This is a genomic window from Streptomyces sp. NPDC046203 (genome assembly GCF_040646255.1).
In the GTDB taxonomy this organism is placed as follows: domain Bacteria; phylum Actinomycetota; class Actinomycetes; order Streptomycetales; family Streptomycetaceae; genus Streptomyces.
In genome coordinates this window covers 1-42,322 of sequence record NZ_JBEYZX010000054.1, presented here as the reverse complement: position 1 = coordinate 42,322, position 42,322 = coordinate 1, and the positions used below count along the sequence as shown (strand labels likewise).

The window sequence follows — 42,322 nt, the reverse complement described above, 5'->3', positions numbered from 1 at the left end:
GGGGGCATCGTCGCAGGCTGTGGGCTTGTTTGGGGCGTGTGTTCGGCCATCACCCGTTCCTTTCTGTAGTGGATTCACTACGAGGCGTCGCCAGAGTGACTTAGAGTCGGAAGGGCTCGCAACGTCTCAAGAGGGGAAAGGAAGTTGGTAAATCGGCGAGACCTTGACCCGGACGCCTCACCACAAGCCGCCTACGGCGCGCGTTTGCGCAGGCTGCGAGAGGAGAGAGGGCTGTCCCAGGTCGAGTTGGGTGTCCAGGCGGAATATTCGGGGACGCATATTTCGCAAGTGGAAAATGCGCGCAAGCTCCCAACCTTGCGCTTCTCCAAGCGGGTCGACCTGGCGCTTGAGGCCGGCGACTCGTTCGAGCGTGAATGGCGCGAGATGACGCACGGGGCGCTTCTGGAGGGCTATCCCGAGTACTTGGAGCACGAGGGACGGGCTGCGGAGCTCCGCGTGTTCGACACCGGGATCATCCCGGGCTTGCTCCAGACGCCCGAGTACGCCCAGTGCCTGGCGGACAGCAAGGTGCGGCGGGGCGCCATGACGCAGGAGCAAGCGGATGAGCTGGTCGAGTTCCTCATCGAACGGCAGACCACGCTCGTGCGTCCTCACCCGCCGACGGTGATGGTCGTCATGGACGAAAGCTGCATCCTCAGGCGGGTGGGTGGCCCCGGAACCATGGGCGCACAGCTCGATCGGCTGCTGGAGTTCGCCGAGCAGCCGAACACTGTGCTCCAGATCGCCTCGTTCGACATAGGAGAGCGACGTGCGCTCTATCTGCCGCTCTACCTGCTGACACTGTCGGACATGACCGTGATCGCCTACGCGGAGTCGCAGACCCGAGGGTACTTCGAGCGCGACTCGGTGGCAGTGTGGCCTCTGTTGACGGCCTACCATCACTTGCAGGCCGAAGCCCTCTCCCCGGCGGCGTCGGTTGCCATGATTCATGAGGTGCGAAAGGGCTACCAGTGACGACCGAGACTCCGCAGTGGTTCAAGTCCTCCTACAGCGACACCGGTGGCGCTTGCGTGGAGGTTGCCACCAATCTCGTGGCCGCTTCCGGCATCGTCCCCGTCCGTGACTCGAAGGACCTCACCGGTCCGGTGCTCGATGTCTCCTCCTCGGCGTTCGCGTCCTTCGTGGCGGGCGTCAAGGGCGACGGGTTCGACCTCGTCTGACCCGCGCTGACACACGAAAGCCCCGCCCCACCCCCGAGTTCGGGATGAAGGCGGGGCTTCGTCATGCGGTCTGGTCGATGCCCTCGTCGCGGCGTACCGTGCGGGCAGCACCCCTTCGACTCTCCGTACGAAAGGGCCCCGCATGACGACCGAACCCCGTCACTGGTTCAAGTCTTCGTACAGCAACAACGGTGGTAACTGCGTCGAAGTCTCCGGCGACTTCGTTGCCTCGCGCGGCATCGTCCCTGTCCGTGACTCGAAGGACCTCGCCGGGCCCGTCCTCGATGTCTCCGCCCCTGCCTTTGCGCTGTTTGTGGTGGGCGTGAAGGGTGACGGGTTCGATCTCGTCTGACCCGCCCCAAGGCAGGGCTTCACCTCCTTCGGCTCCCCGTACGAAAGGGCTACCCGTGACGACTGAGCACCCGCAGTGGTTCAAGTCCTCCTACAGCGACAACGGCGGCGCTTGCGTCGAGGTTGCCGCCAACCTCGTCGCCACCCACGGCATCGTCCCCGTCCGTGACTCGAAGAACCCTGCCGGGCCCGTTCTCGACGTCTCGGCCCCTGCCTTTGCGCTGTTTGTGGTGGGCGTGAAGGGTGACGGGTTCGATCTCGTCTGACCCGCCCGCCCCAAGGCAGGGCTTCATCTCCTTCGCCCCCGTATGAAAGGGATCCCGATGACGACTGAGCACTCGCAGTGGTTCAAGTCCTCCTACAGCAACACCGGTGGCAACTGCGTCGAAGTCGCCATCAACCTCGTTGCCTCGCCCGGCATCGTCCCTGTCCGTGACTCGAAGAACCTCACCGGACCCGTTCTCAACGTCTCGGCCCCCGCCTTCGCGCTCTTTGTGGCGGGCGTCAAGGGCGCCGGGTTCGATCTCGTCTGACCCGCCCCAAGGCAGGCTTCACCCTCTGCGATTCCCCGTACGAAAGGGCCCCGATGGCGACCGAGTCCCCCTGCTGGTTCAAGTCCTCCTACAGCAACACCGGCGGCGCCTGCGTCGAAGTCGCCACCAACCTCGTCGCCGCTTCCGGCACTGTCCCCGTCCGTGACTCGAAGAACCTCACCGGACCCGTCCTCGACGTCTCCGCCCCCGCCTTCGCGCTCTTCGTCACGGACCTCAAGGCCGGCGGCCTCGACGCCGTCTAGCGGAGCCTCCGTAGCCTCCGTATCCGCGTCACTCCGGCCAGGGGTTGTTCCGGATGATCTCGACGAAGTCCTTCCGGCTGAACGACGGGTCGAAGTGGGCCAGTACGTCGTCGTTCATGGTGCCGAAGGTGGTGTCGGGACGGTCGGCCATGCCCTCGTAGAAGGCCCTCAGGATGCGGTTCTTGAAGTCGGGGCGCGGGTGCGCGGCGACGACCTCGGCCCGCTGCCGCTCGGTGATCTCGGCGAGGTCGAGGCCGAGGACGTCGGTCTCGACGCCGAGGGTCACCACGGCGACCTCGGGTGCCAGGTGGAGCGGGATCTCGGGGGTCGTGTGCAGCGCGATGGCCAGCCAGACGTCGCCGGCCTCCTGCTCGGTGCGGCCGTGGTCGAGCAGGAACGTGCGGGCGGCCTCGGCGCCGTCGAGTTCGAAGCGCCGGTCCCTGGAGGCGTAGGCCGGGGTCAGGCCGAGGTCGTGGAAGAGGCCGCCGACGTACGCGAGCTCGGGGTCGACGTCGAGTCCGCGCGCGGCCGCCTTCAGCGATCCCCAGAGGAAGACGCGACGCGAGTGATGGAAGAGCGTCTCGTCGGCGGCGTCGAGGACGAGGGCGGTGGCCTCGCGGATCAGCTGGGTGTCGGGAATGACGATCCCCGCGATGTTCTCCGCCATGGGGGGCCTCCTTGGTCGGGTGTGGAGTGGACTGCTTCCAGAGTCCTTCCAGGTCACCGTCCGCCCCACTGCCCAAACTGCCGGGCACCCCACAGATCCGGACATCCGGACCTCACCCGGGCCCGCCGGCTACCTGCCGCCGCTCCCCGGGGTCACGACCCGCCGATCCCCAGGGTCACGCCCCGCCCCGCGAAGAACCGGGGCAGGGCCTCCCACGGCACCTCGGCGGAACGCTGGGAGACACCGGGAAACCCCGAGGGGTTGTGGACAATCAGGTGGTCGGGCGTCTGGCCGACGGCGAGGACCAGATGCCCGCCCCGCCCCGGCGGGACGGTGTCCGGTTCGCGGATCGAAGGATGGACGGACAGCATGACGAGCTTTCCCTCGTCCAGGAAGCCGGGGATCTCCTCGACCGTCAGCCGTCCGTGCACCTCGGTCTCGATGTCCCAGCGTTTCGCGGCGTGTTCGGCGAACGGGGCGTAGATCAGACCGTCCACACCGTCGGCCCGGCGGACGTACGCGCCCGCGTCCAGGAACTCCCGGGCCAGCGTCACGAGACCCGGGGTCTCGAAACCCCAGTGCTCCAGGGCCATGCGCAGACAGGCCATGCCGCAGACGCGCCAGGACCAGAAGGCGTATTCGGCGGGATCCTCCGCACCCGAAAGGTGCCAGAGCGGATCGTCCTCGGCCTTGACCCGGCCGGACAGCAGGTCGGGGACGAGTGCGGCGGATTCCCATTGCGAGTGGTACGGCACCTCGTGGCCGACCGGAGTGTTCCCCATAGTCCTTTTCCGTACGACGGTTGCGCGCACGCGAGATGCCTCCCGAGCCCGCCGGCCCGAGTGGACGGGGCCCGAGGGCGTCATCGCCTTCCCGACGTGCGCCGGGAGCATCGATGATGCCGCTCCGGCGGCGAACTCCCGTGTTTTTCGGCCACCCTCGCCGTCCTTACGGCCCTCGCCGCCCTCGCCGCCCTGGGCACGGCCCGCAGCGAGCCGGGGGTCAGCGGGGGCGGGCCGCCGTGCCGCCCTCGCTGTCGTCCCTGTCCCTGTTCCTGTCTCTGTCCCTGTCGTCCTCGCTGCTGCCGGTGCCGGTGCCGGTGCCGGTGTCGGCGTCGGCGTCGTGGCGGGCGGTGGCGAACCGGGCCCGGTAGCCGCTCGGCGAGACGCCCAAGCGGGCCACGAACGTACGGCGCATGGTCTCCGAACTCCCGAACCCGGCGGCGCGCGCCGCCTCCGCCACCCCGCTGCCCGAGTCGAGCAGCGCTTTCGCGTGGTCGAGACGGACCTGTTCGACGAACCGCGCCGGGGTGGTGTCCAGCTCGGCGGTGAACATCCGCGCCAGATGGCGCGGGCTGACGCCGATCAAGGCGGCCAGCGAGCCGACGGTGTGCGGGAGCCCCGGCTGGGCCGCGACGAGGTCGACCACGGAACGCAGGGCCGGGGTGCGGGGCGGACGTACCTCCAAGGGGGCCGAGAACTGGGACTGCCCGCCGGGGCGCTGCATGAACACCACGAGGCTGCGGGCGACGTTCCGGGCCAGGTCGGCGCCGTGGTCCTGTTCCACCAGGGCCAGGGCCAGATCGATGCCGGCGGAGACGCCCGCCGAGGTGACGACGCCGCCGTCCTCGACGAACAGGGCGTCGGGCTGCACCCGGACGCCGGGGTGGGCGCGGGCGAGCAGCCGGGCGTGGCGCCAGTGGGTGGTGGCCCGCCGCCCGTCCAGGACCCCGGCGGCGGCGAGGGCGAACGACCCGGTGCAGATCGACACCAGCCGCCGCGCGCGGGGCCGCAGCACCCGGATCGCCTCGGTCAGATCGGCGGGAACGGCCCGGGTGACCAGGACATCGCCGCCGGAGACGACGACCGTGTCCGCCTCGGTCACGTCGGCCGCCGCCAGATCGACGGGCAGGTGCAGGCCCACGGAGGTGACGACCGGTTCTCCCGACGGCGAGGCGTAGCCGAGCGCGTAGTCGGCGCCGAACAGGTTGGCCTCGGCGAACACCTCCGCCGGGCCGATGACATCGAGCATCTTGATGCCGTCGAACACGACGAAGACGATGCGCCGTCCGGATTCCATGACCGCTCGCCTTTCGTGCTGTGCTGCTGTGCTGCCGTGCTGACGTCCCTGGTCCGGGAGGCCGGGGCGCCGCCCTCGTATGGCGGGATCAATGTCCCACAGATACGGACAACAGGGCGATCAAGGGGGGCGGGGGCAGGGGCCGCCGGGAGGGCAGGGGGCGCTAGCTTGTGCGGGTTCGGGCTTGGGCGCGGGCCAGCCAGCCGTCCGTACCGCGTTCGTCGCCGAGGCCCACGGCGTCGAACAGGTCGTGCGCGCCGTCGTTGGACCGTACGCCCAGACGCGCCAGCGCGCCGTTGAGCGGCCAGCCGGCACGAAGGCCGTCGAACGTATCATCGAACACCGGCCCCCAGGCGCGTGCTCCGCCCGACCACACGGCGGCCGACGGGTGGCCGTCACCGCCGAAGAACTCGGCCTCCACGTAGGCGACGGGCCGTTCTTCCGACCACGCGGTGAGCAATGCTTCCAGGGGCGGACCGAGCGGGTGCAGGAAGGGGGAATCCGCCGAGGGGCCGTCTTCGAGCGGCTCCCGCCGGACGCCGGACATCTCCATGAACAGTTCACCGGGCACGGGCAGCAGGCCGAGGCCCTCCCGCAGCGCCACGACGGCGGCGTGCTGCCACTCCGCCGCGCGGCGCCGGAGCATGGCCTCGTCGGCGATGACGGCGGTGAGTGCGTACATGGTCTTCCTCTGAGTGTGTGGGTGTGCGTGCGTGCGCGGGTGTTGGGCGTTCGAGGGCCCGGAGACCGTCGGACGCGGGCCATAGGATCATGAACATGGCGCTGCGACCCGTCCAGGTGAACATCAAGGCTCTCGACCCCGCGAGGGTCGGCCGGTTCTGGGCGGACGCGCTCGGCTGGACCGTGTCCACCGCCGGAGCGGCCACGTACGTAGCTCCCGCCGGCGGCCCGCTCGGGCCGGACCCGGCCGCCCTCGCCGTCTCCGCCATCTCAGTCCTCCCCTCACCCGGGGGCAAGACGGCGACGAAGAACCGTACCCACCTCGATCTCGCCACCACCTCCGCCGCCCACCAGGCGGAACTGGTCGCCCGGCTCCGGGACCTCGGCGCGACCCCCGTCGACCTCGGCCAGGGTGACGGCGTCCCGTGGGTGGTCCTCGCCGATCCCGAGGGCAACGAGCTGTGTGTGCTGGAGCCCCGGGAGATCTACCGGGACACCGGGCCGATCGCCGCCGTCGTCGTCGACTGCGCGGACCCGCGGGCGATGGCCCGGTTCTGGGGAGGGGCGCTGGGCTGGACCACCCACCGGGCGACCGACGACATCGTGGGGCTGCGCGCCGCCGACGGCACGGGGCCGTTCCTGGAATTCCTCCGCGTGCCGGGCCCGAAGACGGTGCCGGACCGCGTCCGGCTCGACCTGCTGCCGGACCCGGGCGGGGAGCAGACGGCGGAGGTGACCCGGCTGCGGGCCCTCGGGGCCGCTGTCCTCGCCCCCGGGCAGGGTGATAGCCCCGGTACCTGCCTGGAGGACCCGGAGGGTCACGAGTTCCGCGTCCTCGCGCCCCTGTCCTGACGGGGGCAGGGGGAGGGGTGCTCGACGGCCCCGCCCCGTACGCCACCGGTCGGCCACCGGTCGGCCACCGGTCAGCCGCCGTGGAGCCCCCACTCGTCGAGGCCCTCGTAGATGTGCGCTCGGAGGCAATGCGGTGCGTCGAAGCCGACGGCCGTGCCCCGGTAGACGGCGATGAGTTTGTCCTCGCCCCGCCACCAGGTGTCCGTCACCCCTTGTACTTCGGGCACCTGCTCGTAGCCGTCGAGGTCCAGTGCGTCGACGGCCGTGCCCTTGATCTTCCTGACATTCTCGGCCCAGTAGCCGGCGTGGGAGGCGAGCGCGAGGGACTCCACCCATCCGTCGACGTCGGCGTGCAGGGGCACCCAGTGGTTGGCGTCGATCCCGAACGATCCGTCGAGCCCGATCCTGAACCCGTGGCCCATGGAGACCCGGCAGGTCCCGGCCGAGAACGACCAGTGCTCCTCGGCTGCCGATCCCCTGGGGTATTCGACGCCCAGGACGTGCGGGCCACCCTCGTAGAACGGTGCCGGCGGCAGGGCGAGCCCGCCCCAGCGGTCCTGGAAGGCGACGGCCCGGTCGAACTCGGCGGCGGTGATCCCGTGCTCGATCCACGCGTCGCGATGGTGCCGGATGTCCTGGCGGGGGACCCGGATGCCGTCCGCTTCGACGAAGTGCCGCGCCCGTCGGGTCAGTCCGGCGGGCGCGACGGGGATCGGCGACACCGGCTCGCCGGCCGTCACGGCCGCTCGCTTCCCTCGGGTGCCTCGCTTCCCTCGGGTCCCTCAGGCCTCTCGGGGTGGAGCACGGCCGCCGCGATCTCCCGTACCCGGTCCAGGGTGATGCCCGTGCGCTGTTCGACGGCGAGGGGATGATCGGTCGGTTCGAGCTCGACCAGGGGGCGCTTGCCGACCGGGCGCGTGTGGACGTACGTCTTCAAGTTGAGGGTCGTGGGGGAGTAGGGGAGCAGCTCGGTGGTGAGCCAGCCGAAGTACGGTTCCTCCGACTCGCGGCCGGGCGTCTCCCACAGATCGCAGGCGCGGGAGAAGTTCTCCCGGCTGAGCGAGATCCAGACGGCCCACGAGAACACCTCGTCGCTGCCGATGACCGGTATCTCGATCAGACCCTTGATGAAGCCGTGCTCCGCGAGGACCACGCACTGGTCCGGGGTGAGCACGCAGTCGTCACGGTCGGCGAAGGACGGCTCCCAGATGGCGGGGGCATGGGACGAGTAGTTCATCGGCAGCTCGGGGTGCCGGGCCCCGCAGCAGACGCAGGTGAATCCGAAATCGCTGGTCATGGCGGGTAAGCCTAGTGAGGGCCGGAGGGAATCGATCTTCCCGTGCCGGGCCCGGGGCACCCCCGGACTCTCGCGCGTCCCCCGCGGGGAACCGGGTCACCACCGGGCGCGCAGCACGCCGTCGCTGTCGGGCAGGGTGGCGCGGAACAGCGGGTGGCGATCGTCGACGTACAGCGGCAGGGCACAGGCCGCCCGCGCGCCGGCCACCAGGGCGGCGAGCTCCGGGTAGTCGGTCTCGTCGACGCGCGCGTGGCGGATCGTTCCGTCCCGCGTCTCCCAGACGAAATCCGAGGAACCTTCCTCAGGGAGCGCGGTGAGGGCCGCGTCGACGTCCGGGGTCAGGTCGGGCCAGACGGTCAGCAGGGCGCGCGGGCCGAGACCGGCGCGCACGGAGTCGAGACGCTCCGGGGTGAGGCGGTGCCAGCGTTCCGCGTTGCCGACGAACATCTCCTCAAGGAGAAGTCCGCGCCGCGCGGCCAGCTCCGTGCGCACGCGCGCCCAGAAGTCCTCGTCGGCCGGCTCCGTCACCTCTGTGTCCTCCGGCGACACCGCGTAGGGCGAGGCCGGCACCGGTTCCGGGAAGAGGCCGAGTTCCCGGGTGCGGACCACGGCGTCCGCGCAGGGCCGGCCGCTGCCCACGTACACGTACTGGTCCCATCCGACGTGGACGGTGAACGCGTCGCCCGCCTCCAGACGGCACCAGGCTCCCTGCTTGCGGAGCATGATCCGTACCAGCTCCAGGGCCACCGGGAGGGAGATCTCCGCACCGTCGTGGAAGCCGGTGAGGTCAGCCGGGAAGAGACCGCCGAGGCCGTACCCCTCGGCCTGTGGCCCCCTGCCGAAGTGCGGTTCGGTGGCGACGACGGGGTCGCGGATCTCCAGCCGGCCGACGCCCGATGCTTCGGCGAAGGCGGCGATCGCCGCCGGATACGCCGCTTCGAGCGGCCCGTGGTCACTGACCGCTTCCTCGGTACCGGTGTAGTGACCGCGTTCGTCGCGGTCGGCCGGGGCGTACTTGGTGATCCGGTGGACGAAGGACGGCGGCACGCTGCTCCTCGGGCGGGTGGGAGGAAGGTCAGCGTATGTCGACGGTTCCCCGCACGCCGGCACCTGGCCGTACGGCCTCCCCGAGCTGCCCGGCGCGCGCCGCGCTCGAAGGCTCCCGGGGGATCGCAAGGGCGACGGGTTCGGCCTCGTCCGACCCGCGCTGACACACGAAAAGCCCCGCCCCACCCCCGAGTTCGGGATGAAGGCGGGGCTTTGTCATGCGGTCTGGCTGATGCCCAGAGCCTCAGCGCCCGTTCGGATACACCGTGTGGCCAGGGAGTCTCAGATCGGCGCAGCCCCGGCGCTTGGCCTGGTCCTTCGCGAACGCGTCGAGGAGCGGCCGTACCTCACTCATCGGCAGTATCGGTCCGGCGCCGTTCGTGGTGTGGTCGGCGGCGAGGAAACTGGCGGACTCCCCGGCGCATAGGGCCTTGGCGCGCCCGAAGTCCTCACTGAGCAGGGGGTCGTTCTCTCGGATGTCCTCGGGGAGCCGCACGTTGGCCGCGAACATCCTGCTGAAGGGCTTGTCCGTCCAATCTCCGTACCAGCCCGAGAAGTTCTCGGCGTTGCCCGTCCCGGTGTCGACCAGGGAGCAGGTGGTGATGGGCGCCTTCGCGTCGGTGGGCGCGACCACCCGCCACTCCTTGCCGGACGGGCTCTCGGGCAGGGTCTGCCGGGTCAGCCACTCGCACATGGTGCCCTTGGTCTCGCTCACGCGCAGCTTGTGCCCGGGATCGACGCCGTCCGGCAGCGGCAGGGGGTCGGCCCCGCAGCCGAGCTCGGTATTGGCGCCGTTGGCGATGCGTACGGCTGTGCGCAGGGACGCGGGAGAGGGGTCGTTCTCCACCGCGTGGGAGTACACCTTGGTGACAAGGCGCCGCATGCGGCCGTCGGCGGCACGGCCGAGCTTCGGGCACTCCTGAATGATCACGGGGCCGAACCGGCCGTAGAACCCGGGCACGGACTTGGGGAAGCCGTAGCGCAGGCTCCCAGGGATGGTGAACTCCATGTCCAGTGGACCGTGCGGATCACCCGTGTCCGTCTGTGCCTCGACCATGAGGACGAAGTGCCGGCCGTCGTTCTTTCTCACCGAGCACGTGAGCAGGTCCTGCCCGGAGCCGAAGGTATCCGTGCCGGCCTGGAGCCGTTCGTCCGGCAGCAGTTCGGCGAGTTCACCGCCCGAGAGGTGGCCCCCGCACAGGGTCTTGGCGTACCACCACGGCTGCCACACCGGCTTCGCCAGCCAGCCGGCGCCCGCCAGGACACCGAGCACCACCGCCACGATGGTGAGCACCCGCAGGCCGGGCCGCCACCGCCGTTCCCGACTCCCCGTTGTCATGTCTTCCCTTTCTCCGTTTCTCCGCTTTCCCAGGCTCTCCCCTGGGTGGGGCGCAGCCTACGGGGGCGCGAAGGCGGCCGGGCGAGGGGTGCGCGGAGGCACGGAACGGCAGGGGCCGTACCCTGAGATGGAACAGCCGCGTGGCCATGGTCGATGCGTCGCGGCCGGGCGCCGCCCCCCCCATTCGGGGGCCGGGGACCGGGGACCGGATGTCGGGTACCCGCCACACGATCAGGAGTCGACAGGTGATCAGTCTGGCCGCGGCAGGGGGAGTGGCCCTGATCGAACTCGGCATGGCCCTGATTCCCGGACCGAATATGATCCACCTCGCCTCGCGCGCGATCACCCAGGGGCGCAGGGCGGGGCTGGTCAGTCTGAGCGGGACGGCCGTGGGGTTCCTGTGTTACCTGCTGGCGGCGGCTGCGGGCCTCTCCGCGTTGTTCGCCGCCGTGCCGGTGGCGTACACGGTGGTCAAGCTCGCCGGGGCGGCCTACCTGGCGTACCTCGCCTGGGGCATGCTCAAGCCCGGCGGCCGCTCGCCCTTCACCCCGGCCGGGGACCTCGCTCCGGTCTCCGACGCCCGCCTGTTCTCGATGGGGCTGCTGACCAACCTGCTCAACCCTAAGATCGCTCTCCTGTATGCCGCCCTCCTGCCCCAGTTCCTGGAGCCGCAGGCAGGCCCGGCGTGGGGGCAGCTGCTCCAACTCGGCGGGGTGCAGATCGTCGTGGGGATCTCCGTGAACGCTCTGATCATGCTGGGCGCGGCCCGAGTGTCGGGGTATCTGGCCGTCCGGCCCCGTGTGATGGCCACTCAGCGGTTCGTGGCGGGCGGCCTGCTCGGCGTCTTCGCGCTGCGCACCGCCCTGTCCCGTACGCCTGTCTCGGCCTGATGCCCGCGCACCTGCGAGGCCGGCCCCGCTGTGATCGCCGGGACAGGCCCCGCTGATCTGTTCGGCCCGGGTCGAGCCGACCGTGCGAGCTGTGCGCGGCCGAGGCCGACGGCGTCCGTGACCGATGCCGTGGCTCTTGGAATCCTGCCGCTCCGACACCGGCCGATGATGGCCCCAGGGAGTGCGGCAGAACCTTCGGGGCGCCCTCCGTGAACCGCACGCCGGGCGGGCCTTTGATCTCAAGGAACCATGACGTCCTTGAAGCTCACGTTCTCGTAGTGCCCTGAGGCGAGCACGTCGATGTTCATCCTCGCCATGGTGTGCGGGGGCGGGATCGTCGTGTTGGGGTCTTCGGTGTACGGCCTCATGGAAGACTCCCTTCCGCTCACACCCGGAGCTGATCGGGATTCCGCTCACCCCCGGTGCCGATCGGGACTCCGCTCACCCCCGGTGTCGATCGGGACGCCGTCGGACGCCCGCTTCCGCCGGGCACGTCGACACAGGCGGCTCGGCCGCCCCCGCTCGCGTTCCTTCCCCGGGAGTCCCCCTGTTCCCGCGCACCCCCTGTGATCCATCGTCCCGCCGGCGCGGCGGGCACGCATACCGGAAGAAGGGCATTGCATAAATCTGCATCGACTCGTATAGTCATGCCATCTAGAGGAGGTTTTCGATGACGGTACGAGCAGCGGTCGCCGGCGCGAGCGGGTACGCGGGCGGAGAGCTTCTGCGCCTGCTCCTCGCCCACCCCGGTGTCGAGATCGGCGCGCTCACCGCGCACTCCAACGCCGGTCAGCGCCTCGGTGGCCTCCAGCCGCACCTGCTGCCGCTCGCGGACCGCGTCCTCGTGGACACCACGGCCGAGAACCTGGCCGGTCACGACGTCGTGTTCCTCGCCCTCCCGCACGGGCAGTCCGCGGCCGTCGCCGAGCAGCTCGGCCCGGACACCCTCGTCGTCGACATGGGCGCCGACTTCCGGCTGAAGGACGCCGCGGACTGGGAGACCTTCTACGGTTCCCCGCACGCCGGCACCTGGCCGTACGGCCTCCCCGAGCTGCCCGGCGCGCGCGCCGCGCTCGAAGGCTCCCGCCGGATCGCGGTGCCCGGCTGTTACCCGACCGCCGTCTCGCTCGCGCTCTTCCCGGCGTACGCGCAGGGGCTCGCCGAACCCGAGGCCGTGATCGTCGCCGCCTCCGGCACCTCCGGCGCGGGCAAGGCCGCCAAGCCGCACCTGCTGGGCAGCGAGGTCATGGGCAACATGTCCCCGTACGGCGTCGGCGGCGGCCACCGGCACACCCCCGAGATGATCCAGAACCTCAGCGCGGCGGCGGGGGAGCGGGTCACCGTCTCCTTCACCCCCACCCTCGCGCCGATGCCCCGCGGCATCCTCGCGACCTGCTCGGCCACCGCCAAGCCGGGCGTCACCGCCGAGAGCGTGCGCGCCGCGTATGAGAAGGCGTTCGCGGACGAGCCGTTCGTCCATCTGCTCCCCGAGGGGCAGTGGCCGGCCACGGCGGCGGTGTACGGCTCCAACGCCGTACAGATCCAGGTCGCCCTCGACCCGGCCGCCAATCGGATCATCGCGGTCGCCGCCATCGACAACCTCGCCAAGGGCACCGCCGGCGGCGCGGTGCAGAGCATGAACATCGCCCTCGGGCTCCCCGAGGAGACCGGGCTTTCCACGGTGGGAGTCGCGCCGTGAGCGACACGTACCGGGCCCCCTGCGGCCTCGCACCCCGGCCGGCCTCCGGCCTCGCGCCCCGGCCGGCCTCCGGCCCCGTGCCCCAACCGGCCTCCGGCCCCGTGCCCCGGTCGGCCCCCGGCCCGCAGTCGATGACCATGCCCGCAGCGGTACGCCGCGCGGGTGGAGAAGTGAACGGAGAAGAGCAGTGAGCGTCACCGCAGCGAAGGGATTCACGGCCGCGGGCATCGCGGCCGGGATCAAGCAGAACGGCAACCCGGACCTGGCCCTCGTGGTCAACACCGGTCCGCGCCGCGCCGCCGCGGGAGTCTTCACCTCCAACCGCGTCAAGGCCGCCCCCGTCGTCTGGTCCCAGCAGGTCCTCGCCGACGGCGAGGTGACCGCCGTCGTCCTCAACTCCGGCGGCGCCAACGCCTGCACCGGACCGCAGGGCTTCCAGGACACCCACGCCACCGCCGAGAAGGCCGCCGAGACCCTCACCACCCGGGGGATCGAGACCGGCGCCGGTGACGTCGCCATCGCCTCCACCGGCCTCATCGGCGAACTTCTCCCGATGGACAAGCTCCTCCCCGGCGTCGAGAAGGCCGCGGCCGAACTGTCCGCGCACGGCGGCGAGAAGGCCGCCATCGCCATCAAGACCACCGACACCGTGCACAAGACCTGCGTGGTGCAGAAGGACGGCTGGACGGTCGGCGGCATGGCCAAGGGCGCGGGCATGCTCGCCCCCGGCCTCGCCACCATGCTCGTTGTCCTCACCACCGACGCCGACGTCGACGCCGAGGGCCTCGACTCCGCGCTGCGCCAGGCCACCCGGCTCACCTTCGACCGGGTCGACTCCGACGGCTGCATGTCCACCAACGACACCGTGCTGCTGCTCGCCTCCGGCGCCGCCGAGGTCACCCCTGCCCCCGACGCGTTCGCCGAGGCCGTCCAGGAGGTGTGCGCCGACCTGGCCCGCCAGCTCATCGGCGACGCCGAGGGCGCCAGCAAGGACATCCGCATCGAGGTGATCAACGCCGCCTCCGAGGACGACGCCGTCGAGGTCGGCCGGACCATCGCCCGTAACAACCTCCTCAAGTGCGCCATCCACGGCGAGGACCCCAACTGGGGCCGCGTCCTCTCCGCCATCGGCACCACCGCCGCCGCCTTCGAGCCCGACGCGCTCAACGTCGCCATCAACGGCGTCTGGGTCTGCAAGAACGGCTCCGTCGGCGAGGACCGCGACCTCGTCGACATGCGTTACCGGGAGGTCGTCATCACCGCCGACCTCGCCGCCGGATCGGACTCCGCCGTCATCTGGGCCAACGACCTGACCGCGGACTACGTCCACGAGAACAGCGCGTACAGCTCATGAGTACGACGAGCGCGACGAGCGCGACGAGCGCGACGAATACGACGAGCGCGACGAATACGACGAGGAAGCACACCGCCCTGCCCAAGGCGCGGACCCTCGTCGAGGCGCTGCCCTGGCTGACCCGCCATCACGGCAAGACCGTCGTCATCAAGTTCGGCGGCAACGCCATGATCGACGACGACCTCAAGGCCGCCTTCGCCCAGGACGTCGTCTTCCTGCGGCACGCCGGCCTCAAGCCGGTCGTGGTGCACGGCGGCGGCCCGCAGATCAGTGCCGCCCTCGACCGGGCGGGTCTGGTCAGCGAGTTCAAGGCGGGCCTGCGGGTCACCACGCCCGAGGCGATGGACATCGTACGGATGGTCCTCGCCGGCCAGGTCCAGCGCGAACTCGTCGGCCTGCTCAACCAGCACGGCCCGCTCGCCGTCGGCATCACCGGCGAGGACGCCCACACCCTCAGCGCCATCCGACACCGGCCGGTGATCGACGGCGAACCGGTCGACATCGGCCGGGTCGGCGAGATCACCGCCACCGACACCGGCGCCATCCAGGCGCTGCTCGACGACGGCCGCATCCCCGTCGTCTCCTCCATCGCCCGCTCCCAGGACGACGACCATGTCTACAACGTCAATGCTGATACGGCGGCTGCGGCACTCGCTGCGGCGCTGGGCGCCGAAACGCTGATGGTCCTCACCGACGTCGAGGGCCTCTACGAGGACTGGCCGCACAGCGACGAGGTCATCAGCCGCCTCACCGCGAGCGAGCTGGAGAAGCTGCTGCCCGAGCTGTCCAGCGGCATGGTCCCGAAGATGGAGGGCTGTCTGTACGCCGTCCGCAACGGGGTCACCACGGCCCGGGTGATCGACGGCCGGGTCCAGCACTCGATCCTGCTGGAGATCTTCACGGACGAGGGCATCGGCACGATGGTCGTGCCCGACGAGACGACGGTGGAGTCGTGATGAGCGGTAGCGGTAGCGGTAACGGTAACGGTACGGAGCAGACGAACGACCTGGTGGGCCTGACCGACCTGGCCGACGGCGGTACGGCCCCGGCCCCGGCGGACGGCGCATCGGTCCAGGCGGCCGCCGCCACCCCGGCCGGCAACGCCACCCTGACCCGGCGCTGGCAGGGCTCCCTCATGGACAACTACGGCACGCCCCGGCTGCCGCTCGTCCGCGGCGAGGGCGCCCGCGTCTGGGACGCCGAAGGCACCGCGTACCTCGACTTCGTCGGCGGCATCGCCGTCAACGCGCTCGGCCACGCCCACCCGGCGGTCGTCGAGGCCGTCACCCGGCAGATCCAGAGCCTCGGCCACGTCTCCAACCTCTTCGTCGCCGAACCGCCCGTCGCCCTCGCCGAACGGCTCCTGGAACTCTTCGGCCGGACCGACGGCCGGGTCTTCTTCTGCAACTCCGGCGCCGAGGCCAACGAGGCCGCCTTCAAGATCGGCCGGCTCACCGGCCGCCGCCACATGGTCGCCACCACCGGCGGATTCCACGGCCGGACCATGGGCGCCCTCGCGCTGACCGGCCAGCCCGGCAAGCAGGCACCCTTCCTGCCGCTGCCCGGCGACGTCACCCATGTGCCGTACGGGGACGTGGACGCGCTGGCCGCCGCCGTCACCGAGGACACCGCCCTCGTGATCATCGAGCCCATCCAGGGCGAGAACGGCGTGGTCGTCCCGCCCCCCGGCTACCTCAAGGCCGCCCGCGAGATCACCCGCGCCACCGGCACCCTGCTCGTCCTCGACGAGGTCCAGACCGGCGTCGGCCGGTGCGGCACCTGGTTCGAGCACCAGGCCCACGAGGGCGTCGACCCCGACATCGTCACCCTCGCCAAGGGACTCGGCGGCGGACTGCCGCTCGGTGCGACCGTCGCCTTCGGCCCGGCCGCGGAGCTGTTCACCCCCGGTCACCACGGCACCACCTTCGGCGGCAACCCGGTCGCCTGCGCCGCCGGACTCGCCGTCCTGGACACGCTCGCCGACGGCAGCGCCCTCGACGAGGTCAAGCGGATCGGCGAGAAACTGCGCGCCGGAATCGAGGGTCTCGGCCACCCGCTGGTCTCCCATGTCCGTGGCGCGGGCCTTCTCCTGGGTATCGTGCTCACGGAGTCCCTCGCGCCCCAGGTGCAGCAGGCGGCTTCGGACGCCGGTCTCCTGGTGAACGCGCCCGCCCCCGATGTCGTACGGATCATGCCCCCGCTGATCATCGGCGACGCGGAGGCGGACACCTTCCTGCGGGCCCTGCCCGGCGTTCTCGACGTGGTGAACGGGGAAGGACGAACCGGAGAATGAACCGACGATGAGCGACGCGCAGGCACACGAACACGGGGACAACCCCCGGACCGAGTCCGGGGGCGGGCCGGCCGTCCCGCAGACCCGCACCGCCCGCCACCGCAGGATCGTCGACATCCTCAACCGGCAGCCGGTGCGCTCGCAGAGCCAGCTGGCCAAGCTGCTCGCGGACGACGGGCTGAGCGTCACCCAGGCGACGCTCTCCCGCGACCTCGACGAACTCGGCGCGGTGAAGATCCGCAACACCGGCGGCGAGCTGATCTACGCGGTGCCCAGCGAGGGCGGTTTCCGCACCCCGCAGGCGCCGCTCGGCGAGTCCGCCAAGGAGGAGCGGATGCGCCGCCTCTCCGGCGAGCTGCTGATCTCCGCCGAGGCATCGGCCAACCTGGTGGTGCTCCGTACGCCGCCGGGCGCGGCCCAGTTCCTCGCGTCGGCCATCGACCAGGCGGAACTCCACGCCATCCTCGGCACCATCGCGGGCGACGACACGCTGCTGCTCATCTCCCGCGACCCGGTCGGCGGTCAGGCCCTCGCCGACCACCTGCTGCGCCTCGCGCAGAAGGACCGCTGACCGCCTTTCGTCCCGGTGCGCCCCGCGCGGGGACCCCGGCGGCGGCGCGGTGAAACGTGCCTGCCCCGCTTCCCCTTGGCCAGGGAGCGGGGCAGGCGCTTCGCGTTTCAGGGGGCGGGCGGCCGGGGCCTCGTACGGGTCGGACACGCCCCGGGGCGCGTCCGACCCGGCCGATCAGGTCAGCTGAATCGAGCTGGCCTGGTCGTTCATCGCGTCGCCGACATACGGCGTGGACTTGGTGTAGAGCTGGTTCGTGCCGTTGTAGTAGATGTCCGAGTACAGGCCGACCCAGCAGTTGTTCGCGGGGATCAGGGAACTGATGCCGTCGTTCCAGTTCCCGAGGTCGCTCCAGCCCCAGTCCCACGTCCCGTTGTCCTTGCAGCCTTCCGGGATCTCCATCGTCCAGGACGCACCGCCGTAGTTCCAGTCCCAGTAGACGACGGCGCCCACGACGCCGCCCTGGAGACCGGCGGCGGCGCGCGCGTCACGCTTGCCGGCCGGGGCGTTGATCTCGGCGAGGAAGCCCTTGTCCTTGGCGGCCTTGGCCGGCGCCTCGGGCGCGTCGGTGACCCGGCCGTCGGTCGCGTCGGCGATCGCCTCACGGAAGGTGTCGTAGCACGTGGTCGTGTGCGAAGTGACGTGGGCGACGCAGTGGGCGCCGGTCTTGGCCCGAGGGGCCGAGGTGGCGGCGGAGGCGGCGGACACGGTGGCGCTGGTGCTCGCGATCGCCAGTCCGAGCGAGGCGATCACGATCGCGGTGCGCCGGGTGGCCGGTGTGCGTCGGGCGGCCGGTGTGCGTCGGGTGGTCCGGGTGGAAGACATGACGGTCTCCTTGAGTGGAGGGGCTGCTCGGTGCCCGGCCGCGCCGATCGGTGGCCGGGCAGGCATCAGGGCACCAGGCCCGGATCTCCGCTGCGTAAGCGATCGATAAATGAGAGAGAAGCGCGACATTCCGCTTACTGCCCGGTAGCTTCGCTCTTGTCCGAAGGCTGTCCCATCGCCGCTGGTCGGGAGACGGGCGGGAGACGGCCGGGAAGGCGGCCCACCGCCCGTAGGGGTGCCGAGCGCCCGCGACCACCGGTCATCCGGAATGAAGCGCCCGATCAAGCGCCCGATCAGGCTCCCTAGTAGCGCGTGATCGCCGTGCGTCCGCCCCGGGTGCCGACGGCGAGATGCGGCCGGCGGGACGGATCCGCCCAGAGAAGGATCCGGCGCATCGCCTCCGCCGGTACGGACACACAGCCGGCGGTCGCCCCGTGCCCGTTCACATGCAGGAAGATCCCGGCCCCGCGCCCGCGCACCGGCCGGTCGTAGTTGAACGCGACGACGAGCGCGTGGGCGTACTGCTTCCGGTACGCGGTCAGATGCTCGGCCTCGGCCGCCCGGCAGTCCCGGGGCAGGCCCTCCACCCAGCGGTTGTACGCGCGGGAGGCGTTGTCCTGGCACCACCAGGAGCGCTCGGTCACCCGGACGTACCGGTACGCCGTCCCGGCCGGCGCGGGCGCGGTCCCGAAGGCGTACGGAAGCCGGAAGAGCCCGGTGGGCGTGGTGTCCGTACCCTGCCGGCGCCGGGCCCCCTCGGCGAGCCCCTTCGCCCCGAACCGCGCGGGCGCCGAACCCGCCCGCACCCACCGCCCGCCACGCCGGTCCCACCAGGTGACCGTGCCGGTGGTGGCCCCGGTGCGGGCGGCCTCGGCGGTGATCAGCTGCGTGCCGCCGCCGGTGTCGGCCATCCGCTCGGGGAGCGGGGCGGGAGCTGACACCGGGGCCGGCGCCGTCCCGGGTGTCGTGACCGATGCCGCGACCAGGGACGATGCCAGGGGCGACGCCAGGGCCGGTCCCGGTGCCTGGGCGAGCGAGCCGAGCGACGAGCCGAGCGAGCAGAGCACCGCGCCGAGCGCGAGAAGGGTGCGCATGGCGCGACGATAGGTCTGCCCCGCCGGACCCGCCGGGCTATTGCCCCGTACGGGGGAGCGGCGGGAGCGGCAACGGCAGACCGGGAAGCCCGTCGATGCTGGACGCGATGTGCTCCTTGCCCGCGAAGTACGCGCTCAGCGACTCGTCGTCCTCCCGGGCGAAGCGCCGCTGGTGCAGATCGCGGTCCGTGTCGTACGACATGAACGGCACGCCGTAACCACAGGTGTCCCGCACCAGCTCGGCCCGGACCAGGATGATCGCCCGCAGCCCGTGCTGCTCGGGGTCGATCCCGCCGAAGTGCCCGATCAGCTCCGCCCACCGCGCGTCGTCCCGGAACACGGGCTCGCCGCGCCCGTGGATCCGCACGATGTTGGGCGGCCCCTGGAAGGCGCACCACATGAGGGTGATGCGCCCGTTCTCCCGCAGGTGGGCCACGGTCTCGGCGTTGGACCCGGCGAAGTCCAGATAGGCGACGGTGTGCTCGTCGAGGACGGCGAAGGACCCGGCGAGCCCCTTCGGCGAGAGGTTGACGGTCCCGTCGGCGTCCAGCGGAGCCGTCGCGGTGAAGAACACCGGCTGGGACTCGATGAAGGCACGCAGACGACCGTCGATCTGTTCATATGTTTTCCCCATGCCGCCATTCTCCGCAGGAGACGCCGCACCCGCCCAGATGATTTCGGGTCCCTGGACACGGCGGACCGGGGACCACGCATGGCGGACCGGGGGACCGGATGGGGCGGACCGGACGTGGCGGACCCGGTACGGCAGACCACGCGCGGCGGACCGGACGTGGCAGACGCGACGCGGCGGATCACCCCACCCGGTCTCCTGGGGCTCACCGCAGGCGTGCGCGTACCTCCGGGTCGGGGTCCTCGGTCAGCCGCCGGGCCGTTTCCCCGTATGCGGCGGAGCCCAGGTCGCCCAGCAGCCGCAGTGCCAGGATCCGGCCGTGCGCCGGCCGGCCCGGCTCGGTGCGGCGCAGCAGCTCGCCCTCGGGCAGCCGTGCCGCCCAGGGGCGCGGCACCTTGGCCACCTCCCGTGCGACCGCGGGCGCCGGGTCGTCGAGCAGTGCGAGCAGCCGGACGTCGCCCGCGGCCTCGAAGAGCCGCAGGCCCGCGACGGCGAAGGCGCGCACCTGGGGCCGCTCGTGTTCGATCAGCTCCCACAGCAGCAGTTGGTCCGTGGTCCGGTCGCCGCACTCGGCGAGCCCGAGCGGTGCCCGGTCGGGCACCGTCGCCGGGTCCGTGCAGGCCGCCCGGTACAGAGCGAGGGGATCACGGCCGTCCTGCCGCAGCACCCAGCGGGCGCATGCCCGGACCAGGGCCGACCGGTCGAAGAGGAACGCGTCCGCGTCGCGGGACCGGCCTGCCGCGGACAGCGCGGTGACCCCGGCCGAGCGCACCCGGCCGGTGGAGGCGCGAAGCAGCGGCTCCAGCGAGTCGCCGGGTACCCCGGCGGCGAGGACGGCCGTCGCGGCCCGGTCCTGGATCACCGCGTCGGTGTCGTGCGCGGCGATCCGGGCCAGTTCTGTCGGCGGGTACAGCCCGCGCTCGAGCGCGAGGTCCAGGGCGAAGCGCCGGGTGGCCCGGTCCTCGGCCCGGAAAAGCGCGTGGACCACCTCGGCCGGGGCGGTGGCGAGGGTCTCCTGGAGCAGCCGGAACGCCACGTCGCCGCGCATGCGGCGTCGGCCGCGCAGGATCACCCCGGCGGTGAGGAGCAGCGTGTCGGGCGCGGCCTCCGGCAGAGCGGCGGCGAGGAGGGACCGGGCGCGCTCGCGCACCGGTCCGGCCCAGTCCGTGGTGCGCAGGGCGACGAGGGGAAGGAGGGCGGGGCGGTCGGCGGTGTGGGCGAGGGCGGCTTCGCGGGTCCGGCCGTCGGAGGTGCACAGGGCGAGCGCGATCCGTCCGTCGTCGGGTGCCGGGGCGCCGTGCGCGGCGTCCGTGAGCCAGGCGTGTCCGGGAAGTCCCGGCTCGCACCAGAGGTAGGCGGTCCGGACGCGCCGGTCCAGCTCGATCCACTCGTCGGGGCGGCGTACGTCCATCGCGTCGGCGAGCCCGGGGTCGCGCATAAGGGACCGGATCACGGTTTCCCGCGGCGTCTCTTCGTCTGCCATGCATCGGACTCTAGGGCTTCCGAACCCCCTCCCACCTGCAATTTTCGATTCCCGGGCACCGACCTTTGACAAACCATACGGAGCACTGCATAGTTATACCCATCAGTGGTTGCAAGGTAAGGAGAACCCCGTGACCGAGCGCGTCGTACTCGCCTACTCGGGCGGCCTGGACACCTCCGTCGCCATCGGCTGGATCGCCGAGGAGACGGGTGCCGAGGTCATCGCTGTCGCCGTGGACGTCGGCCAGGGCGGCGAGGACCTGGACGTCATCCGCAAGCGCGCGCTCGCCTGCGGTGCGGTCGAGGCCGAGGTCGCGGACGCCAAGGACGAGTTCGCCGACGAGTACTGCCTCCCGGCGATCAAGGCCAACGCCCTCTACATGGACCGCTACCCGCTGGTCTCGGCGCTCTCCCGGCCGACCATCGTCAAGCACCTCGTCGCCGCCGCCGAGAAGCACGGCGCCTCGATCGTCGCCCACGGCTGCACCGGCAAGGGCAACGACCAGGTGCGGTTCGAGGCCGGCATCCAGGCCCTCGGCCCGGACCTGAAGTGCATCGCACCGGTCCGTGACTACGCCATGACCCGGGACAAGGCCATCGCCTTCGCCGAGAAGGCGGACCTGCCGATCGCCACCTCCAAGAAGTCCCCGTACTCCATCGACCAGAACGTCTTCGGCCGGGCCATCGAGACCGGCTTCCTCGAGGACATCTGGAACGCGCCGATCGAGGACATCTACGAGTACACGGCGAACCCGGCCGTCGCCCGTGAGGCCGACGAGGTCGTCATCTCCTTCAAGGAGGGCGTGCCGGTCGCCATCGACGGCAAGCCCGTCACCGTGCTCCAGGCCATCCAGCAGCTCAACGAGCGGGCCGGCGCCCAGGGCATCGGCCGGATCGACATGGTCGAGGACCGGCTCGTGGGCATCAAGTCCCGCGAGGTCTACGAGGCTCCCGGCGCGATCGCCCTGATCACCGCCCACCAGGAGCTGGAGAACGTCACCGTCGAGCGCGAGCTGGCCCGCTACAAGCGGCAGGTCGAGCAGCGCTGGGGCGAGCTGGTCTACGACGGCCAGTGGTTCTCCCCGCTCAAGCGGGCCCTGGACGGCTTCATCAACGAGGCCAACCAGCACGTCACCGGCGACATCCGGATGACCCTGCACGGCGGCCGCGCCGTCGTCACCGGCCGGAAGTCCGCGGAGTCGCTCTACGACTTCAACCTCGCCACCTACGACACCGGCGACACCTTCGACCAGTCGAAGGCTCAGGGCTTCATCGACATCTTCGCGCTCTCGTCGAAGATCGCCGCGAAGCGTGACCTCGGCTGACCTCAGTCGTTCGACAGCCCGCCTCCCCGTTCCGCGACGCGGTGGGGAGGCGGGCGCGCATCCGGGCCCGTGTCCCGGACGCGCGCAGGTGCGGCACGGCCGCCGGACACACCGAACGGGCGTGCGCCGACGGACCACCGGCGCGGCACATCGAGACCCCTGCACCACGTCGAGATCCCCGCACCGCATCGAGACCCTCGCACCACGTCGAGGTCCCCGCACCGCATCGAGACCCTCGCACCACGTCGAGGTCCCCGCACCGCATCGAGACCCTCGCACCACATCCAGACCCTCGCAGCACAGACCGGCATGAGGAGCAGCAGAAGTGAGCAGCAACAACGGTGACGTACGGCTCTGGGGCGGCCGGTTCGCCGACGGTCCCGCCGAGGCCCTGGCGAAGCTGTCCGCGTCCGTCCACTTCGACTGGCGTCTCGCCCCGTACGACATCGCCGGTTCCCGCGCCCACGCGCGCGTGCTGCACAAGGCCGGGCTGCTCACCGAGGACGAACTGACCCGCATGCTGGACGGTCTCGACCGGCTGGAGGCGGACGTCGCCGACGGCTCGTTCACCGGCACCATCGCCGACGAGGACGTGCACACCGCCCTGGAGCGGGGTCTCCTGGAGCGGCTCGGCGCCGAGCTCGGCGGCAAGCTGCGGGCCGGCCGGTCCCGCAACGACCAGGTCGCCACCCTCTTCCGGATGTACCTGCGCGACCACGCCCGGATCATCGGCTCCCTGATCGCCGAGCTCCAGGACGCGCTGGTCGGCCTCGCCGAGGCGCACCCGGACGTCGCCATGCCCGGCCGCACCCACCTCCAGCACGCCCAGCCGGTGCTCTTCGCCCACCACGTCCTCGCGCACGTCCAGTCGCTGTCCCGGGACGCCGAGCGGCTGCGCCAGTGGGACACCCGGACCGCCGTCTCCCCGTACGGCTCCGGCGCCCTCGCGGGCTCCTCGCTCGGCCTCGACCCGGAGGCGGTCGCCAAGGACCTCGGCTTCGAGCGCGGCTCGGCCGGCAACTCGATCGACGGCACGGCGTCGCGCGACTTCGTCGCCGAGTTCGCCTTCATCACGGCGATGATCGGGGTGAACCTCTCCCGTATCGCGGAGGAGATCATCATCTGGAACACGAAGGAGTTCTCCTTCGTGACCCTGCACGACGCCTTCTCCACCGGTTCGTCGATCATGCCGCAGAAGAAGAACCCGGACATTGCCGAGCTGGCCCGGGGCAAGTCCGGCCGCCTCATCGGCAACCTGTCCGGCCTGATGGCGACGCTGAAGGCGCTGCCGCTGGCCTACAACCGGGACCTCCAGGAGGACAAGGAGCCGGTCTTCGACTCCTGCGACCAGCTGGAGATCCTGCTGCCCGCCTTCACCGGCATGATGGCCACCCTCACGGTCAACCGGGAGCGCATGGAGGAGCTGGCCCCCGCCGGGTTCTCGCTCGCGACCGACATCGCGGAGTGGCTGGTCAAGCAGGGTGTGCCGTTCCGGGTGGCGCACGAGGTGGCCGGCGAGTGCGTGAAGGCCGCCGAGGCCGAGGGCAAGGAGCTGGGCGACCTGACGGACGAGCAGTTCGCCAAGATCTCCGAGCACCTCACCCCCGAGGTCCGCACGGTCCTCAATGTCCCCGGCGCCCTCGCCTCCCGCGACGGCCGGGGCGGCACCGCGCCCTCCGCTGTCGCCGCCCAGCTCATCGAGGTCAAGGCCGACCTGGTGATCCAGCACGCCTGGGCCGACGCGAAGAAGTAGCCGCACCCCCCCGAGCGGGCCCCCGAGCGGGCCCCCGAGCGGGCCCCCGAGCGGGCCTCTCACCCCCTCGGCATCACAGCGCCGCCGCCCAGTCCGCGAGCCTGTCGAAGTCCGGCCGGAGCAGTCCGAGCCGGGGATCGACATACAGCAACAGGGCGGCGGCGAGGTGGTTTCGCTCCACGTACTCGTGGTCGTACGCCGTGATGTCGTCGTCGACCCAGGCGAACGGCCGCCCCGCCGCGTACTCGAGGATGTACTGCGTCTTCCAGAAGGTCCCGCGCGGGGCCCTTCCGTGCATCTGCGGCCAGTCGATGTACGGCAGCTCCGGCAGTCCGAGGTGGGGGCCTATCCAGTCGTTGGCCTCGCCTTTCCAGGTGGTCGCCCAGACCAGCTCGTACGCGTCGGCCAGCGCCCGCAACTCGTCACCGTGCGCGGGATTCAGCCACACCCGCAGCGGCGTGACCCCGGTCCAGTCGGACGGGCGCATCCGGTGCGTGGCGTACCCCTCCGGCCGGCGCTCGCGCTGCGCCGCGTAGGGGTTCAGCGGCCCGTCGACATCGATCAGCAGCAGCGGCTTCGGCAGCGCTTTTGTCATGCCCGTAGCATTCCTTTCCTTGTCCGGGAGGGCATCGGATTTTCCCGCCGCGGTACGTCCGCTCCGGGGCGGCGGCCGTCGTGCGACGGCAACAGCCCCGGAGTTCCGGGAGGTCGCTCGGCGCTGCTCTGCCGAATCTGTCGGGGGGTGTTCGCCGGCGTGCCGAGCATGGGGAATCCGGGCGGATTCGTGACGCCCCGTTCCCCCGGGGGCCGTTGCCGGCCCGGTGCGGCCCCGCCGCCCCAAGTAGGCTGCGCCGGCCATGAATACGCAGACGGAACCCGAATGGCCCCCGCGCGACACGAACCCTGCTGGTCCACCGATCCGGCTGCTCTTCCGGGAGGTCGTCGCCGACCGCCTGACGGGCGCCATGCCGCCCCAGGCGGCGATGCTGTTCGCCGCCGAGACCGACCCCTCCTGGGACGATCGGAGCTTCCTCGGCGATTTCTACGGCGAGATCCTTCACCAGGACACCTGCCGGCCCGACACCGCCGACGGCCTCGCTCTGCTCGCCGCTCTCGCCGCCGGCGACCGGATTCCCGCCCGGCACCGGTTCCAGGCCGTCGCCTTGCTGTTCAAGGCCGCCACCGTCGCCGAACGCCACCTCGCCGAGAGCGGGCCGGGCGCCCCGCAGCACACCGATCCCGACAGCGATCCCGACAGCGAGGCCCGGGCTCGCGGCGCGGTCCGGGCCCGCGTTCCCGGTCTGCTGGCCCGCTGGCCGGCCGAATGCCCGGCGGTTCGCCTCGCCCTTGCCGGGCTCGCCGTCGTCTTCCCGACGGACCGCACCCTGCCCGCTCTGACGCCGCGCCTGCGGGCTTTCGCGCACCGGTATCCCCGGGGCACCGACATCGGCGACTACGTGCGGTTCGTCCTCGTCCTGGCCGCCCGGGACGACGTCCGGACCCTCGCGGTGACAGAGGAGCTCACCGGCGCCCACTGGCCGGGAACACCGCGCGGGGTCCCGACACGGGCGCGAGCCCTGCACCTCCTCGACCAGATGCTGACCAGGGTCGGAGCCGGACTCGCCCGGTCGCCCGCCGGCCGCTGACGCCCTGCGGGGACGAGCAGAGACACAGCGCGCGGCTCGCGCCGATCGGGGCGAGGCCGGCCATCGAGCAGGGACCTCAATGGCTCGGGTGAGACAAAAATGTCTCACCCGGTGTACGGTTGTCTCATGTCAGTCGACCGCACCCAGGTGCTCCGCTCCGCCGCCGCCACCCTCAGCGTCAAGGCGACCGCCACCATGGACGAGGTCGCCCGGGCCGCCGGGATCGGCCGCGCCACCCTGCATCGGCACTTCGCGGGGCGGGAGGCGCTGATCCGGGCGCTGGAGGAGCTGGCTCTCGACGAGCTGACCGCCGTACTCGACACGGTGGGCCCCGAGGCGGGCCCCGCCGACGAGGCGGTGCGCCGGCTGGTGGGCGCGGTGCAGCCGGTCGCCCCGCTGATCGCCTTCCTCGTCACCGAGAACCAGCTCTTCGAGGGCGAGCAGCAGAACGAGGGCTGGGCCGCCCTCGACGCGCGGATCTCCGCGCTCTTCCGGCGCGGCCAGGAGGAGGGCGTCTTCCGGATCGATCTGACGCCCGCCTGGCTCTGCGAGGCGCTCTACGGGCTCATCAGCTCGGGCGCCTGGGCCGTCGCCGACGGGCGGGTCGCCGCCAAGGACTTTCCGTACATGATCGCCGAGCTGTTGCTCGGCGGAGCGCGCAGGAGCGTGGAGAAGTGATCACCGACACCCTACGGCACGAGCACGAGCGCCGTACCGAGAGCCATATCGAGGGCGCCCGCCGGCCCGGCCGGTGGCTCGCCCTCTCCGTACTGGTCCTGGCCGTCCTGCTGGTGGCCGTGGACGCCACGGTCCTCGGCCTGGCCACCCCCTTCCTCTCCGAGGACCTGAAGCCGTCCGGCACCCAGCTGCTGTGGATCGGCGACGTCTACTCCTTCGTCATCGCCGGTCTGCTGGTCTCCATGGGCAGCCTCGGCGACCGCATCGGCCGCAAGAAGCTGCTGCTCACCGGCGCCGCCGCGTTTGGCGCGGTGTCCCTGCTGAACGCCTACGCCACCAGCCCCGAGATGATGATCGTGGCTCGTGCGCTGCTCGGCGTCGCCGGTGCCACCCTGATGCCGTCCACCCTGGCCCTGATCCGCAATCTCTTCCACGACCCGCGCGAGCGCAGCCTCGCCATCGGCGTCTGGGGCGCGATGGCCTCGGCCGGCGCCGCCGTCGGCCCGGTCGTCGGCGGATTCCTGCTCGAACACTTCTGGTGGGGCTCGGTCTTCCTGATCAACCTGCCCGTCATGGCCGTCCTGGTCGTCGTCGGCGTCAAGCTGCTGCCCGAGTCGAAGAACCCGGCCCCCGGCCCCTGGGACCTGCCCAGCGTCGTCCTCTCCCTCGTCGGCATGATCGGCGTCGTCTACGCCATCAAGGAACTGGCCTCCGAGGGCCCGACCGCCGCCGCGGCCCTCGCCGCCGTGCTCGGCCTCGGCGGACTGACCTGGTTCGTCCGGCGCCAGCTCACCCTGCCGACCCCGCTCCTGGACATGCGGCTGTTCCGCGACCGGGGGCTGTCCGCCGCCGTCGTCGCCGACCTGCTGACCGTACTCGGCCTGTCCGGCCTGGTGTTCTTCCTGTCCCAGTTCTTCCAGCTGGTCCAGGGCCGGGCGCCGCTGGAGGCCGGTCTCGCCGAACTGCCCGCCGCCGTCGGCGCCGTGGTGGCCGGCCTGATCGCCGGCCGGGCGGCCCGCCGCTACTCGGTACGCGCCGTCGTCGCGGGCGGTCTCGCCGCCATCGGCCTGGCCCTCGCGGCCCTGACCACGCTCGGCCAGACGACCGGATACCCGCTGCTCGGCGCGAGCCTGCTGGTCGTCGGTACGGGCGCGGGCTTCGCGTTCACCGTCACCGCCGACGTCATTCTCTCCAGCGTCCCCAAGGAGCAGGCCGGTGCGGCCTCCGCGGTCTCCGAGACCGCGTACGAGCTGGGCGCGGCCCTCGGCATCGCGCTCCTCGGGTCCATCGTGACCGGCGTCTACCGGGACTTCACCACTCCGGCCGGTGTCCCGTCGGACGCCTCCGCAGCGGCGCACGAATCCCTCGGCGGAGCCGTCGAGGCCGCCGCCGGCCTGGCCCCGGAACGGGCCGAGGCGCTGGTCTCGGCCGCGCAGGACGCCTTCGTCGACGGCCTGCGCATCGCCTCCGGCATCGGCGCGGCGGTCCTGCTCGCGACCGCCGTCGCCGCCTGGTTCCTGCTCAAGGGCCAGAAGCTCGGCGAGGGCGACGGACACTGACACTCCCGTCGGCGGCCGGATCCGGCGCGATGCCCCCGCCGGCGGCCGGATCCGGGGCACGGAAAGTGCGGCGGTACGCCGACGGGGCGACGCCGGCCTCCGCCGCGAGGTGCCGCCGCAGCGAGGTGGCGGTGGCGAATCCGACCTCGTGGGCGACGCGTTCCACCGGCAGATCGCTGGACTCCAGCAGATGCCGGGCCCACCGCAGCCGCTGCGAGGTCAGCCAGCGGCCGGGGCTCAGACCGGTCTCCTCTTTGAAGCGCCGGGCGAAGGTACGGGTGCTCATCGCCGCGTGCGCGGCCAACTGCTCCAGCGACAGCGGTAGTTCGAGCCGCCGCAGGGCCCAGTCGCGGGTCGGCCCGGTGCCGGTCGCGCCCGCCGGCGGCAGGGGCCGCTCGATGTACTGTGCCTGCCCGCCGTCCCGGTACGGCGGCATGACGCAGAAACGAGCGGCCTGGCCCGCTACCTCCGTGCCGTGGTCCTGGCGCAGCAGATGCAAACAGACGTCGAAGCCGCTGGCCGCTCCCGCCGAGGTCAGCACGTCACCGTGATCCACGAAAAGAACGTCGGTGTCGAGCTCGACCCGGGGGAACAGCTTCCGGAAGCGGTCGCCGAGCGCCCAGTGGGTGGTGGCCCGGCGCCCGTCGAGGAGACCGGTGCCGGCCAGCAGGAAGGCACCGCTGCAGATCGACACCAGCCGGGTGCCGGGCCGGACGCCGGAAAGCGCGTCCAGGGCCTTCGGGTCGGGGGCGGCGGCCGAGGTCCGGGGGATCGCGTACCCAGGGATGATCACGGTGTCCGCCTCGGCCAGCACCTCGGGGCCGTGCCCGGGGGTGACGGTCAGGTCCGAGACGGTGCGTACGGGCTTCCCGTCCACGCCCGCGGTCACCACCTCGTAGCGGCCATCGGCGGAGCCCAGGACGTGTTGCGGTATGCCGAGTTCGAAGGGGTAGATCCCGTCGACCACGAGGACGACCACCTTGTGGGGGCCGGGCCGCGGTTCCGGGCGCGTCACGCGACCCGGTTCGACGGTGTCACCGGTCGAGTCACCGGCTGAGCCACCGGCCGAGTCGCCGGCTGCGCCACCGGCCAGATCGCGGGCGCCGGGCGTACCGGGGGCGGCAGGGGGGACGGGCATGGCGGGAATGTATCGGAGGCTGACCTTTCCGCCATGGCCGAGGCCGGCGCGAACGGCGAGGATCGAGGCCTGACTTCGACGAGGACAGGGGGAGAACCCTCACCCCTGGGCCGTCGTCGGGGATCGAGCGATCCGGTGTCGAATCGACGCCGGACGCGTCCGGCCGCACACAGGAGGTTCTCCATGGCCAAGGGCTACTGGGTCAGTGTCTACCCCGCCCTTTCCGACCCCGAGGCGCTGACCGCCTACGACACGCTGGCGGGTCCGGCCGTCCGAGCTGCGGGCGGGCGCCTACTGTCCCGTGGCGATCGAGTCGTCGCCCACGAGGCCGGAATCGCGCATCGCGTCGTCCTGATCGAGTTCGACAGCTTTGAGCAGGCGGTCGCGGCGTACGAGAGCGAGGCGTACCGGAAGGCACTGGTGGCCCTCCCCGACGGCTACGAGCGCGACTTCCGCATCACCGAAGGCATCGACTGACGCGCCCCCGTGCCTCTACGTCTACGCGGCCTTCGCCTTCGTGGCGTACATGTCCACGTACTCCTGGCCCGACAGCCGCATGACCTCCGCCATCACCGAGTCCGTGACCGCCCGCAGCACATAGCGGTCGCGGTCCATCCCCTCGTAGCGGGAGAACTCCATCGGCTCACCGAACCGGACGGTCACCCGTCCCGGGCGGGGCATGCCCGCGCCGCCCGGCTGGAGCTTGTCGGTGCCGATCATCGCGAACGGCACGACGGGCGCGCCGGTCATCAGGGTGAGCCGGGCGATGCCGGTGCGGCCGCGGTAGAGACGGCCGTCGGGGGAGCGGGTGCCCTCCGGGTAGATGGAGAAGATCTTGCCCTCCTCCAGCACCCGGCGGCCCGTCATCAGCGCCGCCACACCGCCGCGTCCGCCGTCGCGGTCCACCGGGATCATGCCGACGCTGGTGAAGAACCAGGCCATCAGACGGCCCTTCAGGCCCTTGCCCGTGACGTACTCGTCCTTGCCGATGAAGAAGACCTGACGTTCCAGGCAGATCGGCATGATCATCGAGTCGATGAAGGTCAGGTGGTTGCCCGCCAGGATGACCGGTCCGGTGCCCGGGATGTTCTCGGCACCCTCGACGCGGGGGCGGAACATGAGGCGCAGGAGCGGGCTCAGCGCGGCCTTCATGAGCGCGGGACGGGACACGGTTCCTCCGGGGCCGGGCGGACGGACAGGCAGGGGCGCGTCCGCGGCTCGGCCGAGCCGGTGGCGCAGGACCGGACGATACTCGCGAGTCGGTACGCGTCGCACATCGGGTCTCACCGGTCGGACGCGTACGGCGGGGTGAGGGTCCGTTACCGGACGGGATGGCCGGATTCGCTCCGTCGCCTCGTGTTTCCGTCGAGTTCGACTGCGATCTGCTCGCGGTCGCACGTTTGTGCCTAGCGTCAGGGAGAAGAGTTGACAGGTGCGGGACACCAACCAGAAGGAGCGTCCATGACCCAGCCCCAGCCCCAGCGCCCGACCCCGGCCCGGCGGGCCGTTCTCGGCGCGGCCGGAGCAGCCGTCCTCGGCGGCTCGACCGTCCTCGCGGCCGGCACCGCCCAGGCCGTCCAGTCCGCCGTGGGCCAGGAGGGGAACCAGGGCCAGGACCAGGGACAGGGTCAGGGCGGCGGGAAGGGCCGCGGCTACCGTTCGCTTCCCTCCCCCACCGTCATCGGCCACCGGGGCGCCAGCGGCTACCGCCCCGAGCACACCCTCGGCTCCTACCAGCTCGCCCTCGACATGGGCGCCCATGTCATCGAGCAGGACCTCGTCCCCACCAAGGACGGCCACCTGGTCTGCCGCCACGAGAACGACATCACCGGCACCACCGACGTGGCCGACCACCCCGAGTTCGCCTCCCGCAAGACCACCAAGACCGTCGACGGCGTCGCCCTCACCGGCTGGTTCACCGAGGACTTCACCCTCGCCGAGCTCAAGACCCTGCGGGCCGTCGAGCGCATCCCCGCCGCCCGCCAGAAGAACACCCTCTACAACGGCCGCTGGGCCGTGCCCACCTTCGAGGAGGTGCTGCGCTGGGCCGAGGACGAGGGTCGCCGCCGCGGCCGCGAGGTGTGGCTGCACGTCGAGACCAAGCACCCCACCTACTTCCGCTCCCTCGGCCTCGGCCTGGAGGAGCCGCTGGCCAAGCTGCTGCGCCGGTACGGCCGCCACCGCGCCGACTCCGCCGTCTTCCTGCAGTCCTTCGAGCCCGGCAGCATCCAGCGGCTCGGCCGCCTGGTCGACGCCCCGGGCGTCGTGCTGCTTTCCTCCGCCGACTCCCGCCCCTGGGACTTCGTCGCCTCCGGCGACCCGCGCACCGTGGCCGACCTGATCACGCCGAAGGGCCTGGCCGAGATCGCCTCGTACGCGCAGGGCATCGGTCCCACGATCGACCTGATCCTGCCCCGGGACGCGAGCGGCCGCCTCGGTGCCGAGACCAGCCTCGTGCGCGACGCGCACCGGGCGGGACTGATCCTGCACCCGTACACGATGCGCAACGAGAACACCTTCCTGCCCACCGAGTACCGCCGAGGCACCGACCCGACGGCCTACGGCGACGCCTTCGGCCTGCTCCAGCGTTACTTCGCCACGGGCATCGACGGCATCTTCTCGGACAACGCGGACACGGCGCTGCTCGCGGCGGCGGACTACGCGGCGGCCCACGCCCGCTGACCGAACGCCCGCTGACCGAACGCCCGCTGACCGAACGCCGGCTGACCGAACGCCGGCCGGCCGAATGTCTGCTGACCGGCTGACGGTCGGCCGATCTCCGGCCTCCGATCGCCACCCGTCCGCCCACCGCCCGCTACCCCGCCGACCCCTCACGTCGGCGGGGTGCCGGCGGTCGGCGGCCGCGGGCGGCGGCGTTCCGCCGACCGGGTGAATCAGGGCCGGGACCGCAACCGGTCCCGGCCCGCTCCGCATCGTGGCCGACATGACCCTCCGCCCCTCCCTGCTCGCCACCCTCACCCCGCTGCTCGCCGCCGAGTGCGGGGCCGAGGCGGCGGCCGCCGGCGTCGACGCCGAGGACCTCGAACAGGCCGTGTGGCTGCGGTTCCTGGAACGCGTCGCGGTGGGCGGGACCGAGCCCGAGCGCCCCGCCGACTGGCTGCGCCGGGCCGTACGGGCCGAGGCCCGCCGGGCCCGCCGGGAACGCGCCCGCGCCCTGCGGTTCCGGGGCGAGGCCCGCGCCGAGACCCCGACCCCGGAGCACTCCGCGCTCACCGCCGAACGCCACCGCACCGTGCGCGCCGCCGTCCGCCGCACCCCCGGTCACTGCCCCCGGCTGCTCACCGCGATGCTGCACCCCGGCGACCCCAGCTACCGCGATATCGCAGGAGCGTTGGGTATCTCACAGGGCAGTCTGGGGCCGATGCGTTCCCGTTGCCTGGGATGCCTGCGCAGAATGCTGTCTGCTGAGGTTCCCGGCCCCGGGGTCCGGGGAAGGGTGCCGTAGAAATTCACTCGGACTGGTGAGCGGAAGGCATGCGCACATGAGCATGAGCGTGACCATCTCAGCGGCGGACGCGACGCGTGACGCGGAGCAGATCCTGAAGCTGCAGTACCTCTGCTATCAGCGCGAGGCCGAGGTCCACCAGAACTGGTCGATCGAGCCGCTCACCCAGCCGCTCGACGCCCTGCGCGCCGAACTCGTCGAGGGCGTGGGCCTGGTGGCCCGGCTCGGCGACGAGATCGTCGCCTCGGTACGGGGCCGGCTCGACGCGGACGGCACCGTACGGATCGACCGGCTCATCGTCCACCCGCGCATGCGCCGGCACGGCCTCGGCGGCCGGCTCCTCGACGCCATCGAGCGCCACTTCGCCGCCGAGCCCGGCCCCGCCGCCAAGCGCTTCCGGCTCTCCGCCGGCCGGCGCGCCGAGAGCGGACTGCGGCTGTACCACAGCCGGGGTTACGCCCAGGTCGGCGTCCAGGAGTCCGACCCGGCGCACACCCTGGTGACGCTGGAGAAGGCCGCGTAGGGAACGAGTCGGGTCGAAATCGCAGGTCAGGGGGGCGAGGGACTGGTCGAGTGAGGTAGAAGGGCGTATGGACAGCGCCGTTCTCCAGCAGATGCTCGACCAGGTCTTCGACCACGCCGTGGTGTACCACGGGTACACCACCTCCATGCGCGACTACGAGGTCGTCGTCTATGTCACCGCGGACCCCCGGACCGGCGTCGCTCCGGCCTACCTGAGGTATCTCTTCCGGTACTGCGTCGAGGCCCGCTGCGAGACGTCGGTGCGGCCGGAGATCTGGCAGGTCTCGCTGGACGACCGGCTCGTCGATTCCGTGACCGGCGACGGCCTCGACGGATTCGTCTGGGGTGTGGAGTGGCAGATGCTCTACCCGGGAGCCAGGCTTTTCCCCGAGTCGGAGGCGACCCGACGCTGGTCGAAGACTCTGGGAATCGACTTCCACGAAGTCTGTGTCGAGAGCGGCGCGCACAAGCTGACCTTGCTCTTCTCGGAACTCCAGGTGAGCGAGCTTCCCGCCGGATACACCCCCTTCGTCACGGACGAGCCGTCGCCGGCCGGGTGACCCCGTGGCTGCCGGGGGCGTTGCGGTACGACCGGCGGCGGGACCATCGGAAGGTGCGTACCGGGAGCTGATCAGGCAGCGGGATCCCACGGCGCATGTCCGTGAGGCCGCAGGGAACTGCGTTCAGCCGTCCCGCCTCCGCCGCCGACTACCGGGTCGTCCCCGGCGCGGGCGTGGAGATGCTGTCCGGGCTCGGGCACTCGCCCAACCTGGAGGACCCGCCGCGTCCCGCCGGACCGCTCCTCGCCTTCGCCGCGGCACACCAGCGGTGACCGGCACACCCGGCGCACCTGGCGCGCCTGGCCTGCCGGGCGAGGAGCGGACGGCCTCTCAGACCTGCGCCCGCGCCTGTGCCTGGGCCTGCGCCTCGCGCGCGAGGCCCTTGCGCAGCCACCAGATGCCGGTCAGCGGCAGCAGGACGGGGATAAAGATGTAGCCGTAGCCGTACTGCGACCAGACCGTCGCGTCCGGGAAGGCCGAGGGCTCGATGAGGGTCCAGGTGCCCACGATGAGGACGCCCGCCAGCTCGGCGGCGCAGCACACCAGCGCCGCCCTGCGCGCGGTCTCGCCGCCGCGTACCAGGGTGTACGTGATGAACGCGTAGACCACCGCCGCCACGGCCGACAGACTGTAGGCGAGCGGGGCGCGGTCGAACTCGGTGGCGATCTGGTAGATCGAGCGGGAGACCGCGCCGACCGACATCACGCCGTACAGCCAGACGACCACCATGCCGGGGCCCGAGATCAGCCGGCCGGAGGACCGTGCCCCGGCCTCGGCCCCAGCCCCGGCCTCGGCACCGGTTTCCGTCCCGGCCTGGGCGCCGTTCTCCGTCGCGGTCATGATCAGCCCACCGTCCAGATGTCGTAGAGACGCACTTCGAGGACGGCGAGCACCACCGCGCCCGCCGTCACGGTCGCCGAACCCCACTTGCTGCGCTCGGTCAGCGACATGAGACCGGCCGCGGGCACCGCGCACAGCGCGCCCAGGAGGTAGGCGATGAAGATCGCCGTACCCTCGTCGGCCTTCTCGCCGCGGGTCAGCTGCACGATTCCGATCACCAGCTGCACCAGGGCGAGGAAGGTCACCACGGCCATGCCGATGAAGTGCCAGTCCTTGGTGGGCTGGTCACGGGAGAAGGCGAAGCCGCACCAGGCGGCGAGGGCGAGCGCGGCGGCCGAGACCGCGACCGTCAGGGCGTCAAGCATGGCCCCGAGGGTATTACGGGCGGAGCCGTCCGATGCGCGCGGCCCCGCTCCGCGCGGTGTCGTACGGCGGCCCGCGCCCGCCCGTTCCCGGGAACGGGCGCCCCGCCCGGCGGTCTCCGTACAAAGCGGGGGCGTGGTCTTGGCCACAAAAGCCCCCTGTGTCCTCCTTCCGGAAGACCACCTCGCGCTGCCCCGGTCCGCCCCGGTCCGCCTCCGTCCGCTCCGCGCGGACCGCCCGCCGACGGGCGTCGGCCCAGGCCACACCGGGAACGGGAACCCCGTTCCGCCACCCGGAGCGCATCCGGGCGCTTCCAGGCGACCGAGCCAGGAAAGGTGCTCCCGGGCCGCTCGCGTCTCAGCCTTGTCCGCTATTCGGACAGCCCTCTGTTGTTCGCACCTGCGCATGCTTTACTTGCAGCCATGACCACGACGAGCAACCGCACCCTTGCGACCGAGGCGAACCAGACGCCCGGTGCTCGCTGTATGTGTCGAATGTGCGCCATCTGAGGGCCCCCGCCGCATGCTCGCGCCCCGAAGCGAGCCCCGACGGCCGAGCCGTTCCCCCGCCTTTGGGCGTCGGAGCGTGCCCGCCCCGCGCACGTGCCGCCCGCCGGACCTTTCCCCCGGGTCGGCCCCCCCTGCGCCTGACTGTCCGAATGACGAATGCCGTGCACGGCGGACGAGCGCCGCGCACTCGACAGTGACGGAAATCCTGTGATCACCATTTCGGGCCTGACCAAGGTCTACGAGTCGCGAGGCCGCCAGGTCACCGCTCTGGACGGTGTCGACCTCCACGTTCGCGAAGGCGAGGTCTTCGGCGTGATCGGTCAGAGCGGGGCCGGCAAGTCCTCGCTCATCCGCTGCGTCAACCTCCTGGAGCGCCCCACCTCCGGCACCGTGACCGTCGACGGCGTCGACCTCACCGCCCTCGCCGGGAAGAGCCGCCGCGCCGGCAAGGAACTGCGCCGCGCCCGCAGCAACATCGGCATGGTCTTCCAGCACTTCAACCTGCTGTCCTCGCGCACCATCCAGGACAACATCGAACTTCCCCTGGAGATCCTCGGCGTCTCCGGCGCCGAGCGTTCCCGCCGCGCCCTGGAACTCCTCGACCTCGTCGGCCTCGCCGACAAGGCCAAGGCGTACCCGGGCCAGCTCTCCGGCGGCCAGAAGCAGCGCGTCGGCATCGCCCGCGCCCTGGCCGGCAAGCCCAAGGTCCTCCTGTCCGACGAGGCCACCAGCGCCCTCGACCCGGAGACCACCCGTTCCATCCTCCAGCTCCTGCGCGACCTCAACCAGCAGCTCGGCCTCACCGTCCTGCTCATCACGCACGAGATGGACGTCGTCAAGACCATCTGCGACTCGGCCGCCCTGATGGAGAAGGGCCGCGTCGTGGAGTCCGGCACCGTCAGCGAACTGCTCGCCACCCCCGGCTCCCGGCTGGCCGCCGAGCTCTTCCCGGTCGGCGGCGCGGCCACCGGCCCGGACCGTACGGTCGTCGACGTCACCTTCCACGGCGAGACCGCGACCCAGCCGGTGATCTCCCAGCTGTCCCGTACGTACAACATCGACATCTCGATCCTCGGCGCGGCCATGGACACCGTCGGCGGCCGCCAGATCGGCCGGATGCGCATCGAGCTTCCCGGCCGTTACGAGGAGAACGTCGTCCCGGTCGGCTTCCTGCGCGAGCAGGGCCTCCAGATCGAGATCGTCGACCCGCAGGACGAACCACAGAACGACCCGCAGGGCACCGCGCCGGCCGCCGGCACGCCCGCACTGACCAAGGAAGGTGCCCGGTGACCTGGTCCCAGATGCAGCCCGTGCTCGAACAGGGCACGCTCGACACCCTTTATATGGTGCTGTGGTCCACCCTCGTCACCATCCTCGGCGGGCTGCCCCTCGGCCTCCTCCTCGTCCTCACCGACAAGGGCGGACTGCTGCAGAACCGGCCGGTCAACAAGATCGTCGGCGTGATCGTGAACGTGGGCCGCTCGCTCCCGTTCATCATCCTGCTGATCGCCCTGATCCCCTTCACCACCTTCGTGGTGGGCACGTTCATCGGCCCGACCGCGATGATCGTGCCGCTCGCCGTCGGCGCCATCCCCTTCTTCGCGCGTCTCGTCGAGACCTCCGTCCGCGAGGTCGACCACGGACTCGTCGAAGCCGTCCAGTCCATGGGCGGCGGCACCCCGACCATCGTCCGCAAGGTACTGCTCCCGCAGGCCCTGCCCTCCCTGGTCTCCGCCGTCACCACCACCGTGATCGTGCTCATCGGCTACTCCGCCATGGCCGGCGTGGTCGGCGGCGAGGGCCTCGGCTCCAAGGCCCTCACCTACGGATACAACCGCTTCGACACGACCTTCATGCTGACGACCGTCGCCGTCCTGATCGCGATCGTGACGATCGTCCAGCTGATAGGCGACGGCGTCGTCCGCCTCCTCGCCCAGCGCGGCCGCACCGCTTGACGGCACCGCCGCGCCCCGCGCGGCACCCCTGACTTCGTATGACGAAGACGAGCCCGGACTTGTTGTCCAGGCCGGAAGCACACCACTTGAAAGAGGCACTCTTCGTGCGCAAGAACATCAAGATCACCGCCGGCGTCGCCGCCACCGCAGCTCTCGCCCTCGGCCTCACCGCCTGCGGCACGGCCTCGGACCCGTCCTCCAAGGACGGCGCCGCCTCCGCCGACAAGCCGCTCGTCATCGGCGCCACCCCGACGCCGCAGGCCGACATCCTGAACTTCGTCAAGGACAACCTCGCCGAGAAGGCCGGGCTCAAGCTGGAGGTGAAGGAGTTCACGGACTACGTCCTGCCGAACACCGCCACCGACGCCGGCCAGATCGACGCCAACTACTTCCAGCACCAGCCGTACCTCGACGACTTCAACAAGAAGAAGGGCACCGACCTCACCTCGGTGGCCACCGTCCACCTGGAGCCGCTGGGCATCTACTCCAAGAAGGTCCACGCCCTCAAGGACATCAAGGCCGGCCAGACCGTCGCCGTCCCCAACGACACCACCAACGAGGGCCGTGCGCTCCACCTCCTCGCCGACAACGGCCTCATCACCCTGAAGAAGGGTGTCGGTACGGACGCCTCGCTCGCGGACATCACCGACAAGAAGGGCCTGGAGTTCAAGGAGCTGGACGCCGCCACGGTGCCCCGCGCCCTGAACGACGTCGACGCCGCCGTCATCAACGGCAACTTCGCCATCGGCGCCAAGCTCCAGCCTGCCAAGGACGCCATCGTCCTGGAGAAGGCGGAGGGCAACCCCTACGCCAACATCGTCGTGGTCAAGAAGGGCAACGAGAAGGACGCCCGGGTGACCAAGCTCGTCGAGCTGCTCCACTCGCCCGAGGTGAAGAAGTTCATCGAGGACCACTACGACGGCGCCGTCGTCCCGGCCTTCGGCACCACGGCCAAGTAGGCAGGCCGGCCCGGCCAAGTGATCCCGGCCGAGTGAGCCCGGCCAGGTAAGCACGGTCGGCCCGCCCGGCCCGGCGGGCCCGGAGCCCCCTTCCGGCGCCCCCGGCGGGATCCGGCCCCACTCGCGGCACCCCCCAGGCCCCGCGCGCCCGACCGGCGCACGGGGCCTCGGGGCCTCCCGGGCCCCTGGATCCCCGGGCCCCTGGATCCGAGGACCCGGGGGACGTCCGGCTCCCGTACCCTCCCGTCCTCCCGCCGTCGCGCCGCGCCGCCCGCGCATGCGCCGCCGCCGCGTCATGCTGCATGCTGTGCGTTCACGGTCTTCACGTACGGAGCTGCGCATGACTACGACCTTCCCGTCCCTCACCATCGGCACGGAACGGTTGGTGCTGCGCCCCTACGAAGACGGCGACATACCCGCCTTCGTGGACATGATGAACGACGAACTCGTCGTCGCCTGGACCTCCGTCCCGCACCCCTACACCCGCGCCCACGCCGAGCAATGGGTCCGCGAGTTCGCCCCCGCCGAACGCGCCGAGGGACGGGGCATCGTCTTCGCCGTCACCGAATTCCTCACCCAGCGCCTCGTCGGCACCGTCCATCTGTACGGCACCGACTGGCGCCTTCGCGCCACCGAGATCTCCTACGTCACCGCGCCCTGGGCCCGCGGCGAGGGCTACGCCACCGAGGCCGTGCTCGCCGTCGCCCAATGGCTCTTCCGCGACCAGGGCTTCGAACGCCTCCAGCTGCGCACCGCCGCCGGCAACACCGCCTCCCAGCAGGTCGCGCAGCGAACGGGCTGCATCAGCGAGGGCGTCCTGCGCAACGCCTGGATAGCCCGGAGTCAGACCGAGAGCGGCGCGTGGACGGAGATCCGTACCGACCTCATCCTGTGGAGCCTGCTCCCCGAGGACCTCGACGGTCTCGCCGACCAACTGCCCGAGACCGGCTACTCCGCGCACGCCGACTGGGGCGCGCCCCGCAGGTAGGCTCGACCCGCCCCACCCGCACACCAGCAGCAGGAGACAGACGCGACATGGCCGATCGGGTCACGGTGATCGGCTGGGACGGCTCCCCCCTCACCGAGGCGGCACGGTCCGCGCTCGCCGCCGCCACCCTCGTGGCCGGCGCCGCGCACCACCTGGCCCTCCCCGAAGTACCGCCCGCCGCCGAACGCGTCCGCCTCGGCAGCGTCGACCTCGCCGCCCGCCGGATCGTCGGCCACCGAGGCACCGCCGTCGTCCTCGCCGACGGCGACCCCGGCTTCTTCGGCGTGGTCCGCACCCTGCGCGCCCCCGAACACGGCCTGGAAGTCGAGGTGGTCCCCGCCGTCTCCGCCGTGGCCGCCGCCTTCGCCCGGGCCGGCATGCCCTGGGACGACGCCCGGGTCGTCGTCGCCCACCGCCGCACCTTGCGTCGCGCCGTCAACGTCTGCCGCGCCCACCCCAAGGTCGCCGTCCTCACCTCGCCGGGCGCCGGTCCCGCCGAACTCGCCCTGCTCCTCGACGGAGTCCACCGCACCTTCGTCGTCTGCGAGGAACTCGGCACCGACCGCGAACGGATCAGCGTCCTCACCTCCGACAAGGCCGCCGACCACGCCTGGCGCGACCCCAATGTCGTCCTCGTCATCGGCGGCGGCCCGGCCGGCGGCGTCGGCAGCACCGGCGGCTGGCTGCTGGGCCAGGACACCCCCGCCGTCCGGGGCTGGGCCCTGCCCGGCGAGGACACCGGCGGCCGGACCGGGCAGGACCCCACCCTGCGCGCCGCCCAACTCGCCCGCCTCGGCCCGCGGATCGGCGACCTCGTCTGGGACATCGGCTGCGCCGGCGGCACGTTCGCCGTCGAGGCGGCCCGGCTCGGCGCCGCCGTCATCGCCGTCGACGCCGACCCCGGCGCGTGCGCCCGTACCGACGCCGCCGCCCGCCGCGCCGGGGTGCCGCTCCAGGTACTCGCCGGACGCGCCCCGCACTTGCTGGAACGGCTGCCCGAACCCGATGTCGTACGCGTCGGGGGCGGGGGAGTGCCCGTCGTCGCCGCCTGCGTCGACCGCAGGCCCGAACGGATCGTCACGCACGCCGCCACCCGCGACGAGGCCGAGGCGATCGGCGCCGCCCTCGCCGACGGGGGCTACGAGGTCGAGTGCGCCCTGCTGCAGACCGTCGGGCTCGACCCGCGCGACTGGAGCGAACGCGGCCGTTCCCTCGCGTTCCTGCTGGCCGGCCGCAGGATCTGACGCCTGCTCGGGGACCGCTTCGTGCCCGCCCGGCGCCTGTCCGGCGCCTGTCCGGGGCCTGTCCGGGGCCTGTTCGGGGCCCGTCCGGCCGGCGGCCGGTTATCGCCCTGAGGTCCCCACCCGTGATCGTGTGCGACAACGGGCGGGGTAGGCTGGCCGTTTGTTGTACCGCCTCCGGAACCTCGGCGGTTTGTTCGTCAATGTCCGGAAACGGTGGCCTCATTGGGTCTCTGATGTGGTACGGAGCAAACGGGGGACGGCGCGACGTGGCGCAGTCCACAGCGCACCGTGGCGGTTCCGCCTGCCACGAAGGCCGAAGGCCGGGACAATGCAGGGGTGTCCGCGCGGCACGTGCCGCGCGGCGCGCACGCTCGTTGTCCTGGACGGGCGCAGGACTGAAGGAGCACAACCGATGGGCGAGGGGTACGCAGCATGACGGACACCGGCCAGGTCCCGGGCGAGGGACTGCCGGAGAACTCAGGCATGGTCGAGCAGCCGGGCATCCCCGCTCCGGGTGCGTACAACACCTACCTGGACCCCTCCGCGATCCCAGCCGAGGACGACGGACTCCTGCTGATGCCGGGCGCCCAGGGCGCCTGGAGCGAGCACCCGCCGGGCGCCACACCCGCGCCGCCGGTCACCGTGCCCGCGCCGCCGGAGGTCGACCCCCTCACCGCGCCGTTGGATCAGGTCACCGCCACCCCGCCGCGCGGAGTGCAGCTGCCGCCGCAGGGCACCCCGGCGCACGGCGTCCCGATGCCCCCGCACGGCACCCCCGCGCACGGCGTGCCGCTCGCCGCCCCGCAGGGCCCGCCGGTCGTCACCGACCACGGTTACGAGCCCGGTGTCCTCGACACCGGCTCCGTCGACCTGTCCGGGGCCGGGTTGCCCGCGCCCGCCGGGGCCCCGGTCCCGCCGCCCGCCCGCCGCCCGCTGCACATGGGCCCGCCGGTGCCGGACCACGCCACCGGTGGCGTGGTCCGTTCCCTCGCCGACCGAGGCCCGGCCGCCGCCCCGGCCCCGCAGCCCGTGCCCGCCCCGGCCGCGCCGCAGGCTCCGGCCGCCGCGCCGGTGCCCGCCCAGGTCCCGGCCGCTCCGGCCGGTCCGGTCGGGGGGCCGGAGTACCTGGACGTTCCGCAGGACCAGCAGACCGCCCCGCAGGGCGCCATGCCGTGGCCCGCGCAGCCGCAGGACCCGCAGGCGCAGCAGATGCCGCAGGCCCAGCCGGTCGCGTCGGCTCCCGTTCAGGCCGAGGCCCCGGCCGCCGCCCAGCCGCCGGTCCAGGCCCAGGTTCCGGCGGAAGCGGTCGTCCCGCCGGTCGCGCAGTTCGTCCCCGTCGAGGGCGCCGTGCCGACCGCCCCGCACCTGGCCCCGACGCCGCAGCCGGACCCCTCAGCCGAGGTGCCCGCCGAGGTCCCGGTCGAGGCGCCTGCCGAGGTTCCGGCCCAGCAAGAGATGCCGGCCGAGCCCGCCCCGGCGCCGGAGCAGGCCGTCGAGGAGGCCCCGCCGGCCGTGGCCGCCGAGGCCCAGCCGGTCCCGGCCCCGGCCGAGATTCCGGACGCGGCCGAGGTTCCGGCGGCCGAGGTTCCGGTGGTGGAGACCCCGGTGGCCGAGGCGGCCGTCGAGACGCCCGCTGCCCCGGCCGCCGAGCCGGTGGCCGAGCCCGTCGCGGCGCCGGTGGCCGAGACGCC

46 protein-coding genes and 2 pseudogenes are annotated in these 42,322 nt (G+C 71.9%); 30 read left to right on the top strand and 18 right to left on the bottom strand.

Translation table 11 applies throughout. The features are described 5' to 3' along the window. The first annotated feature begins 144 nt into the window (after nt 1–144). The 6 genes from ABZ990_RS27525 to ABZ990_RS27500 all read left to right on the top strand — a co-directional run bounded on the left by ABZ990_RS27525 (nt 145) and on the right by ABZ990_RS27500 (nt 2,328). The gene (locus ABZ990_RS27525) at nt 145–975 is read left to right on the top strand and encodes a DUF5753 domain-containing protein (protein WP_361237021.1); all 831 of its coding nucleotides are present in this window, start codon (nt 145–147) and stop codon (nt 973–975) included. Beyond that, the gene (locus ABZ990_RS27520; RefSeq protein ID WP_361237018.1) at nt 972–1,181 is read left to right on the top strand and encodes a DUF397 domain-containing protein; all 210 of its coding nucleotides are present in this window, start codon (nt 972–974) and stop codon (nt 1,179–1,181) included. The genes ABZ990_RS27525 and ABZ990_RS27520 overlap by 4 nt, the downstream gene beginning before the upstream one ends. Before the next feature lie 142 nt (nt 1,182–1,323). Beyond that, the gene (locus tag ABZ990_RS27515; RefSeq protein WP_361237015.1) at nt 1,324–1,533 is read left to right on the top strand and encodes a DUF397 domain-containing protein; all 210 of its coding nucleotides are present in this window, start codon (nt 1,324–1,326) and stop codon (nt 1,531–1,533) included. A gap of 55 nt (nt 1,534–1,588) precedes the next feature. Further along, nucleotides 1,589–1,798, top strand: coding sequence for a DUF397 domain-containing protein (locus tag ABZ990_RS27510; RefSeq protein WP_361237012.1), 210 nt, complete (start codon nt 1,589–1,591; stop codon nt 1,796–1,798). A gap of 57 nt (nt 1,799–1,855) precedes the next feature. Further along, a complete protein-coding gene (locus tag ABZ990_RS27505) occupies nt 1,856–2,065 on the top strand; it encodes a DUF397 domain-containing protein (RefSeq protein WP_361237009.1) in 210 nt (69 codons plus the stop codon). A 53-nt stretch (nt 2,066–2,118) separates the two neighbouring features. Then, nucleotides 2,119–2,328 (top strand): DUF397 domain-containing protein, encoded by a 210-nt coding sequence (locus ABZ990_RS27500; protein ID WP_361237006.1) that lies wholly within the window; start codon nt 2,119–2,121, stop codon nt 2,326–2,328. A gap of 28 nt (nt 2,329–2,356) precedes the next feature. Here the strand turns inward: ABZ990_RS27500 and ABZ990_RS27495 are convergent, their stop codons facing one another. From ABZ990_RS27495 to ABZ990_RS27480, 4 genes are all read right to left on the bottom strand, one after another. Continuing rightward, on the bottom strand, nt 2,357–2,995 hold the full coding sequence (locus tag ABZ990_RS27495) for an HD domain-containing protein (RefSeq protein ID WP_361237003.1): 639 nt from the start codon (nt 2,993–2,995) through the stop codon (nt 2,357–2,359). 152 nt (nt 2,996–3,147) lie between these two features. Next, nucleotides 3,148–3,777, bottom strand: a complete 630-nt coding sequence (locus tag ABZ990_RS27490) for a C39 family peptidase (protein WP_361237000.1) — start codon at nt 3,775–3,777, stop codon at nt 3,148–3,150. Between the two features lie 220 nt (nt 3,778–3,997). Further along, nucleotides 3,998–5,074 (bottom strand): GlxA family transcriptional regulator, encoded by a 1,077-nt coding sequence (locus tag ABZ990_RS27485; protein ID WP_361236997.1) that lies wholly within the window; start codon nt 5,072–5,074, stop codon nt 3,998–4,000. A gap of 163 nt (nt 5,075–5,237) precedes the next feature. After that, on the bottom strand, nt 5,238–5,756 hold the full coding sequence (locus ABZ990_RS27480) for a hypothetical protein (protein WP_361236994.1): 519 nt from the start codon (nt 5,754–5,756) through the stop codon (nt 5,238–5,240). A 95-nt stretch (nt 5,757–5,851) separates the two neighbouring features. Between ABZ990_RS27480 and ABZ990_RS27475 the strand changes: the two genes are divergently transcribed. Beyond that, nucleotides 5,852–6,607 (top strand): VOC family protein, encoded by a 756-nt coding sequence (locus tag ABZ990_RS27475; RefSeq protein ID WP_361236991.1) that lies wholly within the window; start codon nt 5,852–5,854, stop codon nt 6,605–6,607. Between the two features lie 71 nt (nt 6,608–6,678). On the opposite strand, the gene ABZ990_RS27470 is transcribed toward ABZ990_RS27475, so the two are convergent. The 4 genes from ABZ990_RS27470 to ABZ990_RS27455 all read right to left on the bottom strand — a co-directional run bounded on the left by ABZ990_RS27470 (nt 6,679) and on the right by ABZ990_RS27455 (nt 10,290). Next, nucleotides 6,679–7,347 (bottom strand): hypothetical protein, encoded by a 669-nt coding sequence (locus ABZ990_RS27470; RefSeq protein ID WP_361236988.1) that lies wholly within the window; start codon nt 7,345–7,347, stop codon nt 6,679–6,681. Further along, nucleotides 7,344–7,844, bottom strand: coding sequence for a DUF2199 domain-containing protein (locus ABZ990_RS27465; protein WP_361237033.1), 501 nt, complete (start codon nt 7,842–7,844; stop codon nt 7,344–7,346). Before ABZ990_RS27465 ends, ABZ990_RS27470 begins: the two co-directional genes overlap by 4 nt. Before the next feature lie 156 nt (nt 7,845–8,000). Beyond that, complete coding sequence (locus tag ABZ990_RS27460) at nt 8,001–8,951, bottom strand: RNA-binding protein (protein WP_361236985.1); 951 nt, start codon at nt 8,949–8,951, stop codon at nt 8,001–8,003. A 244-nt stretch (nt 8,952–9,195) separates the two neighbouring features. Then, nucleotides 9,196–10,290 carry a hypothetical protein gene (locus tag ABZ990_RS27455; RefSeq protein ID WP_361236983.1) on the bottom strand — a complete coding sequence of 365 codons (1,095 nt, stop codon included), beginning with the start codon at nt 10,288–10,290 and terminating at the stop codon, nt 9,196–9,198. A 245-nt stretch (nt 10,291–10,535) separates the two neighbouring features. Here ABZ990_RS27455 and ABZ990_RS27450 point away from each other — a divergent pair, with 245 nt between their 5' ends. Then, nucleotides 10,536–11,180, top strand: coding sequence for a LysE family translocator (locus ABZ990_RS27450; RefSeq protein ID WP_361236980.1), 645 nt, complete (start codon nt 10,536–10,538; stop codon nt 11,178–11,180). A gap of 239 nt (nt 11,181–11,419) precedes the next feature. Here ABZ990_RS27450 and ABZ990_RS27445 read toward each other — a convergent pair whose 3' ends face one another. Further along, nucleotides 11,420–11,548 (bottom strand): hypothetical protein, encoded by a 129-nt coding sequence (locus ABZ990_RS27445; RefSeq protein WP_361236977.1) that lies wholly within the window; start codon nt 11,546–11,548, stop codon nt 11,420–11,422. Between the two features lie 302 nt (nt 11,549–11,850). Here ABZ990_RS27445 and argC point away from each other — a divergent pair, with 302 nt between their 5' ends. The 5 genes from argC to ABZ990_RS27420 all read left to right on the top strand — a co-directional run bounded on the left by argC (nt 11,851) and on the right by ABZ990_RS27420 (nt 17,097). Continuing rightward, nucleotides 11,851–12,879, top strand: coding sequence for an N-acetyl-gamma-glutamyl-phosphate reductase (argC, locus tag ABZ990_RS27440; RefSeq protein ID WP_361236974.1), 1,029 nt, complete (start codon nt 11,851–11,853; stop codon nt 12,877–12,879). A gap of 187 nt (nt 12,880–13,066) precedes the next feature. After that, nucleotides 13,067–14,233: a bifunctional glutamate N-acetyltransferase/amino-acid acetyltransferase ArgJ gene (gene argJ, locus ABZ990_RS27435; RefSeq protein ID WP_361236971.1), complete on the top strand. Its 1,167-nt coding sequence runs from the start codon at nt 13,067–13,069 to the stop codon at nt 14,231–14,233. Further along, complete coding sequence (gene argB, locus ABZ990_RS27430; RefSeq protein WP_361236968.1) at nt 14,230–15,189, top strand: acetylglutamate kinase; 960 nt, start codon at nt 14,230–14,232, stop codon at nt 15,187–15,189. Before argJ ends, argB begins: the two co-directional genes overlap by 4 nt. Continuing rightward, entirely contained in the window at nt 15,189–16,526 is a 1,338-nt protein-coding gene (locus ABZ990_RS27425; RefSeq protein ID WP_361236965.1) for an acetylornithine transaminase, read from the top strand. Before argB ends, ABZ990_RS27425 begins: the two co-directional genes overlap by 1 nt. A gap of 7 nt (nt 16,527–16,533) precedes the next feature. Further along, entirely contained in the window at nt 16,534–17,097 is a 564-nt protein-coding gene (locus ABZ990_RS27420) for an arginine repressor (RefSeq protein ID WP_361236962.1), read from the top strand. Nucleotides 17,098–17,271: 174 nt separating this feature from the next. Here the strand turns inward: ABZ990_RS27420 and ABZ990_RS27415 are convergent, their stop codons facing one another. From ABZ990_RS27415 to ABZ990_RS27400, 4 genes are all read right to left on the bottom strand, one after another. Further along, nucleotides 17,272–17,919 (bottom strand): hypothetical protein, encoded by a 648-nt coding sequence (locus tag ABZ990_RS27415; RefSeq protein ID WP_361236959.1) that lies wholly within the window; start codon nt 17,917–17,919, stop codon nt 17,272–17,274. A 302-nt stretch (nt 17,920–18,221) separates the two neighbouring features. Next, the gene (locus tag ABZ990_RS27410; protein WP_361237030.1) at nt 18,222–18,929 is read right to left on the bottom strand and encodes a L,D-transpeptidase family protein; all 708 of its coding nucleotides are present in this window, start codon (nt 18,927–18,929) and stop codon (nt 18,222–18,224) included. 121 nt (nt 18,930–19,050) lie between these two features. Continuing rightward, a complete protein-coding gene (locus ABZ990_RS27405) occupies nt 19,051–19,647 on the bottom strand; it encodes a pyridoxamine 5'-phosphate oxidase family protein (RefSeq protein WP_361236956.1) in 597 nt (198 codons plus the stop codon). A 202-nt stretch (nt 19,648–19,849) separates the two neighbouring features. After that, nucleotides 19,850–21,127 carry a hypothetical protein gene (locus ABZ990_RS27400; protein ID WP_361236953.1) on the bottom strand — a complete coding sequence of 426 codons (1,278 nt, stop codon included), beginning with the start codon at nt 21,125–21,127 and terminating at the stop codon, nt 19,850–19,852. A gap of 130 nt (nt 21,128–21,257) precedes the next feature. On the opposite strand from ABZ990_RS27400, the gene ABZ990_RS27395 reads away from it, so the two are divergent. Next, complete coding sequence (locus ABZ990_RS27395) at nt 21,258–22,451, top strand: argininosuccinate synthase (protein ID WP_361236950.1); 1,194 nt, start codon at nt 21,258–21,260, stop codon at nt 22,449–22,451. A 325-nt stretch (nt 22,452–22,776) separates the two neighbouring features. Beyond that, nucleotides 22,777–24,204 carry an argininosuccinate lyase gene (argH, locus tag ABZ990_RS27390; protein ID WP_361236947.1) on the top strand — a complete coding sequence of 476 codons (1,428 nt, stop codon included), beginning with the start codon at nt 22,777–22,779 and terminating at the stop codon, nt 24,202–24,204. Between the two features lie 73 nt (nt 24,205–24,277). On the opposite strand, the gene ABZ990_RS27385 is transcribed toward argH, so the two are convergent. After that, the gene (locus tag ABZ990_RS27385) at nt 24,278–24,799 is read right to left on the bottom strand and encodes an HAD domain-containing protein (protein WP_361236944.1); all 522 of its coding nucleotides are present in this window, start codon (nt 24,797–24,799) and stop codon (nt 24,278–24,280) included. A gap of 262 nt (nt 24,800–25,061) precedes the next feature. Here ABZ990_RS27385 and ABZ990_RS27380 point away from each other — a divergent pair, with 262 nt between their 5' ends. The 3 genes from ABZ990_RS27380 to ABZ990_RS27370 all read left to right on the top strand — a co-directional run bounded on the left by ABZ990_RS27380 (nt 25,062) and on the right by ABZ990_RS27370 (nt 28,087). After that, nucleotides 25,062–25,850 (top strand): hypothetical protein, encoded by a 789-nt coding sequence (locus ABZ990_RS27380; RefSeq protein ID WP_361236941.1) that lies wholly within the window; start codon nt 25,062–25,064, stop codon nt 25,848–25,850. Between the two features lie 126 nt (nt 25,851–25,976). Continuing rightward, nucleotides 25,977–26,528 (top strand): TetR/AcrR family transcriptional regulator, encoded by a 552-nt coding sequence (locus tag ABZ990_RS27375; protein WP_361236938.1) that lies wholly within the window; start codon nt 25,977–25,979, stop codon nt 26,526–26,528. 47 nt (nt 26,529–26,575) lie between these two features. Continuing rightward, nucleotides 26,576–28,087 carry an MFS transporter gene (locus ABZ990_RS27370; RefSeq protein WP_361237027.1) on the top strand — a complete coding sequence of 504 codons (1,512 nt, stop codon included), beginning with the start codon at nt 26,576–26,578 and terminating at the stop codon, nt 28,085–28,087. Here the strand turns inward: ABZ990_RS27370 and ABZ990_RS27365 are convergent. After that, entirely contained in the window at nt 28,050–29,225 is a 1,176-nt protein-coding gene (locus ABZ990_RS27365; RefSeq protein ID WP_361236935.1) for a helix-turn-helix domain-containing protein, read from the bottom strand. The genes ABZ990_RS27370 and ABZ990_RS27365 overlap by 38 nt on opposite strands. 183 nt (nt 29,226–29,408) lie before the next feature. Between ABZ990_RS27365 and ABZ990_RS27360 the strand changes: the two genes are divergently transcribed. After that, nucleotides 29,409–29,702 (top strand): DUF1330 domain-containing protein, encoded by a 294-nt coding sequence (locus ABZ990_RS27360; protein ID WP_361236932.1) that lies wholly within the window; start codon nt 29,409–29,411, stop codon nt 29,700–29,702. A 21-nt stretch (nt 29,703–29,723) separates the two neighbouring features. Here ABZ990_RS27360 and ABZ990_RS27355 read toward each other — a convergent pair whose 3' ends face one another. Next, on the bottom strand, nt 29,724–30,395 hold the full coding sequence (locus ABZ990_RS27355; RefSeq protein ID WP_361236930.1) for a lysophospholipid acyltransferase family protein: 672 nt from the start codon (nt 30,393–30,395) through the stop codon (nt 29,724–29,726). 291 nt (nt 30,396–30,686) lie between these two features. Between ABZ990_RS27355 and ABZ990_RS27350 the strand changes: the two genes are divergently transcribed. The 5 genes and pseudogenes from ABZ990_RS27350 to ABZ990_RS27330 all read left to right on the top strand — a co-directional run. Further along, the gene (locus ABZ990_RS27350) at nt 30,687–31,907 is read left to right on the top strand and encodes a glycerophosphodiester phosphodiesterase (RefSeq protein WP_361236927.1); all 1,221 of its coding nucleotides are present in this window, start codon (nt 30,687–30,689) and stop codon (nt 31,905–31,907) included. A gap of 262 nt (nt 31,908–32,169) precedes the next feature. After that, the gene (locus ABZ990_RS27345; RefSeq protein ID WP_361236924.1) at nt 32,170–32,691 is read left to right on the top strand and encodes a sigma-70 family RNA polymerase sigma factor; all 522 of its coding nucleotides are present in this window, start codon (nt 32,170–32,172) and stop codon (nt 32,689–32,691) included. A gap of 37 nt (nt 32,692–32,728) precedes the next feature. Beyond that, complete coding sequence (locus tag ABZ990_RS27340; RefSeq protein WP_361236921.1) at nt 32,729–33,214, top strand: GNAT family N-acetyltransferase; 486 nt, start codon at nt 32,729–32,731, stop codon at nt 33,212–33,214. A 67-nt stretch (nt 33,215–33,281) separates the two neighbouring features. Beyond that, a complete protein-coding gene (locus ABZ990_RS27335) occupies nt 33,282–33,773 on the top strand; it encodes a hypothetical protein (protein ID WP_361236918.1) in 492 nt (163 codons plus the stop codon). A 128-nt stretch (nt 33,774–33,901) separates the two neighbouring features. Next, a pseudogene (locus tag ABZ990_RS27330) lies at nt 33,902–34,045 on the top strand (alpha/beta hydrolase); the annotation flags it as partial. A gap of 58 nt (nt 34,046–34,103) precedes the next feature. On the opposite strand, the gene ABZ990_RS27325 reads toward ABZ990_RS27330, so the two are convergent. Beyond that, nucleotides 34,104–34,502 carry a hypothetical protein gene (locus ABZ990_RS27325; RefSeq protein ID WP_361237024.1) on the bottom strand — a complete coding sequence of 133 codons (399 nt, stop codon included), beginning with the start codon at nt 34,500–34,502 and terminating at the stop codon, nt 34,104–34,106. Nucleotides 34,503–34,615: 113 nt separating this feature from the next. Then, complete coding sequence (locus tag ABZ990_RS27320) at nt 34,616–34,978, bottom strand: hypothetical protein (RefSeq protein ID WP_361236915.1); 363 nt, start codon at nt 34,976–34,978, stop codon at nt 34,616–34,618. 714 nt (nt 34,979–35,692) lie between these two features. Between ABZ990_RS27320 and ABZ990_RS27315 the strand changes: the two genes are divergently transcribed. The 6 genes and pseudogenes from ABZ990_RS27315 to ABZ990_RS27290 form a co-directional block, all read left to right on the top strand. After that, a complete protein-coding gene (locus ABZ990_RS27315) occupies nt 35,693–36,775 on the top strand; it encodes an ATP-binding cassette domain-containing protein (protein WP_361236912.1) in 1,083 nt (360 codons plus the stop codon). Then, on the top strand, nt 36,772–37,440 hold the full coding sequence (locus ABZ990_RS27310; RefSeq protein WP_361236909.1) for a methionine ABC transporter permease: 669 nt from the start codon (nt 36,772–36,774) through the stop codon (nt 37,438–37,440). The genes ABZ990_RS27315 and ABZ990_RS27310 overlap by 4 nt, the downstream gene beginning before the upstream one ends. 104 nt (nt 37,441–37,544) lie before the next feature. Beyond that, the gene (locus tag ABZ990_RS27305; RefSeq protein WP_361236906.1) at nt 37,545–38,399 is read left to right on the top strand and encodes a MetQ/NlpA family ABC transporter substrate-binding protein; all 855 of its coding nucleotides are present in this window, start codon (nt 37,545–37,547) and stop codon (nt 38,397–38,399) included. 340 nt (nt 38,400–38,739) lie between these two features. Next, nucleotides 38,740–39,387: a GNAT family N-acetyltransferase gene (locus tag ABZ990_RS27300; RefSeq protein ID WP_361236903.1), complete on the top strand. Its 648-nt coding sequence runs from the start codon at nt 38,740–38,742 to the stop codon at nt 39,385–39,387. A gap of 47 nt (nt 39,388–39,434) precedes the next feature. Beyond that, entirely contained in the window at nt 39,435–40,631 is a 1,197-nt protein-coding gene (gene cbiE, locus ABZ990_RS27295) for a precorrin-6y C5,15-methyltransferase (decarboxylating) subunit CbiE (protein ID WP_361236900.1), read from the top strand. Between the two features lie 432 nt (nt 40,632–41,063). Continuing rightward, nucleotides 41,064–42,322 (top strand): annotated as a pseudogene (locus ABZ990_RS27290) (5,6-dimethylbenzimidazole synthase); the annotation flags it as partial.

Bases quoted from the DNA above. Each gene is read 5' to 3' on its own strand.
- ABZ990_RS27345 (WP_361236924.1), top strand. From the start codon at position 32,170: ATGACCCTCCGCCCCTCCCTGCTCGCCACCCTCACCCCGCTGCTCGCC.
- ABZ990_RS27420 (WP_361236962.1), top strand. From the start codon at position 16,534: ATGAGCGACGCGCAGGCACACGAACACGGGGACAACCCCCGGACCGAG.
- ABZ990_RS27400 (WP_361236953.1), bottom strand. From the start codon at position 21,127: ATGGCAGACGAAGAGACGCCGCGGGAAACCGTGATCCGGTCCCTTATG.
- ABZ990_RS27480 (WP_361236994.1), bottom strand. From the start codon at position 5,756: ATGTACGCACTCACCGCCGTCATCGCCGACGAGGCCATGCTCCGGCGC.
- argB (WP_361236968.1), top strand. From the start codon at position 14,230: ATGAGTACGACGAGCGCGACGAGCGCGACGAGCGCGACGAATACGACG.
- ABZ990_RS27515 (WP_361237015.1), top strand. From the start codon at position 1,324: ATGACGACCGAACCCCGTCACTGGTTCAAGTCTTCGTACAGCAACAAC.
- ABZ990_RS27505 (WP_361237009.1), top strand. From the start codon at position 1,856: ATGACGACTGAGCACTCGCAGTGGTTCAAGTCCTCCTACAGCAACACC.
- ABZ990_RS27405 (WP_361236956.1), bottom strand. From the start codon at position 19,647: ATGGGGAAAACATATGAACAGATCGACGGTCGTCTGCGTGCCTTCATC.
- cbiE (WP_361236900.1), top strand. From the start codon at position 39,435: ATGGCCGATCGGGTCACGGTGATCGGCTGGGACGGCTCCCCCCTCACC.
- ABZ990_RS27415 (WP_361236959.1), bottom strand. From the start codon at position 17,919: ATGTCTTCCACCCGGACCACCCGACGCACACCGGCCGCCCGACGCACA.
- ABZ990_RS27425 (WP_361236965.1), top strand. From the start codon at position 15,189: ATGAGCGGTAGCGGTAGCGGTAACGGTAACGGTACGGAGCAGACGAAC.
- ABZ990_RS27385 (WP_361236944.1), bottom strand. From the start codon at position 24,799: ATGACAAAAGCGCTGCCGAAGCCGCTGCTGCTGATCGATGTCGACGGG.
- argC (WP_361236974.1), top strand. From the start codon at position 11,851: ATGACGGTACGAGCAGCGGTCGCCGGCGCGAGCGGGTACGCGGGCGGA.
- ABZ990_RS27340 (WP_361236921.1), top strand. From the start codon at position 32,729: ATGAGCATGAGCGTGACCATCTCAGCGGCGGACGCGACGCGTGACGCG.
- ABZ990_RS27300 (WP_361236903.1), top strand. From the start codon at position 38,740: ATGACTACGACCTTCCCGTCCCTCACCATCGGCACGGAACGGTTGGTG.
- ABZ990_RS27475 (WP_361236991.1), top strand. From the start codon at position 5,852: ATGGCGCTGCGACCCGTCCAGGTGAACATCAAGGCTCTCGACCCCGCG.
- ABZ990_RS27465 (WP_361237033.1), bottom strand. From the start codon at position 7,844: ATGAACTACTCGTCCCATGCCCCCGCCATCTGGGAGCCGTCCTTCGCC.
- ABZ990_RS27320 (WP_361236915.1), bottom strand. From the start codon at position 34,978: ATGCTTGACGCCCTGACGGTCGCGGTCTCGGCCGCCGCGCTCGCCCTC.
- ABZ990_RS27445 (WP_361236977.1), bottom strand. From the start codon at position 11,548: ATGAGGCCGTACACCGAAGACCCCAACACGACGATCCCGCCCCCGCAC.
- ABZ990_RS27365 (WP_361236935.1), bottom strand. From the start codon at position 29,225: ATGCCCGTCCCCCCTGCCGCCCCCGGTACGCCCGGCGCCCGCGATCTG.
- ABZ990_RS27495 (WP_361237003.1), bottom strand. From the start codon at position 2,995: ATGGCGGAGAACATCGCGGGGATCGTCATTCCCGACACCCAGCTGATC.
- ABZ990_RS27360 (WP_361236932.1), top strand. From the start codon at position 29,409: ATGGCCAAGGGCTACTGGGTCAGTGTCTACCCCGCCCTTTCCGACCCC.
- ABZ990_RS27380 (WP_361236941.1), top strand. From the start codon at position 25,062: ATGAATACGCAGACGGAACCCGAATGGCCCCCGCGCGACACGAACCCT.
- ABZ990_RS27485 (WP_361236997.1), bottom strand. From the start codon at position 5,074: ATGGAATCCGGACGGCGCATCGTCTTCGTCGTGTTCGACGGCATCAAG.
- ABZ990_RS27350 (WP_361236927.1), top strand. From the start codon at position 30,687: ATGACCCAGCCCCAGCCCCAGCGCCCGACCCCGGCCCGGCGGGCCGTT.
- ABZ990_RS27335 (WP_361236918.1), top strand. From the start codon at position 33,282: ATGGACAGCGCCGTTCTCCAGCAGATGCTCGACCAGGTCTTCGACCAC.
- ABZ990_RS27325 (WP_361237024.1), bottom strand. From the start codon at position 34,502: ATGGTGGTCGTCTGGCTGTACGGCGTGATGTCGGTCGGCGCGGTCTCC.
- ABZ990_RS27490 (WP_361237000.1), bottom strand. From the start codon at position 3,777: ATGGGGAACACTCCGGTCGGCCACGAGGTGCCGTACCACTCGCAATGG.
- ABZ990_RS27375 (WP_361236938.1), top strand. From the start codon at position 25,977: ATGTCAGTCGACCGCACCCAGGTGCTCCGCTCCGCCGCCGCCACCCTC.
- ABZ990_RS27455 (WP_361236983.1), bottom strand. From the start codon at position 10,290: ATGACAACGGGGAGTCGGGAACGGCGGTGGCGGCCCGGCCTGCGGGTG.
- ABZ990_RS27500 (WP_361237006.1), top strand. From the start codon at position 2,119: ATGGCGACCGAGTCCCCCTGCTGGTTCAAGTCCTCCTACAGCAACACC.